Source organism: Amycolatopsis sp. CA-126428, assembly GCF_002904335.1.
Classification (GTDB): Bacteria; Actinomycetota; Actinomycetes; order Mycobacteriales; family Pseudonocardiaceae; genus Amycolatopsis.
In genome coordinates, this window is sequence record NZ_PPHF01000123.1 from 1 (window position 1) to 55,728 (window position 55,728).

A 55,728-nucleotide genomic window follows, 5' to 3' on the forward strand; every position below is an offset into this window, starting at 1 on the left:
AGGCCTTCACCTGTCTGCACGACAGGCCGTCACCGGTCACCTCAACTCGGGACAACGTCCCTGAACATCACATCTAGCGCCACTCGTCCGAGTGAATCCGGCGGCGATCTCCCCGATCGCCGCCGGAATCGTCGTACCCACCCGGTAGAACTGACCCCGCGATCGAACAAAGGTTCGACGGAGGGGGTAATGCGGTGTGGACGCGGTGCTGTTTGGGCTGCTGGCCGAAGGGGTACAAAAATACCTGCGAGGAGTCCTGGGGTCGACGGTTCCGGATCGGGGTCGGGAACCTTCGGGGGCTTCGGGAACTTCTTCGCGTGCGGGAGCGGAGGCGTGCCGGCTGGCCGCCGCCTGGCGAGCGCTGCTCAGGCAGCACGAGCTCGGCGCGGACGGGCGCTGTGTCACCTGCGGCCGGGGACGCCGCTGGACGACCAGAGCCCGGAGTGCCGCGCGTGTCCGCTCCGCGGGGGGCGCGGGGGGAGCCGTGCCCTGGGGCTGGCTGCCGGTCCGGCGGCCGGCGGAGCTGTGCTCGGTGTGGCAGGTCGCGGTGGCCTACTTCATCCGCCGGTTACCGGGCGGGCAGCGGTAGGCGGTTGCGGGCGCTGAGGCGCCTGTGGGCGACCTGGAGCGGATCTTCCGTGGCTGCGGACGCCGACGGGGATTCGCGGCGGCCTGGGGCGTTTCCGCTGCCGGGTGAGATCGACCTGGACGGGCTGCGTCCGAACAGCGTCTGCGCGGTCGGCTCCGGGACTTCGCCGGAACCGCTCGATGGCGTCCGGCGGCCGTGGGCGGGGAGCGAAGACTCACCCGATATGAGTGTTTGTGGTTGGCCCGGAGCGGCCAACCTTGATCTTGTGACCGGTTTCAGCGTACGAGCGGCTCAGCGGAGCGCGTGTTCTCAGCGCTCTTCGCCGGTTGCCGCTGCCCACGGTGGCCCGGCCGGAGCGGGTAGTCGCTCTACGGCCGGGTTTCCGCTGTCGTACGCGCTGGTGGTGCCTGCTCCCGCGCGGGGAGCGAACGGATCAGAGAACGATGCCGCGCGCGGCCAGCCAGGGCCGGGGGTCGATCTTCTTGGTGCCGTTCTGCCACACCTCGAAGTGCAGGTGCGGGCCGGTGCTCTGGCCGCGGTTGCCGATCTCGGCGATCTGCTGGCCGCACTTGACCTTCTGGCCCTCCTTGACGGAGAAGCTGTTCATGTGGCCGTAGACCTGGATCGTGCCGTCGTCGAGCTGGACGCGCACCCAGAGGCCGAAGCCGCTGGCGGGGCCGGCCTCGATCACGGTGCCGTCGGAGGCGGCGTAGATCGGGGTGCCGATGGCGTTGGCGATGTCGATGCCGAGGTGGCTCGTGCCCCAGCGGGCACCGAAGCCCGAGGTGAAGGTGCCGTGCGCGGGCAGGCAGGTCTTGGGGCGGGAAGCTTCTTCGGCGGCCTTCTTGGCGGCGTCGGCTTCACGCTGCTCGCGAGCCTGCGTGACAGAAGCGCTGTCAGCGAGCTTCGCGGCTTCGGCGGAGGCGTCGACGGTGTGGCCGGTGGGCAGGAGTTCCGGAGCGCCCCCGGAGCCCGCACCTCCCGCGGTCAGCGAAGCGCTGGCGTCCTGGCTGTTGGCCAGCGGCGTGATGGCGGTGTCGGAATCGGTGACTGTCTTGAGGGTCGAGCCCGCAGCAGCAGCGGCGAACGCACCAGCCGCAACAGCGGCAACCACGACACGGCCGCGAAGGGCCGAAGAGGGCGGGGCGATGCGGTGCGCACCCCGGACACGAACGACCGCACCTTCCAGTGCGTCCTTCAATGCCGGGGAAGGAGCTTGGCCGCCGGGGGAGCGGTGTGAAGCCAAGACAGGGCCTTCCATCGTCGGGGAGCCGGGTCGAGGACTGTGGGCGGGGGAACCCGGTGAGCCAACCTCGGGGGTGGTTTGCTCGCGTCCTACTTCGTGACCTGACTGTAATGGGGACCCCGGGACAGTAACGAAGGGGTACCGCTGTCGGCAAGGCGTGCCCCCGCTGTCGGCCGATCGGGTGGAACCGGCACCCCGCTCACCTGTGTAAATCACCCAAAGTTAGAGGGGGTTTACGGCGTTCGGTGTGACTTGCCTTACAGGCTTGACGGGTGGTGAAGGTCCACCGAAAGGCCCAACGGGGCCTTCAGGGGTCTCCGAAGGCCCCCTTGGGCCGCCGAAGGCCGGAATAACGAATTGCGGCGGAGGGTTGAAGCGCATCCGACGACTCGCGCCCCGCCACGGCTCCCGGGCGGCGCGAGCTTGCTAGCGTCGCGGGCAATATGCCCCCACGCGCAGAGCCCCCCACCGGAAGCACCCCCGGCCCCCGCCGAGAACCCGAGCCACCAGGTCCGGGCAAGGCGGCCCCGAGCCCACCGGCAGCCGGTCCGGGCCACCCCAAGCCGGACGCCCCGGGCACGGGCCGGAGTCAACAAGGTTCCGACGCACCGACGCGCCCGGTACCCGCCGCCGGCAGCGCGCCGAGTGCGCCCGGCGTCTCTGGTGGGTCTGCGAGCGGTTCCACCGGAGCCAGCCGGTCCGGCGAGCCGACGCGCCCTGTGCCTGCGGCCGGTGCGCCCGGAGTTTCGGCTGCATCTGTGGGCGGTTCCGCCGACCCCGGCCAGCCTGGCCAGTCCGGTAAGCCGACGCGCCCGGTGCCCGCAGCAGGAGGCATGGCCGGTGCGCCCGGAAGCTCCGGTGCGTTTGCGGCTGGTTCCGCTGGCGCTGACCGGCCTGGCCAGTCCGGTGAGCCGACGCGCCCGGTGCCTGCCGCGGGAGGCGTACCGCACCCCGACCAGCCCGGCGAGCCAACACGGCCGGTACCCGCTGCGGGGAGCACGCCCGGAGTTTCCGCCGCCCCCGCAGGCGATTCCGCCAAGCCCGCGTCCCCCGGCCGAACTGCCCGCCCGTCCGGCAACCCGCCGCAGCCAAAGCCGGCAGCCCAGCGCACCGCGCCACAATCCTCAACCAGCAACGACAGAGACCTCTGGGCCGACGACGCGGAAACCCACCCGTCCACCGCCCTGAAAACCGCCCTGATCCTGGCCGCTCTCGGCGCCGTCTCACTCGCTGCAGCCGCCGTCGTTCCCGTCTCGCCCGCCGCCGGGCCCGGGTTCATCAGCTGGCCTTGGCTCGCCCTCCTTGCCCTCGCGCCCGCCGTCGCCGCCATCTGGTTCGCCGCCGTCGGGAAACCCGGCCTCGGCGGTGGCCTCGTCCTCGGCCTGGCCGCCCTCGCTCCCGGGCGGCTGGTCCTCGACCTGCAGTTCGCCGCCAACGGTCCGCTCACCATCCGGCCCGAGCTCTACCTGCCCGACCGGTTCCTCGGCAGCTCCGCCGTCGGTGGCGGGTTCTGGTTGCTCGTCGCCGGGCACGTCTTGACCGCGGCCGCCGGGGTCGTCGCCTGGCGGGCCCTCCGGAACCACGACGAACCCGAACGACGGCGGTGGCGGCTGCTCGTCCCGCTGCTCGCCGTCGTCGCCGGGGCGGGGCTGCTCACCGCGCCCGTCCACTCCGACAACGGCTTCCTGCTCGCCCGCGCCGCCTTCGAAGGCCCCTGGCCCGCGCTCGGCGGGTACCTCCTGATCGCCGCCGCCCTGCCGCTGGCCGCCGTGCTCGCGCTCGCCGCTCCGGCCGAGCACGTCGCGCGGGGTGCTCTCGCCGGGCTGGCCGCCGCCGCCTTCGGGGTGGCCGCGCCGCCCGTTCTCGCCGGGCTCTTCCGGGATGATCTGCACGTCACCTGGGGACCCGCGCTCGCGCTCGTCGCGACGGCCATCGTCGCCGGCCTCGCGGGCACGCGGCTGACCGAACGCACCGAAAACGCCGAAACCGACCTCGCCGGCAGCGCCAAGCTCCCCGGCCTCTTCTGGTGGCGGCTCACCACCGGCCTGCTCGGTCTCGCCACCGTCGTCGCCGCGCTCGTCGGCGCCTTCGCACCGCAGGTCGCCGTCACCGCGCTGAACCCGGGCGCCACCACGCCGGTCAGCGCCGCCGCCGACAGTCCCGCGCGCTGGTTCCTCCTCGTCGCCGCGCTGGTGCTCGCCGTCCCCGCCGCCGGTGTGCTCGTGCCGAAGACCGCCGCCGTCGCGCGGCCCGTGCTCGGGGTTGCCTGGGCGGGGATCGTCCTGGCCGGCACGGCCGTCCTCAACACCGCACTGACCGCCACCCAGGCCGGCAACCTCGCCGGCTTCGGGGGCGCGGCCGCCCCCGTCTTCAGCTACGACCTCGGCGCCGGCGCCGCCTGGACGTTCGCCGCGCTCGTGCTCGCCGCCCTCGCTGCGCTCGCCGCCGTCGGCACCGGTGTCGTCGAACGCGAAGACGCCGGGGACGACACCGAGCCGGACCACCGGACGCTCACGCCCGCCGCGGCCGGGGCGATCCTGGCCGTCGCCGCGTTCGGGCTGCCCGTCTTCGCCGTTCCCGGCTACGTCGCCGCCGGCCTCTGGTCCCACCTCGACACGCCGTCGTGGGGCCTGCTGACCGCCGCCGCGGTCGTCGTCGGCGCGGCCGCGCTCGCGACGCGGTCCCGGCCGAAGCCGGCGGCCGCCCTGCTCGCCGGCGCCGCCCTGCTGACCGCGCTGCACGCCGCGGAGCTGCCGCTCGTCGGCGGCTCGCTCGGTGGGGCGAGCCCGGCCGCCGGGTTCTGGGTCGCGCTCGCCGCCACGGCCGCGTTGCTCGCCGCCGCCGGCATGTCGGCCGCCGGCAGGTCCCCAGCCGGGGAACGCCGCACGCCCGCGGAAGGCCGTGAACGCCGCGCGCCCGGAGGACGGCCGTGAACGCGGTGCGTCCGGGGAACGCGATGCGCCCTGGACGCCGCGCGCCCGGGGAACGCGATGCGCCGTGAACGCCGCGCCCGAGGAACGCCCTGAACGCCGCGCATCCGGGGAAGGCCGCGCGCCCGGGGAAGGCCGTGCACCGTGAACGCCGTGCGTCGTGACCGGCTGCGGGTGCTGCTCGTCGAGTTCACCCGTCCCGACCCGGCCGCCGTCGCGCTGGGCCGCGCTCTGCGCGACGACGGCGTGGAGGTCGTCCACGCCGGGCCCGTGGCCACCGTCGAACAGATCCTCCGCACCGCCGACCAAGAGGACCCGGACGCGGTCGGCGTGCTCGGCGCCGCCCCGCCCGGAGACCTCGAGGACGCGCTCGGGGGTGTCCCCGTCTTCACCGCCGAGACCGCCTCGGAAGTGGTGAAACGGCTCGCCGGTGGGCGGTCTCACACCGGTGAAGCACCGTCTGACCGCGTACGGTGACCGACTTCACCAGGTGCGGAGTCCCCTGCGTCTGCGCAGGTCGCTAACCTCGACTGGTCCGACAGCGCGGTCCGGTCGCGGACCACCTGCAGTGGCGTGTCGTCAGGAGACTGGAGTAGTGGACCTCTACGAGTACCAGGCGAGGGATCTCTTCGCCGCCCACGGAGTACCGGTTCTGCCGGGCTCGGTGGCTAGCACCCCCGAAGAAGCCAAGGCCGCCGCGGAGCAGATCGGTAACCAGGTCGTCGTCAAGGCGCAGGTGAAGGTCGGCGGCCGCGGCAAGGCGGGCGGCGTCAAGCTGGCCCAGACCCCGGACGAGGCGAAGGAGAAGGCGGAAGCCATCCTCGGCCTCGACATCAAGGGCCACATCACGCGTCGCGTGCTCGTGGCCGAAGCCTCGGACATCGCGTCCGAGTACTACTTCTCCTTCCTGCTGGACCGGTCCAACCGGACCTTCCTGGCGATGGCGTCCTCCGAGGGCGGCATGGAGATCGAGCAGCTCGCCGTCGAGCGCCCCGAGGCGCTCGCCAAGATCCCGGTCGACTCGATCACCGGTGTCGACAAGGCGAAGGCGCTCGAGATCCTGAAGGCCGGCAACTTCCCGGCCGACATCATCGACGAAGCCGCCGACGTCGTGGTGAAGCTCTGGGAGACCTTCGTCTCCGAGGACGCCACCCTGGTCGAGGTCAACCCGCTGGTCCGCGACCCGCAGGACAAGATCATCGCCCTCGACGGCAAGGTCACCCTCGACGAGAACGCGGACTTCCGCCAGCCGGGCCACGAGGCCCTGGTGGACAAGGACGCGGAGAACCCGCTCGAGGCGAAGGCCAAGGCCAAGAACCTCAACTACGTCAAGCTCGACGGCCAGGTCGGCATCATCGGCAACGGCGCGGGCCTCGTCATGTCCACTTTGGACGTCGTGGCGTACGCGGGCGAGAAGCACGGCGGCGTGAAGCCGGCGAACTTCCTCGACATCGGCGGCGGCGCGTCGGCCGAGGTCATGGCGGCCGGGCTGGACGTCATCCTCAACGACTCCGACGTGAAGAGCGTCTTCGTCAACGTCTTCGGCGGCATCACCGCCTGCGACGCGGTGGCGAACGGCATCGTCGAGGCCCTGAAGATCCTGGGCGACGAGGCCGCCAAGCCGCTGGTCGTCCGCCTGGACGGCAACAACGTCGTCGAGGGTCGCCAGATCCTGGCCGACGCGAACCACCCGCTGGTCACCGTGGTGGACACAATGGACAACGCGGCCGACAAGGCTGCCGAGCTCGCCGCGGCAGGTGCGTGAAGATGTCGATCTTCCTGAACGAGAACAGCAAGGTCATCGTGCAGGGGCTCACCGGCTCCGAGGGCATGAAGCACGCGACCAAGATGCTGAAGTCCGGCACGAACATCGTGGGCGGCGTCAACGCCCGCAAGGCCGGCCAGACCGTCACCGTCGAGGGCAAGGACCTCAAGGTCTTCGGCACGGTCGAAGAGGCCATCAAGGAGACCGGCGCCGACGTGTCGGTCATCTTCGTGCCGCCGAAGTTCGCGAAGGACGCGGTCGTCGAGGCGATCGACGCCGAGATCCCCCTAGCAGTCGTCATCACCGAGGGCATCCCGGTGCACGACTCGGCCTACTTCTGGGCGCACGCGGTCGCCAAGGGGAACACGACCCGGATCATCGGGCCGAACTGCCCCGGCGTGATCAGCCCGGGCAAGTCGAACGCCGGCATCATCCCGGCCGACATCTCCGGCCCGGGCCAGATCGGCCTCGTGTCGAAGTCCGGCACGCTGACCTACCAGATGATGTACGAGCTGCGGGACATCGGTTTCTCCACCGCGGTCGGCATCGGCGGTGACCCGATCATCGGCACCACGCACATCGACGCCCTCGAGGCGTTCGAGGCGGACCCCGAGACCAAGGTCATCGTGATGATCGGCGAGATCGGTGGCGACGCCGAAGAGCGCGCCGCGGCCTACATCAAGGAGAACGTGACGAAGCCGGTCGTCGGTTACGTCGCGGGCTTCACCGCGCCCGAGGGCAAGACCATGGGCCACGCGGGCGCCATCGTCTCCGGCTCCTCCGGCACGGCGGCCGCGAAGAAGGAGGCCCTCGAGGCCGCCGGCGTCAAGGTCGGCAAGACCCCGAGCGAGACCGCCGTGCTCGCGCGTGAGCTGTACAACAACCTCGGCTGAGGTTGACGACGTAACTCCTGGTGAGGCCGGGCACCCACAAGGTGCCCGGCCTTTCCTCGTTCCGGCCGGAACCGCGCGGGAGATTCACACGTCTGGTGGGCTGACGGCCGTGGAGTGCGCTAGCGTTCTGCGCACACAAGCCGCCTCGTCTTCTTCCGGGAGCCCGCGCGCCCGGAGTGCCGGTCGAACCGACAGGAGTGCATCCGATGACCTTCCCCAGCGGTGGGCCCGGCTACCCCCAGCAGGGTGGCGGCCAGCAGCCCCCCGGACCGCCGTCCAGCAGCTTCCCATCGCAGCAACAACAGCAGCCGCAGCCGCATTCGCACCAGGCGCCCTCCGGCGGGGCGGGCCTGCCGCAGAACCTGCCGCTGCTGCTCGCCCTGGTCGTCGCCGGCCTCGGCCTGGTGCAGTACTTCCTCGGCTTCTCCGACAACGGTGAAGTCGGCCTCGGCGGAACGTTCCTGCTCGGCGGTGGCCTGCTCGCCGCGCTGCACGCGCTGCCCAAGGGCCCGAAGACGCTGCCGTTCGCGGCGCTGTTCAGCGTCCTCGGCGCGCTCGAGGTCCTGGACACCCTCGTCGGGCTCCAGACTTCGCCCGGCATCGTCACCGTCATCCTGATCCTGGGGATCCTGCAGATGCTGGTCGCGGTCGGCGCGCTGCTGATCGCGCACGACGTCATCAAGCCGCCGTCGCCGAAGCCCGCCGCGCCGTCCTACGGCGGCCAGTACGGCCAGCCGGGACAGCCGGGGCAGCAGCAGTTCGGCCAGTCCGGTCAGCAGTTCGGCCAGCCGGGCCACGGGTCGGGCCCGGTCGCCCCCACCGGCGAGCCGTCGGCGCCGTTCTCGCAGCCGGGCCAGTACGGCTCGCCCAACCCGCCGTCGACCACGCCGCCGCCGGGGCAGCAGGCCACGACGTACGCCCCGCAGCAGGGCCAGTTCTTCCAGCAGCCGCCGCCGGAGAACCCGGGCACGCCGCCCGGTGGCTTCGGCAAGTCGAACTGACGCAGCCCCACTTCGAACACAGCCCCACTTCGAACACCCGCTGTGACACCCGGTGTCACAGCGGGTGTTTTGCGTCGGGGGAGACCCGACCGGGTGAGCTCCCGCGCCCGGCGGCGGCGTGGCTCACCCGGACGGAGCAGCCCGGATGCCAGGGTGCGGATCATGGACCTGCTCACCGACGACCCCCACCCGCCGGGTGAAGCGGTGGGCGAGCCCGGATCCGGCGTCGAACCCGCCCCGGTGTCCTGGCTGCGCGTGCTGCTCGCCGCCGCCCTCGGCCCGCTGGTCACCGGCTACGCCGCCGTCGCGACCGTGCTGGCCCTGGTCGCCCTCACCGCCGGCCGCACCGCCTTCTCCGACACCGGCGTGCTGCTGGCCGCCGGGCCCGGCTGGCTCGCCGCGCACCAGGTGCGCCTGGGGATCGGCGGTCACCCTCTCGGGTTCCTGCCGCTGCTGCCGACGCTGGGTGTCGTCGCGCTCGCCGCGCGGACGGCGTCCGGCGCCGCGCGCCGCCTCGGCTGCCGGACGTTCCGCGAAGCCCGGCCGGTGCTGCTCACGATCACCGGTGCGCACGCGGTGTTCGGGCTCGTCGTCGCGCTCTGCGCCCAGGGCTCGCCGGTGACGGCGAACCCGGTGGCCGCCTTCGCCGTGCCCGGGCTGCTTGCCGCCGCGGCTTCGTGCGCGGGCATCACCCGGTCGTGCGGGCTGCCGGACGCCGTCGCCGACCGCGTCGACGCGCTCGCGCTGCGCGGGCTGCGCGTCGGCGCGATGAGCCTGGCGATCCTGGTGGCCGGCGGCGCCGCCGTGTTCACCGTCGCGACCGGGCTGTCGTGGACGACGGTGTCCGGCACCTACGAACCCGGTTTCGGCACCAGTTCCGGGCTCTTCCTGCTCTCGCTGCTGTACCTGCCGAACGCCGTGACGGCCGCGCTGTCCTTCATCACCGGGCCCGGGTTCTCGATCGGGCCGCTCTCCGTCAGCGTGTTCGCCTACCGCGGCGGCGCCGTGCCCGGCGTCCCGCTGCTCGGCGGCCTGCCCGAGCACCACGCGGCCTGGTGGCCGGCGCTGCTGGTGCTGCCCGCGGCGGCCGGCGCGCTGGCCGGCTGGTCGCTGCGCAAGGCCGACGCCGATCCGGCGCAGCGCATCCGCGCGGTCGCGGTCGCCGGTGCCGTCGTCGCGCTCGGCTGCGTCGTGCTGGGCACGCTGGCCGGCGGCCGCCTCGGCGACGGCCCGTTCGACCCGGTGAGCGTCCCGGTCGGCGTCGCTTCGATCGTCGCGTTCTGCTGGATCGTCATCCCGGGGTCGTTCGTCACGTTCTTCGCGGGCGAGCACGAGCCGCCCGCTCCGCCGCCCGAAGCGCTCGAAGACAACGAGGCCTTCCAGGACGCCGACGACGTCGACGCCGAAGAAGCGGCCGAAGCCGTCGAGGAACTCGAAGCGGCTGAAGCCGCCGAGAACTCCGAAGCGTCCGAAGAGGACGAGGAGATTTCCGCCGAGGACGCGGAGTTCGAAGCCGAGGCCGACGCCGAGCTCGGGCTCGAAGAACCGGCCGAAGACGTCCCCGACGCGGCCCCCGAACCCGGTTGCGCTGTGACCGGAGGCACCGAGACCTGCGGCGACGTCGAGCCGGACGAGGGCGACCGTTAGGGTTTACGTGACCTGGTGAAGCGCCGTGCGCCCGGCTGCGCACCGCCCGCGGCAAGGAGCCCGCTCTGTCTCAACGGTTGGACCTGCCCACTCCGGTGAAGCTCGTCGTGCTCGCGTCGGGCTCCGGCACCCTCCTGCAGGCGGTGCTGGACGCCACCGGGCGGTCCGGCTTCCCGGCCAAGGTCGTCGCCGTCGGCGCCGACCGCACCGGCATCGAGGCCCTCACCCGCGCCGAGCGCCTGAGCATCCCGTCGTTCACCGTCCGCGTCGCCGACCACCCCGACCGCGCCGCCTGGGACAAGGCGCTGACCGAGGCCGTCGCGGCGTACCGGCCCGACCTGGTCGTCTCCGCGGGGTTCATGAAGATCCTCGGAGAGCAGTTCCTCGGCCGCTTCACGGTGATCAACACGCACCCGGCGCTGCTCCCGTCCTTCCCCGGGATGCACGCGGTCCGCGACGCCCTCGACGCCGGGGTCAAGGTCACCGGCTCGACCGTGCACTTCGCGGACGCCGGGGTCGACACCGGGCCGATCATCGCCCAGGAGGCGGTCGTCGTGGAGAGCGACGACGACGAAAACGTCCTGCACGAACGGATCAAGGCCGTCGAACGCAGGCTGCTGGTGGAAACGATCGAGCGACTCGGCCGCGGTGGCTCCACCGTGGACGGACGAAAGGTGACATTTCGTGAGCACTGACCTGGGACGGCGCCCGGTCCGCCGGGCGCTGATCGGCGTCTCGGACAAGGCGGGCCTCCTGGACCTCGCGACCGGCCTGCACGCGGCCGGCGTCGAGATCGTCTCCACCGGCGGCACGGCGAAGGCCATCGCCGACGCCGGGGTCCCGGTCACGCCGGTCGAGCAGGTCACCGGTTTCCCGGAGTCGCTGGACGGCCGCGTCAAGACGCTGCACCCGCACGTGCACGCCGGGCTGCTGGCCGACCAGGGCAACCCCGACCACGTCGAGCAGCTGCGCAAGCTGGACATCGCGGCGTTCGACCTGCTCGTCGTGAACCTGTACCCGTTCGCGCAGACCGTCGCGTCCGGCGCGAGCCCGGAGGACTGCGTCGAGAACATCGACATCGGCGGCCCGGCCATGGTCCGCGCGGCGGCGAAGAACCACGGCAGCGTCGCGGTCGTCGTCGACCCGGCCCGCTACGGCTGGGTGCTCGAGCGCGTCGCCGGCGGCGGCTTCGAGTTCGCGGACCGCAAGCGCCTCGCCGCCCAGGCGTACGCGCACACGGCGGCGTACGACACGGCTGTCGCCTCGTGGTTCGCCAGCGCGTACGCCCCCGACGAAGACGCTGCCGACGCCGGCTTCCCGGACTTCCTCGGCGCCACCTGGGAACGCGCCGACGTCCTGCGCTACGGCGAGAACCCGCACCAGAAGGCCGCGCTGTACAAGAGCGAGCGGCCCGGCCTGGCGCACGCCGAGCAGCTGCACGGCAAGGCCATGTCGTACAACAACTACGTCGACACCGACGCCGCGCGCCGCGCCGCGTACGACTTCGCCGAGCCCGCCGTCGCGATCATCAAGCACGCCAACCCGTGCGGTCTCGCGATCGGCGTCGACGTCGCCGAAGCGCACCGCAAGGCGCACGCGTGCGACCCGGTTTCGGCCTACGGCGGCGTCATCGCGACGAACCGGCCGGTCAGCCGCGAGGCCGCCGAGCAGATCGCCGAGGTCTTCACCGAGGTCGTGCTCGCCCCGGACTTCGACGCCGAGGCCCTGGAAATCCTGCAGCGCAAGAAGAACATCCGGCTGCTGAAGCTGCCGGCCGCCCCGGCGTCGCCGATCGAATTCCGCCCGATCTCCGGTGGCGTGCTGCTGCAGACCGCCGACGCCATCGACGCTTCCGGCGACGACCCGGCGAACTGGACGCTCGCCACCGGCGCCCCGGCCGACGAGCAGACCCTGCGCGACCTCGAATTCGCGTGGCGCTCGCTGCGCGCGGTCAAGTCGAACGCGATCCTGCTGGCCACCGGCGGCGCGACCGTCGGCGTCGGCATGGGCCAGGTCAACCGGGTCGACTCGTCGCGGCTCGCGGTGGCCCGGGCGGGTGACCGGGCCAAGGGTTCGGTCGGTGCGTCGGACGCGTTCTTCCCGTTCCCGGACGGCCTTGAGGTGCTGACCGAGGCGGGCGTGCGCGCGATCGTGCAGCCCGGCGGCTCGGTGCACGACCCCGAGGTCATCGCGGCCGCGGAAAAGGCGGGCGTCACCATGTACCTGACGGGGACGCGCCACTTCGCGCACTGACCCGCGCTTCGAGAGGGGAGGGCTCGATGCAGCAACCGCCGCCGTACGGCCAAGGTCAAGGTCAGCAGGGGCACCCGGGCTATCCGCAGCAGCCCGGGTACCCACCGCAGCAGGGTTATCCGCCACCGGCCTATCCCCAGCAGCCCGGATATCCGCCGCAGCCGGGGTACCCGCCGCCCGGCTACCCGCCCGCCGGATACGGCGCGCCGGTGCCGCCACCGAAGAAGAAGCGGACCGGGCTGATCCTCGGCATCATCGGCGGCGTCGTCGTGCTGCTCGGCGCGGGCATTCCGCTGGGCATCTTCGCGGGCGACTACTTCGCGAGCACCGGCGCGGCACCGTCGTCGCCGGTGCCCGCCGAGTGCCAGGTTCCGGCGCCGGTGCTGGAGAAGGCGGGTTTCCCGAGCTTCGTCCTGGGCGGCCAGGGCACCCAGGACCTGCCGGCCATCAAGCAGCAGGGCTGCAGCTGGAAGCCGGGGCCGGACGAGAACGTCCGCGACGCCACCATGCACGTCCAGATCACCCGGTACTCGGGGGAGAGCGCGCGCGAGCAGGCGAACGACATGTTCAAGCCGAAGGCGCCGGCGCTCCCGCCGACGGACGTGCGCGGCATCGGCGACAAGGCGGTCCTGGTCCGGCTCGCCACCGACAGCGCGTTCAGCGGGTCCGAACTGCACGTCCTGAAGGGCACGACCGTCGTGATCCTCGAGGTGTCCGGCTGGGACAAGGGATTCTTCTCGAACTCGCCGATGCCGCAGGAGGAAACCGACGCCGCCGTGCAGGCGGTCGGCGCGGAGATCGTCAAGAAGCTGCCGCGCTAGGCGGGTGCGGGCAGCGTCCTGCAGAGCGCGGCCGGGAACTTCGGCTCGGCCGCCAGGATCTCCGCGCAGCCGGCGGACCGGGCCGTCGCGAACGGCGTCCACCCCGTGTCGCTCCAGCGGAAGGCGGTGCGGGACGGCGGCTCGGACCGCTGCTGCGGGAGGTCGAGGAGCAGCCAGTCCGGCACGCACGCGCGGGTCGCGCCCGGGGTGGCGGCACCGGCGGCGGACACCGCGGCACCGATCCACGCCGGATCGCAGTGGTCGGCGGGCGGGGCACAGGTGCCCTGGCGGTCGCAGTGGCCCCAGCCCGCGCCCAGCTTGTGCCAGGCGTTGCCGGTGTCGGCGTTGAGGATGACCGTCCGGTCCGCGATCGGGCCGGTCGTCGTCAGCCGCAGTTCCGCGGGCACCTTGTCCTGGCAGCCGCCCGCCGCGGGGCGGGTCGAGTAGACGACGTCCGCGCGGATGTCGGTCTTCGCTTCCACGACCTGTTCGATCCGCGGCTCCTGGACGCAGCCGGGGTCGTTGCCGGGCAAGGCGACCTGCACGAAGAGGCTGCGGTCGTCGGAACCGGGGCGGATCCCGGTGACGTCGGCGCGGAACGAGCGCCACTGGGCGCCGATGGTCGTCGGCGCCGTGGCCGCGGCCGTGGCACCCGGAACCCCGCAGCCGGCGGCGAGGGCTCCGGCCGCCGCGATGACGGCGCAGGCGACGGCCACGATCGGCCGTCTCCGCCGTTCGGTCATCGCCACCCCCAAGTCCACCGGCGAATCTAGCCGACGCCGCAGCGTCAGGCGGCCGGACCGGGTTTTTCGCGCAGCGTGACGTCCTTCTCCAGGTAGACCGCCCCGGCGATGTGGCCGCCGGGCGCCGGCGCGTCGGTGAGCCGGTAGCCGGCCCGCTGGTACAGCGCGATGTTGCGGGTGCTGCGCGCGCCGGTGAAGAGGGCGAACCGGCGGGCCTCCGCGGGCGCCTGCGCCTCGGCGTGGGCGAGCAGCCGGCGACCCAGCCCACGCCCGGCGAGGTCCGGCGCGACCATCAGCCTGCCGAGCTCCCAGCAGTCCCCGTCCAGCCGGGCGCGCACGGCGCCGATCAGCCGGTGGTCCTGCCGCAGCACCCACACCGACCACGTTTTCGTCCAGTCGCGGACGTCTTCGAGGGTCTCGTGCAGGGCGGGGATGTCGAGGGTGTCGTTGAGGACGGCCTCCTGCACCCAGCAGCACCGCTGGAGGACCAGCAGCTCGGGGCAGTCTTCGGGGCGGGCGTCGGTGAGCTCCACGCCGCCTGTCTAGCGACCGGTGGCGGGGCGGGCAAATTCATTACGGTGGCGGGGTGAACCGATGCCCCGGTGCCCTGGCTGGGCGCGCACCTGCGACTGGTGCGCGACGTCGCGTTCACCCTGACCGGGGGCGTGGACGTCCAGGCCGCGCACCCCACTAGTGGGTGACTTGACACCTCGGGTGGTTCGCGGTTGACTGGTCTTAGTCGAACAGACGTTCGACGTGGAACCGCCGCCTTCCCCGCGGCGAACCAGTGCCGTCGGTCGCGTTTTGGGAGAGGCCCGACCGCCGGCCCTAGTCCGTGGTGGGGAGGTGCGTGCGGTGACTGCTGTGGTGGAGCCGCCGGTGGCCCGGCTGGCGGCCCTGCCCGGGGTCAGCACGGCGAGCCGGGTGGCGGCCCAGGCCGAGCGGGCCAGGACGACGGGAAGGGTGCTCCCGGTCGTCCCGGCGCTGGCCGGGCTGCTGCCCGACACCGGGCTCCGGCGCGGGAGCACGGTGGCGGTCCACGGGGGCACCTCGCTGCTGCTCGCCCTCCTCGCCGCGGCCACGACCGCGGGCTCCTGGGCGGCGGTGGCCGGCATGCCGTCCCTGGGTATCGCGGCGGCGGCCGAGTACGGGGTCGACGTCAGCCGCCTGGCCTTGGTACCGCATCCGGGGGCGGAGCTCCCGGCGGTGATCGCGGCATTGCTGGACGGCGTCGACCTGGTGGCGGTCCAGTCGGAGACGCTCCAGCCGGCGCTGGCCCGGCGGCTGTCGGCCCGGGCTCGCCACCGCGGCGCGGTGCTGTTGTCGGCCGGGGCTTGGCCCGGAGCGGACGTGGAGCTGTCGTGCCGTCGTGAGCCCTGGTCAGGCCCATCGGGTGGGTACGGCCACCTCGAGTCCCGTCGCGTGCGGGTCCGAGCCCGCGGCCGCGGCTCAGCGGCCCGCCCGCTCACGGCGGACCTCCACCTCCCGGCCACCGGCGGAGAGGTCACCCGGGCGCTCCCCACCCCCGCACTCCGCGAGGCCACCGCATGACCCCCACCCCGCACCCGCGCCCCACCTTGCACCCTCACCCACAATGCCCCGCCAATCACGCGTGTGACCTCTCCAGTCACGCGAGATGCCCGGCCAATCACACGAGTCACCTCCCCAATCACGCGAACCGACCCTCCGGATTCGCTGGCCGACCGCCTGGGTACGTGGGCCGACCACCTGGGCACGCCGGCCGACCGTCCGGGTGCGCTGGCCGACCGTCCCGGGACGCGAGCCGACCGCCTGGGTACGTGGGCCGACCACCTGGGCACGCCGGCCGACCGTCCGTGTGCGCCAGCCGACCGTCTGGGAACGCGAGCCGACCGCCTGGGTACGTAGGCCGCCCCTTCGGGTGGGCGGGCCGAACTTCGCTGCACGCGGGCGGGCCCTCCGGATGCGTGCGCCGACCGTCTGGGTACGCGGGCCGACCCTCCGAGTACGCGAGCCGACCATCCAGGCACGCGAGCCGACCACTCCATCACCCCCACCCGCGTCGGGGTGGCGGGCGGGTTCGGGAGGTCACGTGACCGTCCCGTCCCAGCGCAGCGCCCCCGACACCCCCGCCCGCATGCTCGTCCTCTGGTGTCCGGACTGGCCCGCCGTCGCCGCTGCGGCCGTTGGTGGGGTTGATGCCGCCCTGCCCGTTGCCGTCTTCAGCGCCAACCGGGTTGTCGCCTGCAACGCCGTTGCCCGGCGGAATGGTGTCCGGCGGGGGATGCGGCGGCGGGATGCCCAGTCGAACTGTCCGGAACTCGCCGTCTTCGTCGCCGATGACGGGCGGGACGCGCGGCTCTTCGAAGCCGTCGCGCGGGCCGTCGAAGGGCTCGTTGTCGGGGTCGAGGTCGTGCGGCCCGGGCTGGTCGCCGTTCCCGTCGAAGGCGCCGCCGGCTACTTCGGCGGGGAACACGCGCTCGTCGAACGGCTTCTCGACGAGGTCGCCGCCGCGGCCGGGGTCGAGTGTCAGGTCGGTGTCGCCGAGGGGCTGTTCGCCGCGACGCTCGCCGCGCGGTGCGGTGCGTTCGTCGCGCCCGGGCGGGTTGCCGAATTCCTCGCCCCTCTTCCCGTCACCGAGCTCGACCAGCCCGGTGCCGACCGCGCGGAGCTGGTCGATCTGCTGCGCCGCCTCGGGTTGAAGACGCTCGGTGCGTTCGCCGCCCTGCCGGAACGTGACGTCGCCAATCGCTTCGGTGCCGGCGGGCTGCTCGCCCACCGGCTGGCGCGCGGCCGGTCCGAACGGCCGCCGCTGCGTCGCCGACCGCCGCCCGAACTGGCGCTGGCCGAGGAGTTCGACCCCGTTGTCGAGCGGGTCGACGTCGCGGCGTTCCTCGCCAAGGGGCTCGCGACGCGGTTCTGCGTGGGCCTCGCCGGGCACGGCCTCGCCTGCACGCGGCTCGGCATCTACGCGGTCACCGAAGAAGGCGAACACCTCGGCCGGGCGTGGCGGTGCGCCGAACCGCTGACGCCCGCCGGCGTCGCCGATCGTGTGCGCTGGCAGTTCGAGGGCTGGCTGCGCGCCGCGCCCGGGCAGCGTCCGACGTCCGGCGTCGTGCGGCTGCGGCTGGAACCCGAGGAGGTCGTCGAAGGGCGGTCGCTGCAGCTCGACCTGTGGCGCAACGGCGGGTCCGACGAGGACGACGAGCGCGCCGCCCGCGCGTTCGTCCGGGTCCAGGGCCTGCTCGGGCCCGAAGGCGTGCTCACCCCGGTGCTCGACGGCGGCCGCGACCCCGCGGGCCGCGTCCGGCTGGTGCCCTGGGGCGACCCGCGCGAGCGGACGGCACCGCCGGACGCGACCTGGCCGGGGCGGCTGCCGTCCCCGTCCCCGGCGACGGTCCTCGACCGGCCGGTACCGGCGCAGGTTTTCGACGACGGCGGCCGGGCCGTCGGCATCACGGCCCGCGACCAGGTCACGGCGCCCCCGCGACGCCTCACCATCGCGGGCGGCGCGGGCCGCGAGGTCGTGGGCTGGGCGGGGCCGTGGCCCCTGACGGGCGACCGCCGCCGCCCGGGCCCGCGGAGGGCGCGGCTGCAGCTGGTGCTGGCCGGTGAGGGGGACGAGCCGCCCGAGGCGGTGCTGGTGCACTGCGCGGGCACGGAAAATCCACTGTGGACGGTCGAGGGAGTGTACGACTGAGCATGGACGAGGACTACGCACGAAAGCTGCGCAACTGGCTGCGAGCCGAACCCGGGGCCATGCCCAGCGGGACATCGGAGGAGCGCGAGTGGCTGCGCGAGATTCCCGAGCCCGCCACCGAGGAGCAGGCGGACACACCGGACAGGTGGACAGTCCGCGGACAGCTCCCGCAGACCCCCGCCGACGACGACTGGGTCTGCCCGGTGATCGTGCTCCCGGTCCCGCGCTCGTCACGGGAAAACGGCTGCCGCATGAGCGGGGTCGAGGTTCGCGTGCGGTGGGACCGCCCGGCGAACGCGGACCCGAGCTCGATGACCGACGCCGAGGCGCGCAGCCGCTTCAACCACCCCACCAACGCAGACCGCCGCGCCCAAGCCCCAGACCCGAGCCCCACGACCGAAGCCGAGGCCCGTTCCCGCTGGAACCACCCCACCAACTGGCACCGCCGCCGCCGCGCTGCCGACGACCAGCGACACGACCAGTGGCACGACGAGCCCGGGAGTCACTGAATGGGCTGGAACAACCCGCCCGTCCGCTGGAAGGACCTCGCTCGCACCCTCGCCGGCGGGGTGCCACCGGGCGATCACGGTGACAGTCCCGCCTGGGGCCGTCGCCGCGAGGGGTACCAAAGACCCGGCGACCTCCCCGCCCGGCGCAACGACGATGGCGCCGAAACCGTCCGCGTTCCCTACGCCGAACTGCACTGCCACTCCAACTTCAGTTTCCTCGACGGCGCCAGCCACCCCGAAGAACTCGTCGAAGAGGCCGCGCGCCTGGAACTCGACGCCATCGCCCTCACCGACCACGACGGCATGTACGGCGTCGTGCGCTTTGCCGAGGCCGCGCGGGAACTCGGCGTCGACACCGTCTTCGGCACCGAGCTCAGCTTCGGCCTGCGCAGCCCGCAGAACGGCGTTCCCGATCCGGAAGGCGAGCACCTCCTCCTGCTCGCCCGCGGCGACCAGGGCTACCGGGCCCTCTGCCGCGCCATCACCGCCGGGCAGATCCACCACCAGGCCCAGAAGGGCCGGCCCAGCTACGACCTCGGCGCGGTCGCCGAGGAGGTCGCCGGGCAGTGCGTGGTGCTGACGGGCTGCCGCAAAGGCGCGGTGCGCTCGGCCCTCGTCACGCACGGCCCGGCGGCCGCCGCGGAGAAGCTGAAAGAACTGATAGCCCGCTTCGGCCAAGACAACGTCTACGTCGAACTCACCGACCACCGCCAGCCCCTGGACAGCACCCACAACGACCTCCTGACGCAGCTCGCCGGCGACCTGGGCCTGCCGACCGTGGCCACCACCGCCGCCCACTACGCGCGGCCCGAACGGGCTCCGCTGGCCGATGCCCTCGCCGCGATCCGGGCCCGGCGGGGGATCGACGAACTCGAGGGCTGGCTGCCCGCCGCCGGGACGGCCTTCCTCCGCAGCGGCGCCGAAATGGACGTCCTGTTCCGGCGGTACCCCGGCGCCGTCCGGCGCAGCGCGCTGCTCGGCATGGAATGCGCGTTCCCGCTGAAGCTGATCGCCCCCGAGCTGCCACCCTTCGACGTCCCCGAGGGCCACACCGAAACGACGTACCTCCGAAAACTGACCGACGAAGGCGCGAAGGAGCGCTTCAAAGGCAAGCCGCACGAAGAAAAGGCGAAGGCACAGATCAAGCACGAGCTCGCCATCATCGAAGAGCTCGGCTTCCCCGGCTACTTCCTCATCGTCTGGGACATCGTGCGGTTCTGCCGCGAGCACGACATCCTGTGCCAGGGCCGCGGCTCGGCCGCGAACTCGGCCGTCTGCTACGCCCTCGGCATCACCAAGGTCGACTCCGTCGCCTACGAACTCCTCTTCGAGCGCTTCCTCGCCCCGGACCGGGACGGCTACCCCGACATCGACCTCGACATCGAGTCCGACCGCCGCGAGGAGGCCATCCAGTACGTCTTCCGGAAACACGGCCGCCTGCGGACCGCCCAGGTCGCGAACGTGATCACCTACCGCGCCCGGTCCGCCGTCCGCGACGCCGCCCGCGCGCTCGGCTACTCACCCGGCCAGCAGGACGCCTGGAGCAAGCAGATCGACCGCTGGGGTTCACTGCAGAACACCGAAAAGGACCACGACCACGACATCCCGGACGAGGTCCTGCAGCTCGCCTTCGCGCTCGAGGACTTCCCGCGGCACCTGGGCATCCACTCCGGCGGCATGGTCATGTGCGCCGAGCCGGTGAGCCAGGTCGTCCCGGTCGAGTGGGCGCGGATGGCCGACCGCAGCGTGATCCAGTGGGAAAAGGAGGACTGCGCCGCCGCCGGGCTGGTCAAGTTCGACCTGCTCGGCCTCGGCATGCTGTCCGCGCTGCACTACATGATCGACCTCGTCGAGGAGTACAAGGGCGAAAAGGTCGACCTCGCCGAGCTCGACCTCGCCGACGAGAAGATCTACGAGATGCTGTGCCGCGCCGACGCGATCGGCGTCTTCCAGGTGGAAAGCCGCGCCCAGCTGGCGACCCTGCCGCGGCTGCAGCCACGCGAGTTCTACGACCTCGCCGTCGAAGTCGCCCTGATCCGGCCGGGCCCGATCCAGGGTGGCTCGGTGCACCCGTACATCCGCCGCAAGCAGGGCCGCGAGGAGTGGACCTACGACCACCCGCTGCTGGAGAAGGCGCTGCACAAGACCAAGGGCGTGCCGCTGTTCCAGGAGCAGATGATGCAGATCGCGCTGGACGTCGCGAACTTCACCGCGGCGGAGGCCGACCAGCTGCGGCACGCGATGGGGTCGAAGCGGTCGGACCGGAAGATGGACCTGCTGCGGCAGCGGTTCCTCGAAGGCGCCGCCGTGAACGGGGTCGATGACGAGCTGGCGCGGAAGATCTTCCTGAAGCTCAAGGCGTTCGCCAACTTCGGCTTCCCGGAGAGTCACGCGCTGAGCTTCGCGCACCTGGTCTTTTCCAGTGCTCACTTCAAGTTCTACCACCCGGACGCGTTCCTGGCCGGCCTGCTGCGCGCGCAGCCGATGGGGTTCTACTCACCGCAGTCGCTGGTCGCCGACGCGCGGCGCCACGGCGTCACCGTGCACGGCCCGGACATCAACCGAAGCCTGCCGCACGCGACGCTGGAAGCGTTGCCGGACAAGGGAAAGCTGCACGCCGTGCGGACCGGGCTGAGCACCGTGCGCAAGATCGGGGAAGACCTCGCGAAGCGGATCGTGGCCGAGCGGGCGGAGAACGGCGAATACCGCGACATGGCCGACGTCGCCCGCCGCGTGCGGCTGACCACGCCCCAGATCGAGGCGCTGGCCACGGCCGGTGCGTTCGCCGGTTTCGGCGGCGATCGACGTCAGGCGCTGTGGACCGCGGGCGCCGTCGCCGGCGAACGCCCGGAGCGGCTGCCCGGCCTGGTCGGCGCGCAGGCGCCGGTGCTGCCGGGGATGGACGGGCTCGACGTCGCGGCGGCGGACGTCTGGGCCACCGGGGTGTCGCCGGGCAGCTACCCGACCGAGTTCATCCGCGACCGCCTCGACGAGCTCGGGGTCGTCCCGGCGAGCGGCCTGGCGGACCTCGACGACGGCGCGCGCGTGCTGATCGGCGGCGCGGTCACGCATCGGCAGCGCCCCGCGACCGCGGGCGGCGTCACCTTCCTCAACATCGAAGACGAAACGGGGATGGTCAACGTGATCTGCACACTCGGGCTCTGGCAGCGCTACCACCGCGTCGCGCGCAGCAGCCCGGCGCTGCTGATCCGCGGGGTGGTGGAGAAGGCCGACGGCGTGGTGAGCGTCCTCGCCCACCGCGTCGAGCCGCTGCCGATGCGCATCAAGGCGAAGTCGCGGGACTTCAGGTAAGGGGGCGCCGGACGATCGTGACGATTTCCGGGCTGCTGTCCGTCACCGGCGAGCGGTCCCAGTAGCCGTACTGCTCGTCGACGACCAGCCCGGCTTCCTCGACGAACCCGTTCAGCGTGGGGACATCGAGGAAGCGCAACGTGCTCTCGCTGTATTGCGGCTCCTCCCAGCTCGGGCTTTCGTACGTCGTCCTGAAGCTGACCAAGCCGTTTTCGAACGGCTCGGCGTCGTTCCACGAGCGGACATCCCCGGCTTCCCAGACGTTCGAAGGTGTCCAGCGTTCCCAGGCGCGGACGGCCGGGTTGCGCGTCTCGAAGCCGAACCGGCCGCCGGGCTTCAAGGCCCGGCGGACCGCGGAGAACGCCGTGCGGACCTCATCGTCGGTCAACAGCACCTGGAACGCGTGCCCGGTCATCACCGCGAAGTCGAACTCCGCGTCCCAGGACGCGGTCGACAAATCGCCGTGCACCCACTCGATGTCGGTGCGGCGGCGGGCTTGGACGAGCATGCCCTCGGCGGGATCGAGCCCGACGAGCCGTCCTTCGTGGCCCGACTCCCGCGCCCAGTGCAGCAGGGAACCGGTGCCGCAGCCGACGTCCAGCACCGACTCCGCGGCCAAGATCATCGGCAGGTAGAACCGGTAGTCGCCGCCGCTTTCCCGTGGGTTGAGGGCGTCGTACAGCGAGGCGAGGCCGGCGTCGGCGTAGTGCTCGTCGGGCATGGCGTCACGGTAGTGAGCGGGCAGGGAAAGATCACGCGGTTTTCGGGGCCAGGCCGAGCAGTCCGGGGCGCGCGGCCAGCTCCCGCCAGTACGCGCCGGGATCGGGCAGCAGCCGCCGCCGGTCGAGGTCCAGCAGGCCGGACAAGCTCGCCACTTCGGCGACCAGCGTGCTGTCCGGCGTGCGGAACTCCTGCGTGACGCGCGAAGTCTTGCCGGTACCCCAGTGGAACACGCAGCTGACGTCGACTTCGCCGTGGGGAAGCAGTTCGCGGTGGAACCGCACGGTCGTCTCCAGGTTCACCGGGCCGAGCCGGCGCGCGGTCAGCGCTGCCGGGTCGACGCCCGCGGCCTGTGTGCAGGCCCAGCGTGCGTGGTCGGCGTAGGCGAGGTACGCCGGACCGCGGACGTGCCCGTTGACGTCGATGTCGTCACAGCGCACCTGGATCGTGACGTGGAAGGTCATGCCCGCGATCGTGGCCCCGGTGCGCGGACGCCGTCTGGAACTTTTCGGCCACCCGCACCAGCGCCGCGGGGGATGAGCCGGACAGGCGGCGGCACTCGCGGCCGAGGTGGGACTGGTCGGCGTACCCGAGGTCGGCGGCAACGCCGGCCAGCGACGTCCGCCGCGTGGCCAGTGCGTCGAGCCGGCCGAGGAACCGCTGGAACCGCCGGACGCGGTGCAGCTGCTTCGGCCCGGCGCCGACCGCGTCCACCAGGTGTCGCCGCAACGCGCGTTCGCTGACACCGACGGCGTCAGCGACGTCCGCGGCGCGAGATGCCACGCCGAGTGCGCGGACCGCGGCGAGCACCCGCCGGTCCGGCGCCGCACTTCGCCGGCCGACGAGCTCTTCGAGAACTCCACGCTGAACCCGGGGATTCTCTGACGCAGCAAGGATTTCCTCGGTTCGCCGGGCGTCCGCACCCCAGAGATCGCTCAAGCGGGTCGCGCCCGCGGGCAGCTCCGGCATCGGCGTGCCGAGCACGGCAGCCGCGGCGCCGCACCGCAGCCGCACGCCGACCCGGGACGAGGACGCCGGGATCCACAGCCGCAGAGGAGCGCTGACGGTGACCACCAGCGTGAGCGCCGTGTCGTCCCAGACCAGGTCCGCGCAGCCGTCGGGCAGCACGCGCAAGGGGCGCGCCCAGCCGGTCTGCCCGTCCCAGCCGCAGGCGAGGACGTCCGCGAGCGCGGGTGGCGGCGCCACTGCGCGGTACACCGACCGCGCCGCCACCGGCCGCAGCGGAGTTCCCATGAAGCCAGTATGCAGCGGCCGGCAACTGTCCTATTTCGGTTCTAGGTTCGAAGCGACGAATCGAGGAGGAAACATGGTCAACCCCGTTCCCGACGGCTACACGACGGTCACCCCGTGGATCATCGGCCGCGACACCGCCGGTCTGCTCGGCTTCCTGAAGGCCGCCTTCGACGCCGAAGAACTCGGGCGGGTCGTCGGCGAGGACGGGAAGATCGGGCACGCCGAGGTGCGCATCGGCGACGCCGTGGTGATGGCGTTCGACTCGCCGGACGGCTGGGGCGCCACTCCCGCATTCCTGCGGCTTTACGTGCCGGACAGCGAAGAAACCCAGCGGCGCGCGATCGAAGCGGGCGCGACCGAGGTGACCCGCCAGACGGTCCTGTTCTTCGGCGACCGCGTCGGCCGGGTGCGTGATCCCTTCGGCAACCTCTGGTGGATCCAGACGCGCTTGGAGAACCTGGACGAAGCCGAGCTGGCGCGCCGCGCGCAGCTGCCCGAGTACGTCGCGGCGATGAACTACGTGCAGGGTGCGGTCGGCTGATCGCGGGTGTGGCACCCTGGGCCCGTGCTGGAGACGGGGGAGGACTACCGCGAAGCGGTGTTGTCCGGGCAGTGGTGGGAAAAGCGGCGGTTCACCGGGTGCGACTTCACCGGCGCGGACCTGAGCGGGCTGCGGACGCGCGGCTGCACGTTCGACGACTGCGTGTTCAGCCGGGCCGACCTGTCGCGCTCCCGGCACGACGCGTCGGCGTTCCGCTCGTGCACCTTCGACCGGACGGTGCTCGCCGAAAGCCGCTGGACGGCGTGCTCGCTGCTCGGCACGTCGTTCACCGACAGCGGGTTCGGCGGGATCGCGCTCACCGAATGCGACCTCTCCCTCGCGTCGCTGGCGAAGGCGCGGCTGCGCAAGCTCGGGCTGTCGGGCCTGCGGCTGCGGGAGGCCAACCTCATGGAAGCCGATCTCACCGGCGCCGACCTGCGCGGCAGCGATCTGACCGGCGCCCGCCTGCAGGGCGCGAAGCTCGAGGGCGCCGACCTGCGCGGGGCGCGGCTCGACGCGAACGCCCTGGTCCAGGCCGATCTGCGGGGTGCGGAGGTCGACGTCGAAACGGCGATCGCCTTCGCCGCCGCGCACGGGCTCGTCATCCGCTGAAACCACGAAGGCCCCGGCAGCGCGCTGCCGGGGCCTTCGCGAGCACTCAATCGATCGGGGGTTCGCCCGGGTCGAGCTCGATGAGGTCGCCCTCGGCCACGAGTTCTTCGATCGACGCCGGCAGCAGGTACGCCGACCCGCCGCCCGGCTGGTTGAACCACGGGATCGCGACGCCGGCCAGCGCCTCCAGCGGCCGTTGCACCCGGTAGACGTGGTACGGGCGGTTGACCCACTCCGGCACCAGCGACCGCTCGGCGAACGGCGTGCCCGCCGCGTACGTCAGGTTGCCGTTCGGGCCGCCGAAGCGGTCCAGCTCACTGCCCGCGGGCAGTTCGCGCAGCTCCTTGCCGCGGAACAGCGTCAGCGGCGGCTCACCGGCCATCGGGCCGATCGGCCACTGCTGCTGGCCACCGCCGCCACCACCGTTGACGGCCGGGCGGGCCGGTTCGTCCCGGCGCGGCGGCGCGGGCGCACCCGCCGGAGGGGGCGGTGGCACCGGCAGGACACCCTGCGGCATCGGGGCCAGGACCGTCGGCGCCGACGGCGGTTCGCGCCGGGGCGGTGCGGGCGCCGCGGGCGGCGGGCCGGCCTGCTGCTGGGCCATCGGCGGCGGCCCGGCCGGGACCGGCGCGGGCTGGCGCGGCGGGGCCGGCGGCTCGTCGTCCCCGAGGTCGCCGAAGAGCTCTTCGGCGCTGGTGAACGCCGTCTGCTCCTGCGGCGGCACCGGCTCGGGCTTGCGGACCTGGTACGAGCCGGTCGCGACCTCGGGCGACACCGTCGCGACGACCCGCTGCGGCGGGGCCGGCGGTTCCGGCTCGGGTTCCGGCTCCGGCGCGGGCGGCTCCTCGGGGGGCACGTGGCCCTCCGGGTTGAGCAGCAGCTTGCCGAGCATGAACGCGGCCGCGTCCTCGGCGTCGCCGAACACCGCGGGGTTGCTGAGCTTGCCGTCGTACCAGCCGACGCGCCAGCCGTCGTCGACCTCTTCGACGCTCCAGCCGTGCTCGGCGGGTTCGCCCAGCTTGTAGCCGCTTTCGGGGACGTCGAGCTCGTCGAGCTTGGCCTGCAGGCCGGCGAGCACCGGGTGGTCCGGGGTTTCGCGGCGCAGCGCCCGGCGGCCCGGACGCGGAGGAGCGGGCGGCTCGGCCTGGGCCGCGGGCTGAGGTGCCGGCTCCGGCACCGGCAGCACGCCGGGCACCTCGGGCTGGGTGATCATGGTCGGCGGCCCGGGGTCGAACGCGGCCTGCTCACGCCGGGGCGGCTGGAACGGGGGCTCGCCGTCCGGCCGGGCCGGCTGGCCCGCGGGCTGGAAGGCGTGCTCGTCCTCGTGTCGCGGCGGCTGGAAGCCGGCGTGCGACGGCTCGTCGTCGTGGTGCGGCTGGCCGGCCTGGAAGGCGTGCGCGTGCTCGTCGTCGTGGCGCGGCGGCTGACCGGGCTGGAAGGCGTGCTCGTCGTCCTGGTGCGGCGGCTGGAAGGCGCCTTCGTCCTCGTGGCCCGGCGGCTGGAAGCCGGCGTGCGACGGCTCGTCCTCCTGGCGGGGCGGCAGGCCGGACTGGAAAGCGTGCGCCGGTTCGTCCGCCTGGCCGGTGTCGAACGCGTGCCCAGCCTCGTCGTCCGGCGCTGGCGGACCGGACTCGAACGCCGCGTCCGCCGGTTCCTCGTCGTGCCGGGCCGGACCCGGCTCGAACGCCTGCTCGGCCGGGAAGGCGTGCTCGTCTTCCCGCGGCGGCTGGAAGGCGGCGTGCTCCTCGTCGCGACGCGGGAAGGGCTCGCCGTCGTGCGGCTGCTGCTCCTGCCCGATCGGCTGGTCGGGGACGTACTCCGCGGTCTCTTCCAGGTCGGGCACCCGGCCCGCCTCCGGCGCCGAACCGTTCGCGACGCCCGCGTGCTCGGGCTGCTGCGCGTACTCCTCGTCGCCGTACTGGTGGTCCTCTTCGGCGAAGCGGTCTTCGAACTCCTGCTCGTCGAAGCCCGCTTCGGCGTATTCGTGCTCTTCGGCCGGAGCCTCGGGTTCGGCCGGCGCGTGCACCGAGAGCGGCGCCTCCACCGGCGCGGGCGGTTCCTGGTGCTGCTGCGGCGGCGCGACGGGCGGGGGCGCGACGGGCGGCGGGCCCACGGGCGCCTGCTGCTGCGGCGGGCCCTGGGGCGGCATGCCCTGCGGGGGCGGCCCCTGGGGCGGCGGTCCGGCCGGGCGCTGCTGCTGCGGCGGCGGCTGGTTGCCCCGGGTGAGGTACGCGGCGGCGGCCTGCAGCGTCGGCTCGTCCACCGGCGGCAGCGCGAAGCCGGTCGCCCGGACGTGCTCGACCAGGTCCGGTTCGGGCGAAACGCCGTACTTGTGCAGGTAGAAGTTGACGGCGGCGGGCCAGATCCACTGGCCGTCGCTGTGGAAGGCGACCGGGACGGTCGCTTCCGGTGTCGCGGCCAGCCGGTCGATGTCGTAGCCGCGCTCGGGCACCACCAGCGGGGCGTGCTCGAGGTACTCCAGCAGCCTGTCCTGCTCCTCGACCTCGAGGTCGGGGCGGTTGATGACCGGCCGGCCGGCCGGGCCGACGGTGTCGAAGATCCGGGCGATCCGGAAGTGCGGCCCCGGCTGCTCCGGGCCGAGCCCCGACATCCGCCGGATCAGCCATTCGGGGACGTTCTCCTCGGTGCGCGGGAACATCCGCAGCTCGTCGGAGTAGGCCTGCGGCGGCGGCGCGAGGTTCCACACCGGTTCGTCACGGTTGTACTCGAGGTTGTAGCTGGACGGGTGGTCGAGCTGGTAGCGCGCGTTGAACCACGTTCCGCGGCCGTCGCGGTACATGCCACCGCGGAGCCTGCCGAACAGGGTCGCGATGTCATGGGTGGCGAGCCACTCGTGCACCGTTCCGTCCTCGGTGACGATCTCGCCGGTCAGCTCGTGGTACCTGCCGAGCGCCCGGTACTCCGCGGTGACTTTGCGCCAGTCGCGCGGGGCGGCACGCAGCAGGGCAAGTCCGATCTGCTTGACCAGGGTGTCCTGCTCGGTCGCGTTCAGCTGCGTCGTCGGTTGTGCCACCCGCACATTTTGACTGTTCGCGCGCGTGAGTGCACCCCGCATGTGGGTTTTGCCGCCCGGTCACCCGATGGCACAGGCTCTGACCTCGGGTGATGCGACGTGCGGTAGATCACAGCTTGATCGCGGGCATCGTCGCGAATGGACCGTGTGGGGTAGCGATCACTCTACGGGCTGCGACCACCCGCGCCTGGAAGCGACGCGCGGACGCCGCTTTGCCAGAATGGGGCCCGTGACGGCGAAGATTCTCGACGGCAAGGCCACCAAGAACGCCATTTTCGCGGAGCTCGAACCCCGCGTCGCGGCCCTCGCCGCGAAGGGGGTGACGCCCGGTCTCGGCACCGTCCTGGTCGGCGACGACCCGGGGTCGCACTCGTACGTCCGGATGAAGCACGCCGACAGCGGCAAGATCGGGATCAACTCGATCCGCCGCGACCTGCCGGCCGACATCACCCAGGAGAAGCTCGAAGCCGTCATCGACGAGCTGAACGCCGACCCGGCCTGCCACGGCTACATCGTGCAGCTGCCGCTGCCGAAGCACCTCGACGCGAACCGGGTGCTCGAGCGGATCGACCCGGAGAAGGACGCCGACGGCCTCGCCCCGGTCAGCCTCGGCCGGCTCGTGCTGGGCCAGCGGGGCGCGCTGCCGTGCACGCCGTACGGGATCATCGAGCTGCTCAAGCGCCACGGCGTCGAGCTGAACGGCGCGCGCGTCACCGTGGTCGGCCGCGGTATCACCGTCGGCCGCACGCTGGGCCTGCTGCTGACCCGCCGCAGCGAGAACGCCACCGTGACCCTGTGCCACACCGGCACCCGCGACCTGGCCGCCGAGGTCCGCCGCGCCGACGTCGTGGTCGCCGCGGCCGGGGTGCCGGGGATCATCACGCCGGACATGGTGGCGCCGGGCGCCGCGGTCCTCGACGTGGGCGTGTCCCACGTGGACGGCAAGCTCACCGGCGACGTCCACCCGGGAGTCGCCGAGGTCGCCGGCTGGATTTCGCCGAACCCGGGCGGGGTCGGCCCGATGACGCGGGCGATGCTCGTCAGCAACGTCGTCGAGGCGGCGGAACGCTCGGTCCAAGGCTGATGACCGTGACCGAGGACCGGCGGGACATCGGCGACCGCCGGAGCAGGCAGAGCCGGTTCAGCCAGCTGCCGTTCGCGGCGGTGCTGCTGGTGGTGGCCGTCGCGGCGCTGCGGATCTTCCAGTACCACTGGCGGGAGGGCGCGGCGCTGATCGGCGCCGCGCTCCTCCTCGCCGCGGTGTTGCGGCTGGCGCTGCCGACGCCCAGGGCGGGCCTCCTGGCGATCCGGGGCAAGCTCGTCGACGTCGTGACGTTCACGTGCCTGGCGGCGGCGGTGCTGTACGTCGCCCTGACGATCATCGGCGGCCCGCTCGGGTCGTGAGTGGTAAGGCGGGTTAGAACCCGCCTTACCACTCACGACCAGCGGCGGCAGGGTTCAGGACGCGAGGGCGAGTTCCCGCTGTTCGGCGCGGGCTTCGCGACGGTCCAAAGTGCCCGAAACGATCGCCAGCGTGAGCCCGAAGACGGCGAGCAGTGCGCCGACCCAGTTGGGGGCGACCAGGCCGAGCCCACCCGCGATCACCAGCCCGCCGAGGTAAGCCCCGATCGAGTTGGCGATGTTGAACGCGGACTGGACGGCGGCCGACACCAGGGACGGAGTGCCGCCCGCCTTTTCCATGATCCGCGCCTGCATCATCGGGCCGATCATGAACCCGGCGACGCCGACGAAGAAGATCGTGATCGCCGCGCCGACCTTGCCCTGCGCGGTGATGGTGAAGATGCCCAGCACCGACGCCAGCGCCAGCAGCGCGATGTACAGGCTCGGCATCAGCGCGCGGTCGGCCAGCCGGCCGCCGAGCAGGTTGCCGATCGTCATGCCGACCCCGGCCAGCGACAGCAGCAGGGTGACGTTCGACGGCGAGTAGCCGGCGACGTCGGTCAGCATCGGCGTGATGTACGACAGGCAGGCGAACACGCCGCCCAGCCCGAACGTGACGATCGCCAGCGCCAGGTGCACCTGAGGGCGCTTGAAGGCGCCGATTTCGTTCTTGAGCGACGCATCGGCGGTGGGCTTGCCCTGGTGGGGGACGAGCTTCGCGATGGCCGCGATGGCGACCAGCCCGATCACGGCGACGACGCCGAAGGTGGCTCGCCAGCCGACCTGCTGGCCGAGCAGCGTGCCCAGCGGCACGCCGATGACGTTCGCCAGGGTCAGGCCGAGGAACATCAGCGACACGGCCTTGGCGCGCTCGCCCTGGCCGACGAGGCTGGAGGCGACCACGGCCCCGGCGCCGAAGAACGCACCGTGGGGCAGGCCGGCGAGGAACCGGAACGCGATGCCGAACTCCTGGCTCGGCGACAGCGCGAAGAGGGCATTGCCCACCGTGAACAGGCCCATCATGGCCAGCAGCATGGTCTTGCGCGGCAGCCGGACGGCGACCGCGGTGAGCAGGGGGGCGCCGACGACGACGCCGAGTGCGTAAGCGGAGATGAGGTGGCCGGCGGTCGGGATGTCGACGCCGAAGTCGGCGGCCGCCTGGGGCAGCACGCCCATCATGACGAACTCGGTGGTCCCGATGCCGAAAGCTCCGATGGCGAGCGCGAGCAGCGCGACGGGCACGGCACTCCTTCCAGGGTGGGTAAACGATTACCGAGCCGATCTCTGGATCGGTTCAGTAAGGGGGCATAAAGAGAGGCAGCCATTCGGCCCCAGCGCCGTGAGCTGCCTACGCCCCAGTCCAACAAGCGAGGGGGGCGGTTGTCATCCCGATATCGGGTGACGATCCACACCACAGGCGCGATGATCAGCGCTGAGCGGCGAGAACGCCGTTCAGCAGGCCCGGGAACAGGGCGTCGAGATCGTTGCGGCGCAACGAGTTGAACCGGGTGGTGCCTTCCTGGCGGCCGACCACGACCCCCGCCTGGCGCAGGATGCTCAGGTGGTGGGTGAGTGTGGACTTCGTCACCGGCACGGTGAGGCCGCTGCACGAAATCTCCCGCTCGGTCGCCGCCAGCTGGCGGACGATGGCCAGCCGCACCGGGTCGGCGAGGGCGCGGAGCACGCCTTCGACGGTGATCTCTTCCCGCGCCGGGTAGTGGAGCGGCGGCAGGGTCGCGTGCTTGGCCATGCGTCCATCGTACGACGCCGGTCGAAATTGTGGCAGCGAAGTAGTACGGTCACTGTCGAACTACGACGTTCGTCGAACCAATCTCTGCTTCGCTTGGGGGCTCCGCCCATGTCCGCACCTGCTCCGTCGAGGATCTCCGTCCTCGCCTTCGGCGCCTTCGGCGTCGGGACCAGCGGTTACATCGTCGCCGGGCTGCTGCCCGCGCTGACCGGCGAGCTGCACGTCTCGGCCACGGCCGCGGCGCAGCTCGTGACCGCGTTCGCCATCGCGTACGCCATCGGCTCGCCGCTGTTCGCCGCCGCGACCGGCACCTGGGAACGCCGGACGCTGCTGGTCGCCGCGCTCGCCGTCACCGGCGCCGGCAACCTGTTCGCCGCGCTCGCACCCGGCTACGGCTCGCTCCTGGTCGCCCGGGTGGTGACCGCGGTGGGCGCCGCCGTGTTCACCCCGGCGGCGAGCGCCGTCGCGGCCGAGCTGACCGTCCCCGAGCGCCGGGGCCGCGCCGTCGCGCTGGTGTTCGGCGGCCTGACGGTCGCGCTCATCTTCGGCGTCCCGCTCGGCAGTCTCATTTCCCAGCACCTCGGCTACCGGCCGGCGTTCGCGCTGGTCGCCGCGTTCTCGCTGGTGAGCGCGCTGGCCGTGCGGTTCGCGCTGCCCACGGTCGCCGCGCCGCCGCGGGTCGGCCTGGCCGAGCGCTTCGCCGCGGGCCGCGACCCGCGGGTGCTCGTCATGCTGGCCACGACGGTGCTCGCCTGCTTGGCCGCGTTCATGGTCTACACGTTCGTTTCGCCGCTGCTGGCGGCGACCGCGGGCGTGCACGGTACGACCGTGACGGTGCTGCTCTTCTGCTACGGCGTCGGCGGCGCGATCGGCAATTTCGCGGGTGGCCGGGCGACCGACCGCTGGGGCTCGCGGACGCCGCTGCTCGTGGTCACCGTGGTCGTCACCGCCGTGATGGCGTTGCTGCCGCTGACGACGGTGACGCCGGTCGCGGCCGGGATCTCGCTGTTCGTCTGGGGGCTGGCGACGTGGTCGTTCAACCCGCCGGTGCAGCACCGCCTGATCGAGCTGTCGCCGGGCCACGCCGGGCTGGTGCTCTCGCTCAACGCGTCCGCGATCTACCTCGGCGTCGGACTGTCCGGCGTGGTCGGGGGAGCGGTGCTCGCGTCGGGCGGCCCGCTGCTGCTGCCCGAGGTCGCGGCCGCGCTGACCCTCGTCGCCCTGCTGCTGGTGGGCTCGGCGTGGGGGCGGGTCCGCGAGCCTCGGGAACAGGTCGCCGCCGGCTAGCCGGCGTGCGCCTGGACCTCGCAGTCGGGCCCGGGGTAGACGAGCCCTTCGTGCCCGTCGGCGAACCGCACCAGATAGGGCGGGGCGCCGTCGGGGCCACGGACTTCGAGGATCTCGCCGCGCTGCTCGGCCGCTCCGACCGTGCGGCCGTGCACCTGGATCTCGTCTCCTACTCCTGCGTGCATGGGGCTTCACCTCCGTGTCCATGCTAGGAGCGGAAACCCGTCCCGTGGACCCCGCGAACGGGTTAGACTCCGGGGCATGATCAGCGAATTCGGAGGCGCCGCGCCTCGGCGCCGGTGAGCCCTTCGGTCCGGGTCCGCACGCCCCGAGAGCTGCGGAAGACCCGGCGGAGCAAGGCACATTCCTGTTGGGGTCACCTGGTGGCCGCCCCGCTGTGGCCGTTGCACGGCGCGAATCTCGGCACCCTCCTACGCACCTGTGACGCCGTCGGCGCGTGCCTCGCCGTGCCGCGGTTCCCCTGGGTGCCCGAGGCGTTGCGGAGGGGAAACACGTTGCGGCGTCCCGCTTGCGTGCACTGGGTGCACGACCCACCGGGCTGGCTGGCGCGCGAACGGGCGGCGGGCACCCGGGTGGTCGGCGTCGAACTGGCCGAGGAAGCCGTCCGGCTGGCCGACCTGCCCGCCGCCCGCGGCCGCACGATCGCCGTGCTCGGCCACGAGCAGACCGGGATCCCGCCGGACGCCCTCGACCTGCTCGACAGCGTCGTCGAAATTCCGATGGTCGGCATCGGCGCGAGCCTGAACGTCGCGGTGGCGGGCAGCCTCGTGCTGTACAAGCTGGCGGGCCTGGCGTGATCGGTCTCAAGTGGACGGTCGCGGAAAACGCGGCGTGGTGCGATCTGGTCCGGCCCGGGCGGTTCCGCCCGCGGGCGTGGACCAGCCGCACGCGCACCCCGGCGTACTACCCGGACGCGGTGACGCTGACCCCGGACGCCACCGCCGCCGACATCCTCCCGTTCGTCGACGGCTCCGCGGGGTGTTCGGTCAAGGACAGCTTCGCGACCCTGGACCTGCCGGGGTTCTCGGTGCTGTTCGAAGCGACGTGGATCGCGTGCGGCCCCGGGGTGCCCGAGCCGGGCTGGCGGCGGACGACCGGCCACGGCTTCCCGGCCGACGACTCGGTGGCGGTGCTGTCCCGGGGCCCGGCGCTGGTCGTCGCCCACCGCGGCGACGGCGTGGTCGGGCTGTCCAACTTCTCGGGACCGCCCCGCTGCGCGTCTGGGTGCGTTAGCCCGTTTTCGCCGCGGCTTTGGCGGCCTTCTTGAACGCGCGGACTTCGGCGAGGGTCTCGGCGCTCGTGACGTCGGCGATCGACCGGCGCGAGCCGCGGTCGCCGTACGCGCCGGCCGCTTCGCGCCAGCCCTTCGGCTGGATGCCGCGCTGCTTTCCCAGCATGGCCAGGAAGATCTTCGCCTTCTGTTCCCCGAAACCGGGCAGGGCCCTCAGTCGCTTGAGGACTTCGGGACCGTCCGGCTTCGGGCGGCCGTCGAGCCAGATGCCTTCGGTGCGGCCGTCGTAGTTCTCGATGATGTGCTGGGCCAGCGCGTGGACGCGGCGGGCCATGGAGCCGCCGTAGCGGTGGATGGCCGGCGGCACCACGCACATCTCGACGAACGCTTCGACGTCGGTCTCGGCGATCTTCGTCAGGGAGAAGCCGTCCATCCGGTCGGCGATCTTCCGCGGGCCGGCGAACGCGTGCTCCATCGGGTACTGCTGGTCGAGGAGCATGCCGACGAGCAGGGCGAACGGGTCGTCGTTCAGCAGCTTGTCGGCGGCCGGGTCGCCGGTCAGGTGCAGTTCGCGCAACATGCCGTCATCTTGACACAACCCGCTTCTCCGGCAGGGGGGACGACCGGCGCTACCCCTTCGCGTAGCGCGACGGCGTCGTGCCCAGGTACCGCTTGAAGTGCCGGGTCAGGTGGGCCTGGTCGGTGAACCCGGCCGCCGTCGCGACTTCGGCGGCGGGGGTGCCGTCCAGCAGCAGCCGGCGGGCCCGGTCCACCCGGCGGCCGGTCAGGTAGCGGTGCGGCGGCAGGCCGAACCGCGCCCCGAAGCAGCGGACGAGGTACGCCGGGTGCGCGCCGAGCGTCTCGCCCGCTTCGGCCAGCGTCAGCGCTTCCGGCAGATGAGCGTCCAGCAGGTCGCGAAGATCGTCGGCGAGGCCGTGCTTCGGCTCGGGCGACGCCGGTTTGCCCAGGTGGGTGCGCAGGCGATCGGCGACCAGCACGAGCCGGCTTTCGGCCTCGAGCGTGTCACCGGGCTCGGCGAGGGACTCGTGGAGCTGGTGGATGCGGGTGCGCAGGAGGCCGTCGGCGAGGCTGGGCCGGTCGACCGCCGCGCCGATCAGGTCCTCGCCCAGCACCGGCGTGTCCAGGTAGAGCACGCGCTTGCGGAAGCCGTGGCTGGTCGCGGCGCGGCCGTCGTGGGCGACGTTCGGCGGCAGCAGCGTCACCGCCGGGCCGAGCGCGCCGTGGTGGTGGCGGTCGAGGTCGTAGCGGATGACACCGTCGTCGACGATCAGCAGCGTCCACGTGTCGTGCGTGTGCAGCGGGTAGGCGTGCGTGGTGAAGCGCGCGTGGAAGACCTCGGCGATCCCCGGGACCGCCGGCCGCCAAGCCGCGACGTCCGCCATGTCAAGAACGTACAAGACGCGGGCGTCGCGCCCGGGCGAGTCTTGGGGGTATGAGTTCCTTCGACACGAAGATCGCCGTCCTGCTCCGCGACGACCTGGCGTCCTGGCAGCGGCTGAACGTCACCGCGTTCCTGGTGAGCGGCATCGCCCACGTGACCCCCGAGCTGATGGGCGAGCCGTACGCCGACGCCGACGGCACCGAGTACCTGCCGATGTTCGGCCAGCCGATCATGGTCTTTTCCGGCACGGCGGACGTCCTGACCGCGGCCCACGGGCGCGCGCTGGGCCGCGGGCTGCGGTTCTCGATCTTCACCGACGAGCTGTTCCACACCGGCAACGACGCCGACAACCGCGCGGCGGTCCGCGAGGTGCCGGGCGAGAAGCTGGCGCTGGCCGGGCTGGCGGTGCACGGGCCGAAGAACGCCGTGGACAAGATCCTCAAGGGCGCGTCGCTGCACCGCTGAGTAAAACTGCTCTATCCCCCGGCCGGGTGAGCTGCCACCATGATCGGCAGTGCCGCGGAGAGCGGCTCGGGATGGGGAGGTTCCGTGAATTCACTTCGTCGTGCGTGCGTGGTCCTGACGGCGGCGGCCGGGCTGGGCGCGGCGCTCGTGCCGGTCGCCTCGGCGGACCCGCTGCAGACGGTCGCCTACACGTCGGAAGCCGGCGCCTGGCCGCTGGAAGGCAGCGCCCAGTACGCGGCGCCTGGTGACGAGATCGCCGTGTGGGAGTACGACGGCAGGCTGAAGATCGACGTCCAGTCCGGTTTCGAGGACATGCGCGTCGAGCTGAGCGCGCCGGCCGGGGAAGCACTCCACACCGGCACCTACACCGGCGCCCGCTGGCGTGGGCAGAGCGACCCGGCACTGACCACGCCCGGGATCTTCGTGGTCAGCACCCATTTCGGCTGCGGTGACGACTACGCGGACTTCACCATCGACCGGCTGGACAAGGACGCCGACGGCCGCACGACCGACGTCGACGCGACGTTCGTCCAGCGCTGCGGCGCCCCGGACGCCCCCGCCACCCGCGGCGAGGTCCACTTCCACCTCTGAGTCACGGCGCGGTCGCGTGCACCAGGAAGACGCTGCGGATCCGGTCGCCGGTGTCGACGGTGAACGTCCGCGCCGAAGCGTCCGCGAAACCCGCCGACGAGGCCAGCGCCGCCGCGCCGGCCTCGCCGGTCGGGAAGGACAGGTCCGCCGGCACGAACTCGGCGAACGGCCCGGACGGCTTGAACCGCGCCCCCGACACGATCGAGAACGCCAGCCGGCCGCCGGGGCGCAGCACGCGGAGCCAGTCGGCGAAGGCAGTGGCCCCCAGGAAGTGCAGCGAAGACGCGCACAGCACGACGTCGGCCGAGTGGTCCTCGACCGGCAGCGGCACCGCCGGCCCGACCCGCCACTCGATCCGCCCGTCCGGATCCTGCGCGGGCGCTTTGGCCTCGGCCCGCGCGACCATGGCCGGCGACAAGTCGACAGCCAGTACGCGCGCGGGCTTCAGCCGTAGCGCCGCATACGCCGCGACGCCCGTCCCGGTGGCGACGTCGAGGACGAGACCCGGAGCGTCGGGGAGCGGCTCGACCAGGGCTTCCGCCACCGATCCGTGGAACGGGTCGTCGTCGTACTGCTCGGCTGTGCGGTCGAAGAAGGCCGCCCGGGATTCGTCGGTCACGCACCCAACCTAGCCGGGGCCACCAGCGGTTTTCAGCGGACGACGGCCGGCGAACCCGAGGTCGGTGCGGTGGTACCAGCCCAGCTCGCGGTCACCTTCGAGCCAGCACAGGAGGACGTCGGTGCCGTCCAGCTCGGCCGGGAAGTCGACCAGCAGTGGCGCGAACCCCTTGAGCTCGGCGCCGGTGCGCTGCACCGTCGTCATCAGGTCGTCGAGGCGGGCCTGGGCGGCCTTCCACTCGGGCAGGCCGCCCAGCGCGGTGGCGCGGCCGCCCGGCCGCAGCGACGCCGCGAGCTCGGCGGCGTCGGCCCGGACGCGCACCAGTTCGTCGAGGACCGGCCGCAGGCGCGCCAGTTCGTCGCGCGCTTCCGCGACGGTGAACAGTCCCATTCGCCGATGATGCCATCGGCGTGCGTCAGCCTTCGCGCCGCCGCCTGACCAGTGCGTTGGCCAGCCCGCTGCCGACCAGCAGGAAGCCCACGCCGAGCAGGCCGCCGATGAAGAGGAAGTCCATGACGCCGTACGCGATGTCGCTCTTCGGCATCAGGTTGACCAGCCGGAACCCCCATTCGGGCACGGCCATCGCGGCGACGCCGGGCAGCACGCCGTAGATCAGGCCGCCGAGGATCGGGCCGACCGCCGACAGCGCCCCGAGCGCGGCGACGACCAGCAGCAGGATCGCCCCGCCGGCCAGCAGCGCGATGCCCAGCGGGTCGCGGTTGGTGCTCAGGGTGGCCTGGATCAGCTGCTGCTGGCGCAGCCCGCCCCAGCTCAGCAGGCCCAGCGCGACCGGCGTGAGGACGAGCCCGCCGAGCGCGCTGACCACGTGCGCGGCGCCCCGGCGCGGCCGTTCGTCGAGCACGTCGGGTTCGCCGGTGTCCGGGTAGTCGTTCTCGTAGTCGTCTTCGTAGTCGGCGTACCGATGGGTCGACATGGCCGTCACCTCCCGCATGGTGGGTTCACGGGTGGCATCGTGCCCTGGTTCACCGCCGAACGCCTACGGTCGCTCGGCAAGCGGTCGGATCGGGGTCCCGCCCGGTGATCCGGGCCACAAAGCGCGGGTGGAGACTTGATGCCGACCACTACTTGAACCATCCAGGTGCGTCAAGCAGTACGCTTGTACCGCTACCGGCGAGACGTATCGAAGAACGCGAAGATCCGCGGAAGGAGCACCGCTGCTCATGGCCAAGATCAAGGTCCAGGGCACCGTCGTCGAACTCGACGGCGATGAGATGACCCGCATCATCTGGCAGTTCATCAAGGACAAGCTGATCCACCCGTACCTGGACGTGAACCTGGACTACTACGACCTGGGTATCGAGGAGCGGGACCGCACCGACGACCAGGTCACGATCGACGCCGCGAACGCCATCAAGAAGCACGGCGTCGGCGTCAAGTGCGCCACGATCACCCCGGACGAGGCCCGCGTCGAAGAGTTCGGCCTCAAGAAGATGTGGCTGTCCCCGAACGGGACCATCCGCAACATCCTCGGCGGCGTGATCTTCCGCGAGCCGATCGTCATCCAGAACATCCCGCGGCTGGTGCCGACGTGGACGAAGCCGATCATCATCGGCCGCCACGCCCACGGCGACCAGTACAAGGCGACCAACTTCAAGGTCCCCGGCCCAGGCACGCTGACCATCAGCTACACCCCGGACGACGGCTCCGAGCCGATGGAGTTCGAGGTCGCGAAGTTCCCCGAGGGCGGCGGCGTCGCCATGGGGATGTACAACTACAAGAAGTCGATCGAGGACTTCGCGCGCGCGTCCCTGCAGTACGGCCTGGACCGCGGCCTGCCGGTCTACCTCTCCACCAAGAACACCATCCTCAAGGCCTACGACGGCCAGTTCAAGGACGTGTTCGAGGAGATCTTCCAGAACGAGTTCAAGACCGACTTCGACGCCAAGGGCATCTCCTACGAGCACCGCCTGATCGACGACATGGTCGCCGCGGCGATGAAGTGGGAGGGCGGCTACGTCTGGGCGTGCAAGAACTACGACGGTGACGTCCAGTCCGACACGGTCGCGCAGGGCTTCGGCTCGCTCGGCCTGATGACGTCGGTGCTGCGCACGCCGGACGGCCGGACCGTCGAGGCCGAGGCCGCGCACGGCACGGTCACCCGGCACTACCGCCAGCACCAGCAGGGCAAGCCGACGTCGACCAACCCGATCGCGTCGATCTACGCCTGGACCCGCGGCCTCGAGCACCGCGGCAAGCTGGACGGCAACCAGGAGCTGATCGGCTTCGCGAACACGCTGGAGCAGGTCGTCGTCGAGACCGTCGAGAGCGGTCAGATGACGAAGGACCTGGCGCTGCTGATCAGCAAGGACCAGCCGTTCCAGACGACCGAGGAGTTCCTCTCGACGCTGGACGACAACCTGGCGAAGAAGATCGCCCAGGGCTGAGTTCGCTGCTGCGAAAGCCCCTTCCCGGTTCGCCGGGAAGGGGCTTTTCGGTTGATCACGCGGTGTCACCTCGTGCCCGGGCCACTGGCGCCTCCGGGTGGTTGCGACGTCCGGCGCTGCCGTCCGGGTAAAGGATTGCCTACCCTTGGCGGTGGGGCGGGGTTCGCGGGTTGGAGGAAGGCATGTCGAAGAAGACTTTGCTCATCTTGGGCGCGCTCGTCCTGGTCGTCATCGTCTACGCCATGAACACGGGCAAGCAGGCGTCGGGGGCGTCGGCCACCGGCTGCAAGGTGACGGTGACCGCGGACGTCCTGAACGCCCGCGAGGCGGCGGACGGCCACGCGAAGGTCGTCGGCAAGTACTTGCGCGACGCCCAGTTCGACGCGATGCCGGGCGTGCAGAACGGCTTCCGCAAGGTGGCCGACACGAAGTGGGTGGCGGCCGAGTTCACCCAGCCCGTCGCGGGCTCCGCCTGCTGATTTTTTCAGACGCCCAGCAGGTCGGCCGCGAGCGTGACGACACCGAACGCCGCCGCCGACAGGCCGAGGGTCCTGGCGCGTTTCGGATCGCGTTTCGCCGCTGCCCGCCAGTAGAGGCCGACACCGATCGCCAGCATCAGCAGTTCGACCACGGCCGAGACGGCGGGCAGCCGCCAGAGCCCGAAGCCGAAGGTGGGCAGATCGCCGGCGTTGCCGGGCAGGATCGGCAGGTCGGCGCGGTGCACGACGAGGTCGAGCAGCCAGTGCGAGAACACGACCCCGCCGAGGACGAGCCCGGCTTCGCGGCCGAGCCAGTAGGCGGCGACCGCCCCGAACAGCGCGGCGAGCACGAGCGCGCCGACGAGGGAGTGCGTGTAGTCGGCGTGGATGACGCCGCCGCCGTAGCCCTCGCCGTCGATCGTCTCGACACCGCTCAGGTAGAGCGGCACGAAGACGACGTCGAGCCAGGCGGTGGCGAGCATGAGCGTCCAGACGGGGATGGCGGGCCGTCCCGCCTTGACGGCGGCGGCCAGCCCGAAGTGCCCGGCGATCATCGGCCGGCCTCCGTCCAGGGGAAGCGGGCGTCGAGCACGCCGAGCCCGACGGTGAAGAGCAGTACGGCGAGGATGAAGGTCATCGGTTTCCCTGTTCTGCGTAGGTTTCGAGGCCCTGGACGAGCATTTTCTTGAGCACTTCGAAGCTCTCGCCGACGTCTTCCGGGCGCCCGAAGCCGCCGGAGGCCTCGAGCCCGGCAAAGCCGTGGACGGCGGCGCGGATGCACCGCGTGGCGTGGACCGATTGGGCGTGGTCGAAGCCGAACGGCCGCAGCACGGCGAAGACGACTTCGGCGACGGCGTGGGTGGCGGTGCTGAGTTCGGTATCTCCCTGGTCGGGTGCGGCGGTCAGGGCGCCGGTGCGGTGCGGGTGGGTTTGCAGGTAGTGGCGGTAGGCGTCGGCGACCGCGGCAATCGCGTCTCCGCCCTCGCGCCCGGTGGCGGCGGTGCGGAGCGTTTCGGCCATTTCCTTGACGACGCGGAGGTCGATCAGCCGCCGGAGATCGGCGAGGTTTTCGACGTGCTTGTAGAGCGAGGGCGCGGCAACCCCGGCGCGGCCGGCGATCTTGGCGAGGGTGAGTGCGTCGGGTCCGGACTCGTCGACGAGGGCCATGGCGAGGTCGACCACCGCGTCGGTGGTCAGGCCGGCCCTAGGCGACATGGTGGCTACTTGGCATAGCTTTAAAGCTATGATTCGTAGCTTCGGTCGTCAAGGCCCGGTTTTGTCGGTGGTGGGTGCTAGAACTGATCACAGGAAAAACCGCAGGTGGCGGCGTGGGGCCGCCGGGAAGGAGGAAGCGTCCGGGGGCGGGCGACAACTGAATCGCGGGACGAGCCAGAGGTGTCCGCGGGGTCTCCAGGGGGAGTCTCGCGGGCCGGACGGGGAGTTCGGGCGGTGCGGGTCGGCGGCGGTGGGATCGAGCCCTGGGGACCGCGCTCAGACGGGGGTCGGAGCGCGACGGGGGAGATGTGTCGGTGCCGGGTGGGCCGTGGCGAGAGATCCGCGTTCCGGGCTGGCTGGGCGCGCGGTGGGCCGCTCGGGGGGCCTGCCGGGAGCCTGGATAGGCGCGCAGCGGGGCGTGCTCGGAGCGGCCATCGAGCGGCCGGTTCATTCTCTGGGTGCGCTCGGGCTCGCGGTGGTCGAGCAGCGCGCCGCCCCTAAGCGGTGCGAGCGCTGCCATCGGAGGCGACCCATCGGCGCTGGGCCGGCCGCCACCTCCCTCCAGCGGGCGTCAGAGCTCGATCACGGAGTCCTCTTCCGCGACCAGCACCTCGCCACCGAACTCGCCGCGGGCCTCCTCGGCCGCCGCGGGGCGGTCGGTGCCCGGCCAGAAGTGGGTGAGCAGGAGCCGGCGGGCGGCCGCCCTCTGGGCCCAGTGGCCCGCCTCGGCCGCCGTCATCAGGTAGCGGGGCTCTCCCTCCGGTGGTGGGGTACGGAGGGTGGCGTCGCAGATGAACAGGTCGGCGTCGCGGCCGAGCTCGGCCAGTAGCGGCGAGGGTCCCGTGTCGCCGGTGTACGCCACCGTCAGGCCGGGCGCCGTGAGGCGCACGCCGAAGTTCGGCTGGTGGTGCGGGAGCGGGTACGGCGTCATGCGGAACGGTCCGACGTCGGCCGGCTCGGCGAGGTCGTGCACCTCGAACAGCGTCTCCGGGTGCGGCCGGGGCTCCATCGCCTCGAGCCGGCGGACCGTGCCGGGCGTGCAGTGCAGCGGCAGCCGTGCCGCGGGCGCGCCGGCCTGGACGGTGTAGTGCCACGCCCGCCCGAGCGCGCTCACGTCCGCGCAGTGGTCGGGGTGCTCGTGCGTCACGACGACCGCGTCGGGCAACCCGTCGCGGCAGTGCGTGAACAGGCGCGGTGCGGCGCCGTACCCGAGGTCGAGGACCACGCGGAAGCCGTTGTGCGCGAGCAGGAATCCGGCGCAGGCGCGGCCGGCCTCCGGCCACGCGCCGCAGCTCCCCAGCACGGTCAACCGGCTCCCCGCTTCGCCCATGCGCGGCAGTCTCGCAGAGCGAGCCCGGCTCCCCGCACCGGTTTTCGGGACCCGCTGCGCCCGGCGCCGGCTCGCCGGTCGGTAGCGTGCAACGCGTGCTGACCGTCTCCACCGTGAACGTCAACGGCCTTCGCGCCGCCGCCAAAAAGGGCTTCGTCGAGTGGCTCGCCGCCACGAAGGCCGACGTCGTCGCCTGCCAGGAGGTGCGGGCCGAAGCCAGTCAGCTGCCCGCCGCCGTGGTCGACCCCGAGGGGTGGTTCTCCGTGCACGCGCCTTCGGCCACGAAGGGCCGCAACGGTGTTGCCATCTACAGCCGGGTCGAGCCCGAAGAGGTGCGGATCGGCTTCGGGGAGCCCGAATTCGAAGACAGCGGGCGGTACCTCGAGGTGCACCTGCCGAACGTCGTCGTCGCGAGCCTCTACCTGCCCAGCGGGGACGTCGGCACCGAACGGCAGGACGAAAAGGAACGCTTCATGGCCGCGTTCCTGCCCTACCTCGCCGAACTGCGGGCGAAGGCCGCCGCGGCGGGGCGGGAAGCCGTCGTCGTCGGGGACTGGAACATCGCCTACGACACCGTCGACCTCAAGAACTGGCGCGGCAACCGCAAGAACTCCGGCTTCCTGCCCGAAGAACGCGCCTGGCTCGGCCGCGTCTACACCGAGGCCGGCTACGCCGACGTCCAGCGCCGGCTCGATCCCGAAGGCCCCGGCCCGTACACCTGGTGGTCCTACCGCGGCCAGGCCTTCGACAACGACTCCGGCTGGCGCATCGACTGCCAGCTCGCGACACCCGGCCTCGCCGAGAAGGTCGTCGACGTCGTGGTCGAACGGGCCGCCGCCTACGACCAGCGCTGGTCCGACCACGCGCCGGTCACCGCGACCTACGACATCGACTTCCGCCGCTAGCTCGCTCGAACGGGTGAAGGCTCTCGAACAGGACGGGCGCCACCCGAAATGGCCACGCTCCGGCTCCGCTCTACTCCATGTAGTAGTCCTGTCACCCGAGTGAACGCCGGGGCTGCTCGGAGCGTCCTAATAGATGAGGGCTACCCTCGCTTCCGAGTTGATCAGAACCGGCAGGTCTTGACACGCTCGGTAGTTTTCTGACCAGTAGCACGCAACGCCTCACTCGGATGGGTGAGCGTTACTCGCGGGAGGCACTCCGGTGCGCAACCCAGGTCGAACCCTGTTGCGGTCCACCCTGCGCGGTTTCCGCGCGGCCGTGGTGGTCGCGCTCGTCCCGGCCGGCCTGCTCCTGGCCGGCGGCGGCAGCGCGTTCGCCGCCGTCACGACGACAGCACAGGCCGATACCAACGCCGCGAGCTTCGGCGTGCTCGGCCCCGTCGGGGTGGTCGCCGTCGCGCTCGGCATCATCGGCATGACGCTGGGTGTGCTGCGCCAGCGCCGCAAGACGCGCCTGGCCGAAGCGGCCCCCGCCGTGCCGGAAGTTCCCGACCCGGTCACGGCGATGGCCGAAGCCGTCCTCGGCGAGCCCGACATGACGCCGACGCGGCCGTTCCTCACGCCGCGCCCGAACGCCTGAGGGCCCTCGGCGCCCGTCGCTCGTCCCGGCCTGGAAGAATCCTGACGTGTCCGAAGAGCAGACCGTCGCAGCAGAGCGCCGCCCGCGGGTCCTGTCCGGGATCCAGCCCACCGCCGACTCGTTCCACCTCGGCAACTACCTCGGCGCGCTGCGCCAGTGGGTGAAGCTGCAGGACACGCACGAAACGTTCTACAGCGTGGTCGACCTGCACGCGATCACCGTCGAGCAGGACCCGAAGGTGCTGCGGCAGCGCACCCGCGTTTCGGCCGCCCAGCTGCTCGCCATCGGCATCGACCCGCAGCGCAGCGCCCTGTTCGTGCAGAGCCACGTCCCGGAGCACGCCCAGCTGAGCTGGGTGCTGGAGTGCCAGACGGGCTTCGGTGAGGCCGGCCGGATGACGCAGTTCAAGGACAAGTCGGCGAAGCAGGGCTCCGACCGCTCCAGCGTCGGCCTGTTCACCTACCCGGTCCTGCAGGCGGCGGACATCCTGCTGTACCGGGCGGACGCCGTTCCGGTCGGCGAGGACCAGCGCCAGCACCTGGAGCTGACGCGCGACCTCGCGCAGCGCTTCAACAACCGGCTGGGCAAGACGTTCGTGGTGCCGGAGCCGTACATCATTAAGGATACGGCGAAGATCTACGACCTGCAGGAACCGACGGCCAAGATGAGCAAGTCGGCGTCGAACGTCAACGGGATCATCGAGCTGCTCGAAGACCCGAAGCGCTCGGCGAAGAAGATCCGTTCGGCGGTCACCGACACGGGCCGCGAGGTCAAGTTCGACGTCGAGAACAAGGCGGGCGTCTCGAACCTGCTGACGATCTACTCGGCCCTGACCGACCGCACGATCCCGGACCTCGAAGCGGCGTACGAGGGCAAGGGCTACGGCGACCTGAAGAAGGACCTCGGTGAGGTGTTCATCGAGTGGGTGACCCCGATCCAGGACCGCGCGAAGTCCTATTTGGACGATGTGGCGGAGCTGGACAAGGTCCTCGCCGCGGGTGCCGAACGCGCCCGCGAGGTGGCGTCGAAGACGCTCGCGAAGACGTACCAGCGGATCGGGTTCCTGCCGCCGGTGCGGTGAAGCTGATCCTGCTCAACGGCCCGCCGGGCAGCGGCAAGTCGACACTCGCCCGGCGCTACGCCGCCGACCACCCACCGGCACTGGCCCTGGACGTGGACCGCATCCGCGCCATGATCGGCGGCCGGCGTGCGTCCCCGGGCGAAGCCGGCCTGCTGGCGCGGGACATCGCGGCGGCGGCCGCGCGCACGCACCTCGGCGCGGGGCACGACGTGGTGGTGCCGCAGCTGGTGGTTCGCGCGGGCTTTCCCGAACGCCTCGAAGCCCTGGCGAGCGAATGCGGGGCGAGCTTCCACGAGGTTGTGCTGCCGAGGGCCGGGGCGCAGACCCGAAACTCCCCCGCCCTCCCTGGGGGGCGTGCCCAAGTCCAGTCTATCGGCGCCCACCGACGAACCCGGTCTTCCCGGCCGGAAACGAGCTGCCTGTCCACATCCGGTCGACGTTGTGGACAACCGCCGGGCGGGCACTGTGTGGACCATGAAGGGAAGCTGACCTCCCCCGTGCCAGCCGCTCGCGTTGCGGGGTTCACCAAGCGTGGTTAGCGTTTCACGGTGGCGAATGAAGAGAAGGAAAAGCTCCTGCCGCGGCTGCGGCGGAAGTACCCGTGGCTCGATCACCTCATCCGGGCCAACGACGCCTTCACCGAGCGGTACGGCAACCACTACGCCGCTGCCATCACCTACTTCAGTGTTCTTTCCGTCTTTCCGCTGTTCATGGTGGCCTTCGCCGTGGTCGGGCTCGTCGTCAACCACGACCAGACGATCATCACGAAGATCACCGACGGTATCAACAACTCCGTGCCCGAAGGCCTCAAAGACCTCGTCAACGGCATCGTCAAGGGCGCGCTCGACTCCGGCGGCGGGATCGGGATCTTCGGTCTGCTCATCGCCCTCTACTCCGGCATCGGCTGGATGTCGAACCTGCGGGACGCGCTCACCGCGCAGTGGGGCCAGGAAAAGCAGCCGCAGCCGCTCGTCAAGCAGACGCTCAAGGACTTCGTCGCGCTGATCGGGCTCGGCGTCGCGCTCGTTGTCTCCTTCGCGCTGACCGCGGTCGGCGGCGGGGTCGGGCAGTTCCTGCTCGAGCTCGTCGGGCTCGAGCACGCCACCTGGGCGATCGTCCTGCTTCGCGGGGCCACCATCGTGCTCGGACTGGCCGCGAACACCCTCGTCTTCCTCTGGGTCATCGCCCGGCTGCCCCGGGAGCAGGTCGCGCTGCGCAGTGCCGTCAAGGGTGCGGTGGTCGCCGCCGTCGGGTTCGTCATCCTGCAGCAGGTCGGCTCGCTCTACCTGGCCAGTGTCACGAAGTCGCCGTCGGCCGCGCTGTTCGGGCCCGTCATCGGTCTGCTCGTGTTCGCGAACCTCGTTTCGCGCTTCCTGCTACTCATCACCGCGTGGACGGCCACCGCGAAGGAGAACGAACGCAAGGTCATCGCGCCCCCGCCGCCGGTGCGGCTCGAGCAGAGCGTCACCGTGCAGCGCGGACCGGGCCTCGGCACCGTCGCGAGCGCCTTCGGTGCCGGCGCGCTGCTGGCGTGGCTGGGTGGCCGCCGCAAGTCTTGACAGCCGGCCGTCCGGTAAAGAAACTGAACCGGTAAGAAATCTGAACCGGAGGGGTTTCGTGCTGCTGGACGCCGCCCGCGAGTGTGCCGACCTCGCCAAGACCCTCGCGCCCGTCACCGAGCGGCAGCGTGCGTTGCCGCCCGAACTGGTCGCCAAGCTGACCGGCGCCCAGCTGTTCCGCACCGGCGTCCCCGGGTACCTCGGCGGTCCCGAAGCCCCGCCGGCCGTCAGCCTCGAAACCGCCGAGACGGTCGCGCGCGGGGACGCCTCGGCCGGCTGGTGCGTCTCGATCGCCGTGACGAGCAGCCTGCTTTCGGCCTACGCCCCGCGGAAATGCGCCGAGGAGGTCTTCGGAGACCCGCGCACGGTCGCCGCCGGCGTCTGGGCGCCGCGCGGGACCGGCAAGAAGGTCGACGGCGGGTACGTCGTCTCCGGCCGGTGGGCGTTCTGCAGCGGCATCCCGCACGCCGACTGGCTCTTCGCCGGGTTCGTCCATGAACAGGCCCTCTACGTCGCCGCGTTGCCGAAGGCCGAGATCGAAGTGCTCGACACCTGGCACACCAACGGCCTGCGCGGGACCGGCAGCCACGACTGCGTCGCCGGCGAACTGTTCGTCCCGGAGCACCGCGTCTTCTCGGTGATGGCCGGCCCGCCCGCGGAAGCCGTTGCGCTGCACCGGTTTCCGCTCTTCGGCTTCTTCGCGCTGTCGGTCGCGGCCGCGGCGCTGGGCAACGCGCGCGGTGCGATCGACGACCTCGTCGAGCTCGCCTCGGCGCGCCAACCGCTCGGCTCCAGCCGGTCGCTCGCCGAGCGGTCGGGGACCCAGGCCGCCGTCGCGGAGGCCGAAGCGGCCCTGCGTGCGGCCCGGCTGCTGTTCTACAGCAGCATCGACGACGCCTGGCGGGCCGCGCAGGGCACCGAACCGGTGCCGGACGCGCTCAAGCTGGGCCTCCGGCTGGCCGCGACGCACGTGACGCGCACGGCCGCGAAGGTCGCCGAAAGCATGTACGACCTCGGCGGTGGCTCGGCGATCTACGAGACTTCGCCGCTGCAGCGCCGGTTCCGCGACGCGCACACCGCGACCGCGCACTTCCAGGTCAACCCGGCCAGCTACGAACTTCCCGGCAAGCTCCTGCTGGGGGTCCCGGCCCGGACGGAACAGCTGTGATCGGCCACCGGTTCACGGCGGACTCCGTCAGCCGCGCGCTCGACCTGGTCGGCGAGCGGTGGAGCCTGCTCATCCTGCGCGAGACCTTCTTCGGCGTGCGCCGCTACGGCGAGTTCGCGCGCAACCTGGCCATCCCGCGCCCGACGTTGTCCGCGCGGCTGAAGACCCTCGTCGACGCCGGCGTGCTCGAGCGCGTCGACCCGGTGCCGGAGTACGTGCTGACCGCCGCCGGGCGGGACCTCTTCGGCGCCGTCGTCACGCTCATGCAGTGGGGCGACCAGCACCTCGCCGGACCGGAGGGACCGCCGATCCTCCTGCGGCACCACGACTGCGGCGAGATCGCCGGGACGTTCGTGGCCTGCGCGCACTGCGGCGGCGCGATCACCACCGACCGGGTGACGCCGGAGCCGGGGCCCGGTTTCCGCTAGCTCGCGGCCTTCTTGCGCTGGTGCCCGACCACGAACCCGCCGAGGATGATCAGGAACACCACCAGGGTGAGGATCCAGCCGGTGACGCCGAACGGGTCATCCTTGGCCGCCGGCGCGGCCGCCGACGTGCCGCCGTTGCCGGTGCCGCCGTCGGCGAGCACGGACGGATCGCCGTTCGACGGGGCCGCGGCGGGCGGCCGGTAGGTGATCTGGCCGACCGGCGCGGCGCGGTCGTCCTCCAGCGCGAAGCCGTAGTCGAGCAGCTTCGCCGCCTGGTCGACCACCTTGGTCGGCTTCTGCTCCGCCCGCAGCATGACGACCGCGAGGCGCTTACCCTTGCGCTGCGCCGCGCCGACGTACGTGTGGCGCGCGTCGTCGGTGAAGCCGGTCTTGCCGCCGAGGAAACCGGGGTAGACGCCGAGCAGCTTGTTGTCGTTGAAGATCGGGATGGCCGGCTTCCCGCCGGCCGGCGGGAACTCGAAGTTCTTCGTCCCGACGACCTTCGCGAACTCCGGCTGCTTCATCGCGTAGTTGAAGATCAGGCTGAGGTCGTAGGCCGAGGTCGACATGCCCGGCCCGTCCAGGCCCGACGGCGTCGCGGCGCGCGTGTCCAGCGCGCCGATCTTCGCCGCCAGCGCGTTCATCTTCACCACCGCGGAGTCGGCCCCGCCGAGCGCCGTGGCGAACGCGTGCGCGACGTCGTTGCCCGAGTGCATCAGCAGGCCGTGCAGCAGCTGGTCGACGGTGTACTGGCCGCCGGCGACGAGGCCGACGCAGGTGCACTCCTGCTCCGCGTCCTCCTTCGTCGCGACGATCGTCTGCTGCGGGTCCAGCTGGGTGACGACGACCAGCGCAAGCAGCGTCTTGATCAGCGACGCGGGCCGCTGCCGGGCGTGCGGGTCCTTCGCCGCGACGACCGCGCCGGTGTCGAGGTCCTGCACCAGCCACGACGCCGCGGTGTTGCCGTCCGGCGGGTTGAGCGCGCCGTCCGGGGTGACCAGGCCGCACTCGGCCATCCGGTTGCCGCCGACCGGGACCGCGGGCACGGCCAGCGGCGCCGGGGCCGGCTTGCCCGGCGCGGGCTTCTCCGACGTGTCGACCGGCGGCGGCGGAGCCTGGCGGTTCGCGCACTGGCCCTGCTGCGGCGCGGCGGCGGCCAGCGCCGGGGTGCTCAGGGCCAGGAGGGCGGCGGCGAGCGTCGTCGTGAAGACCTTGAGCGACCGGGAGACAACAGAGTGCACCCACGCAATCTAGCGCCGCGGCCCGCGTCGCATACTCAGGGGCATGCGCATTTCACGCGGCACCTCGCTGTTCCTGCTGGCCTTCGGTGTGTGGTCGTGGATCATCTGGATCACCTTCGCCAAGAACCTGTGGGACAGCGACCGGGCCTGGACCCCCGACGGCTCGCCCACCGCGTACTTCGTGGTGCACGCCGTGCTGACGGTCGTGTCGTTCGTGCTGGGCACGATCATCGGCGTGCTGGGCTGGCGTGGCGTGCGCGCCACTTCGCGCGTCTCCTCCTGACTTTGGTCGGTGGCGCGGCCTCCGGGGCCGGTTTAGGTTGACGCCACAGACCCTGGAGGTGGAATGTCCCGTTTACGCCGAATGGCGGCCCCGCTCGTGCTGGCCGTCGGGGGCGGCCTGTTCGCGGCGGCCCCGGCCGCCGAGGCCGCGCCGGCCGCCTGCGACACGACGAGCACGCCGTACACCTACGTCGTGACGTACCAGCCGGGCACCCGCGCGTCGGCCGTCGACAAGGAGCTGGCGGCCAAGTGCGGGACGAAGGTCGCCTACTACGCCCCGATCGGCGTCGCGATCGCGAGCTCGCGCAACGCGGACTTCCAGCAGAAGATCGGCGTCTACCGGGCCTACTCGGGCGGCAAGGACGTGGCTTCCCAGGGCGCCGCCGCCTCGGCTCGCTCGCTGGGTGCGGTGCGGACGCTGGAGGACACGCGCTCCGTCGCCGCCGCGGGTGACCTGTCCGCGCAGCAGTGGGACATGAAGGCGATCCACGCGCCCGAAGCGAACAAGATCTACCAGGGCAGCCGCGCGGTGACGGTCGGCGTGCTCGACTCGGGCATCGAGGCAACGCACCCGGCCCTGAAGGCGGCGGTCGACCCGGCCGCTTCGGCGGGCTGCATCACGGGCGCGCCGGACCTGACACCGGCCTCGTGGGCCCCGACGACGTCGGACCACGGCACGCACGTGGCGGGCACGATCGCCGGCAAGGACAAGGCGGCGGGCTTCACGGGCATCGCGCCGGGCGTGCGGCTGGCCTCGGTGAAGGTCGTCAACGACGCCGGCTACATCTTCCCGGAGTCGGCGGTCTGCGGGTTCGTCTGGGCGGCCGAGCACGGGTTCGCGGTGACGAACAACAGCTACTACATCGACCCGGGCATGTTCTACTGCCCGAACCAGCCGGGCGACGCGGCGGCGTTCGAAGCGGTCCGCCGCGCGGTGGCGTTCTCAACGCACCGAGGCGTCCTGAACGTGGCGGCGGCGGGCAACTCCGGTTTCGACACGACCAAGCAGACAACGGACCCCAACCGCCCCCACCCGGTCGACTCGACGTGCGGCATCCTCCCGAAGGCGATCGACGGCGTCGTGAAGGTGTCGGCGGTCGGCTACGCGGGCACGAAGTCATCATTCAGCAACTACGGCAAGATCGACGTAACAGCCCCGGGCGGCGACTTCGTCCAGATCCCACCGGACGGCGCGGGCCCGTCGTGTCCGCTGTCGACGGTGGTGGGCGGCCAGTACGGCTCGAAGTGCGGCACATCGATGGCCTCCCCGCACGCGGCAGGCGTGGCGGCGCTGATCGCATCGCGCTTCCGGGGCATTTCACCGCAGATCCTGGCCCGGGTGCTGGAGGGCGAGGCGGACGCGGTGAAGTGCGCAGCCACGGAAACGGAGTGCACAGGCCCGGCAAAGAACAATTCGTACTACGGCCACGGCCTGGTAGACGCCCTGGACGCGGTGCACTGACCCAAGGGCGCAACGCCCAGTAAAGGAGCAGGGTGGTCATCCCGTCGCCTGAGGCCGCAAAATCACTTTGAGCCGGGCCCGCAACCCACAGACCAAGGCGAGACGACAGCGCAAGCTTGCGGGCCCGGCTCAAAGTGATAGGCCTCGATCAGGCGACGGGATGACCACCCAGCGACCCACCTCGATAACGAGAGACAGCGGCGGCGAGGGGCGGCCATCCCAGAGCCTGCCCGTCCGGCGAGGACAGTCTTTTGTCTTTCTACCGCGGCAGGGCGGCCGAAGGGCCCCTCCACTCGCCGAGCGGAGGGGCCCTTCGGCCGTTACAACGTCAGACGCGCTTGAACAGCAGGGCGCGCTTAACTTCCTGGATCGCCTTGGTCACCTGGATCCCACGGGGACACGCGTCCGTGCAGTTGAACGTCGTGCGGCAGCGCCAAACACCCTCACCATCGTTGAGGATGTCCAACCGCTCCTCCGCCCCCTCATCACGGGAGTCGAAGATGAACCGGTGGGCGTTCACAATCGCGGCCGGCCCGAAGTACGAGCCGTCGTTCCAGTACACCGGGCACGATGACGTGCAGCACGCGCACAGGATGCACTTCGTGGTGTCGTCGAAGCGGTCGCGGTCGGCCTGGGACTGGATGCGCTCGCGCGTCGGCTCGTTGCCGTACGTGATCAGGTACGGCTTGATCGCGCGGTAGGCCTCGAAGAACGGGTCCATGTCGACGTAGAGGTCCTTCAACGTCGTCAGGCCCTTGATCGGGGCGATCGTGATCACCGTCGGCTTGCCGGACGCCGACAGCAGGTCCTTCATCAGGACCTTGCACGCCAGGCGGTTGATGCCGTTGATCTGCATCGCGTCGGACCCGCAGACGCCGTGCGCGCAGGAGCGGCGGAACGAGAACGTGCCGTCGATGTAGTCCTTGACGTAGAACAGCAGGTTCAGCAGCCGGTCGGTGCGCTGGGCCGGGACGTCGTAGGACTCCCAGTGCGGCTCCGAATCGACCTCCGGGTTGAAGCGGAGGATCTTCAGCGTGACCGTGATCGGGGTGTGGTCCGAGTCCGACGAAGCGGCCGGAGCTTCAGTAGCGGTGGTCATCAGTACTTCCGCTCCATCGGTTCGTAGCGGGTGAAGGTCACGGGCTTGTAGTCGAGCCGGATGTCGGATGACAGACCCGAGCCCTGCTTGTAGGCCATGGTGTGCCGCATGAAGTTCGTGTCGTCGCGGGTCGGGTAGTCCTCGCGGGCGTGACCGCCGCGGGACTCCTTGCGCGCCAGCGCACCCACGATCAGGACCTCGGCCAGCTCCAGCAGGAAGCCCAGCTCGACGGCCTCGAGCAGGTCGGTGTTGTACCGCTTGCCCTTGTCCGACACGGTGATCCGCTGGTACCGCTCCTTGAGCGCCTGGATGTCGGTCAGCGCCTGCTTCAGCGTGTCCTCGGTCCGGTACACCGAAGCGTGCGAGTCCATCGTTTGCTGCATTTCCTTGCGGATGTCGGCGACGCGCTCGTCGCCGTGCTCCGACAGGAGGCCCGCGAGCTGGTCTTCCACCAGCTTCGTGGGGTCCGCAGGCAGCTCGACGTGCTCGTGCGCCAGCGCGTATTCCGCGGCCGCGATGCCGGCGCGGCGGCCGAACACGTTGATGTCGAGCAGCGAGTTCGTGCCCAGGCGGTTCGAACCGTGCACGGACACGCAGGCGACCTCGCCCGCCGCGTACAGGCCGGGGATGACGTTCTCGTTGTCCCGCAACGCTTCGCCGTGGATGTTGGTCGGGATGCCGCCCATCACGTAGTGGCACGTCGGGAAGACCGGCACCGGCTCCTTCACCGGGTCGACGCCCAGGTAGGTCCGGGAGAACTCCATGATGTCCGGGAGCTTCGCGTTCAGCGTCTCCTCGGGGATGTGCGTGACGTCCAGGACGACGTAGTCCTTGTTCGGCCCGCAACCCCGGCCCTGCAGCACTTCCTGCACCATCGAGCGGGCGACGATGTCGCGCGGCGCGAGGTCCTTGATGGTGGGGGCGTAGCGCTCCATGAACCGCTCGCCGGAGGCGTTGCGCAGGATCCCGCCCTCGCCGCGGACGGCTTCGGAAATGAGAATCCCCAGGCCCGCGAGGCCGGTCGGGTGGAACTGGAAGAACTCCATGTCCTCCAGCGGGAGGCCCTTGCGGAAGATGATGCCGAGGCCGTCACCGGTGAGGGTGTGCGCGTTCGACGTCGTCTTGAAGATCTTGCCCGCGCCGCCGGTGGCGAACACGATCGACTTCGCCTGGAAGACGTGCAGCTCGCCGGTGGCCAGCTCGTAGGCGACGACGCCGGAGGCGACCGGGTTGCCGTTCTCGTCCGGGGTGGTGACGAGGTCGAGCACGTAGAACTCGTTGAAGAACTCCGTGCCGTACTTGACGCAGTTTTGGTACAGCGTCTGGAGGATCATGTGCCCGGTGCGGTCCGCGGCGTAGCAGGCGCGGCGGACCGCGGCCTTGCCGTGGTCACGCGTGTGCCCGCCGAAGCGGCGCTGGTCGATCTTGCCCTCGGGCGTGCGGTTGAACGGCAGGCCCATCTTCTCGAGGTCGAGGACCGCGTCGATGGCCTCCTTCGCCATGATCTCGGCGGCGTCCTGGTCGACCAGGTAGTCGCCGCCCTTGATCGTGTCGAAGGTGTGCCACTCCCAGTTGTCCTCTTCGACGTTCGCCAGCGCGGCGCACATGCCGCCCTGGGCCGCGCCGGTGTGGGACCGGGTCGGGTAGAGCTTGGTGAGGACCGCGGTGCGGGCGCGCTGGCCGGACTCGATGGCCGCGCGCATCCCGGCGCCGCCGGCGCCGACGATCACCACGTCGTACTTGTGGACCTGCATGGTGGGAAGTCTCCGGGTCAGTTCGCGGGCATGTTCGGGTCGAAGGTGAAGATCACCATCGTGCCGACGGCGAGGATCAGCACCATCGAGACGTACAGCAGGATCTTCAGCCAGAACCGCGTGCTGTCCTTACGGGCGTAGTCGTCGATGATCGTGCGCAGCCCGTTGCCGCCGTGGATCTCGGCGAGCCACAGCATCAGCAGGTCCCAGAACTGCCAGAACGGCGAGGCCCAGCGGCCGGCGACGAAGCCCCAGTTGATCCGGTGCACGCCGCCGTCGAGGATGTTCATGATCAGCAGGTGGCCGAGCACCAGGACGACCAGGACCAGCCCGGAGATCCGCATGAACAGCCAGCTGTAGAGCTCGAAGTTGCTCCGGCGCGCGGCGGGGCGCTTCGGCGCGCGCGGGTTCGCGAGGGCGAGGTCGGCCATGTCAGTTACCCCCGAAGAGCATTTCGGCGGTGCGCTTCAGCATGAAGAACGCACCGGGGACCATCACGACGACCCAGACGACGCCGATGACCCACAGCATCGCCTTCTGCAGCTTCGGGCCCTTCGACCAGAAGTCGACCAGCATGACGCGGATGCCGTTCAGCGCGTGGAACAGCACCGCGCCGACCAGGCCGACCTCCAGGAGGTTCACGATCGGCGTCTTGTAGGTCTCGATGACCTGGTCGTAGGTGTTCGGCGACACGCGCACCAGCGCGGTGTCGAGCACGTGCACGAACAGGAAGAAGAATGTGAGCACGCCGGTGATGCGGTGCAGCACCCAGGACCACATGCCGGGGTCGCCCCGGTAGAAGGTCCCCTGCCGGCGTGAGGCACCCGCCCGATCGCTCGCCCCTGCCGCAGTGTTGGTTCCCGCCCCCGGAGGGGGCGATCCCACCCCGCTGGCAGTGCTCGCCGTGGTGGACATCGGTGAACGGCCTCCAACGTCTGACTGTGCGCCCGGTGGCCGGTGAGGTCCGCTGTCGCCGCGGGAACGGCGGCTGTGCCGAGATCAACGTCATCGAGCCTGGATGAATCGAATGCTAGACCCGCACCCGAAAGGCGGCTCACCTCCGGGTTCCCCTCTGTGATGGACCAGACACCGGTACTCCCGCACCGCCACCCGGCGGTGTGGTGCAGCGCACTCGGTGGCGCGGCGCCCAGGAGTGTCCCGATGAACGGTCATCAGACCTCTGAGAGATCTGATATCTGATGCGCTACGCCGAACGGCTGGTGATCGTGGTGTGTCATTGACCATCTGCGACGTCGTCCCTAGCGTCGCTCGGGCAAACATCGGATCTCTCACGATGGGGTGACGTTCTGGTGCGACGACTCGGCTTGGTGATCGCCGTCGCGGCTCTGCTGCCCGTGGTGTCGGTCACGCCCGCGCAGGCACTGCCCGACGGACTGGCGCTGACACCGCCGATGGGCTTCAACAACTGGAACACCACCGGCTGCGCCGTCGACGAGCGGCTCATCCGCGACACCGCCGACATCTTCGTCGACAAAGGACTCAAGGCCGCCGGCTACGAGTACGTCAACGTCGACGACTGCTGGGCCGAGCCGGAGCGCGACGCCGACGGGCGCATGCAGGCCAACAAGGCCCGGTTCCCCGGCGGCATCAAGGCGCTGGCCGACTACGTCCACGCGAAGGGCCTCAAGTTCGGCATCTACACCAGCGCGGGCACGCTGACCTGCGCGAAGACCCAGCCGGGCGCGCTCGACCACGAAGACGTCGACGCGCAGACGTTCGCGGACTGGGGTGTCGACTACCTCAAGTACGACAACTGCAACAACCAAGGCCGCCCGGCGCTCGAGCGCTACACGAAGATGCGCGACGCGCTGAAGAAGACGGGTCGCCCGATCGTGTACTCGCTCTGCGAGTGGGGCGAGAACAAGCCGTGGACGTGGGGCGGCGACGTCGGGCACCTGTGGCGCACCACCGGCGACATCAAGGACAACTGGGCGAAGATGGTCCAGATCCTCAAGGCGAACGCGCCGCTGGCGCCGTACGCCGGGCCGGGGCACTGGAACGATCCCGACATGCTCGAGGTCGGCAACGGCGGGATGACGACCGGGGAGTACCGCTCGCACTTCTCGCTGTGGGCGATGATGGCCGCGCCGCTGCTCATCGGGGCCGACCTGCGCAAGGTGTCGCCGGCGAACTTCGACGTCCTGCGCAACGCCGGGGTCATCGCGCTCGACCAGGACCGCCGCGGCGTCCAGGCGCGGGTGCTGTCCAACCAGGACGGACACTGGGTGTTCGCCAAGCCGCTGTCGAACGGGGACGTGGCCGTCGCGCTGTTCAACGAGACGACGTCGTCCGCCATGATCGGCACCACCGCGGCGGCCGCCGGGCTGCCGAAGGCCGCCGGGTACA

57 protein-coding genes (1 of these 57 only partly in view) are annotated in these 55,728 nt (G+C 71.6%); 34 read left to right on the plus strand and 23 right to left on the minus strand.

The genetic code is table 11. From position 1 onward, the window contains the following. Positions 1–1,022 precede the first annotated feature (1,022 nt). The gene (locus C2L58_RS29250; RefSeq protein ID WP_103340898.1) at positions 1,023–1,703 is read right to left on the minus strand and encodes a M23 family metallopeptidase; all 681 of its coding nucleotides are present in this window, start codon (positions 1,701–1,703) and stop codon (positions 1,023–1,025) included. 1,055 nt (positions 1,704–2,758) lie between these two features. On the opposite strand from C2L58_RS29250, the gene C2L58_RS29255 reads away from it, so the two are divergent. The 9 genes from C2L58_RS29255 to C2L58_RS29295 all read left to right on the plus strand — a co-directional run bounded on the left by C2L58_RS29255 (position 2,759) and on the right by C2L58_RS29295 (position 13,145). Beyond that, positions 2,759–4,768, plus strand: a complete 2,010-nt coding sequence (locus C2L58_RS29255) for a hypothetical protein (protein WP_103340899.1) — start codon at positions 2,759–2,761, stop codon at positions 4,766–4,768. Positions 4,769–4,918: 150 nt separating this feature from the next. Then, positions 4,919–5,242 (plus strand): hypothetical protein, encoded by a 324-nt coding sequence (locus C2L58_RS29260; protein WP_233226007.1) that lies wholly within the window; start codon positions 4,919–4,921, stop codon positions 5,240–5,242. A gap of 118 nt (positions 5,243–5,360) precedes the next feature. Further along, positions 5,361–6,530, plus strand: coding sequence for an ADP-forming succinate--CoA ligase subunit beta (gene sucC / locus C2L58_RS29265; RefSeq protein ID WP_103340901.1), 1,170 nt, complete (start codon positions 5,361–5,363; stop codon positions 6,528–6,530). Between the two features lie 2 nt (positions 6,531–6,532). Beyond that, the gene (gene sucD, locus C2L58_RS29270) at positions 6,533–7,423 is read left to right on the plus strand and encodes a succinate--CoA ligase subunit alpha (protein WP_103340902.1); all 891 of its coding nucleotides are present in this window, start codon (positions 6,533–6,535) and stop codon (positions 7,421–7,423) included. 206 nt (positions 7,424–7,629) lie between these two features. Continuing rightward, positions 7,630–8,424 carry a DUF5336 domain-containing protein gene (locus C2L58_RS29275; protein WP_103340903.1) on the plus strand — a complete coding sequence of 265 codons (795 nt, stop codon included), beginning with the start codon at positions 7,630–7,632 and terminating at the stop codon, positions 8,422–8,424. 153 nt (positions 8,425–8,577) lie between these two features. Beyond that, on the plus strand, positions 8,578–10,071 hold the full coding sequence (locus C2L58_RS29280) for a cell division protein PerM (protein ID WP_103340904.1): 1,494 nt from the start codon (positions 8,578–8,580) through the stop codon (positions 10,069–10,071). A 77-nt stretch (positions 10,072–10,148) separates the two neighbouring features. Then, complete coding sequence (purN, locus tag C2L58_RS29285; protein ID WP_103340905.1) at positions 10,149–10,766, plus strand: phosphoribosylglycinamide formyltransferase; 618 nt, start codon at positions 10,149–10,151, stop codon at positions 10,764–10,766. After that, entirely contained in the window at positions 10,756–12,324 is a 1,569-nt protein-coding gene (gene purH, locus C2L58_RS29290; protein ID WP_103340906.1) for a bifunctional phosphoribosylaminoimidazolecarboxamide formyltransferase/IMP cyclohydrolase, read from the plus strand. The genes purN and purH overlap by 11 nt, the downstream gene beginning before the upstream one ends. Before the next feature lie 26 nt (positions 12,325–12,350). After that, a complete protein-coding gene (locus tag C2L58_RS29295) occupies positions 12,351–13,145 on the plus strand; it encodes a hypothetical protein (protein ID WP_103340907.1) in 795 nt (264 codons plus the stop codon). On the opposite strand, the gene C2L58_RS29300 is transcribed toward C2L58_RS29295, so the two are convergent. Next, positions 13,142–13,906 (minus strand): hypothetical protein, encoded by a 765-nt coding sequence (locus C2L58_RS29300; protein ID WP_233226008.1) that lies wholly within the window; start codon positions 13,904–13,906, stop codon positions 13,142–13,144. The genes C2L58_RS29295 and C2L58_RS29300 overlap by 4 nt on opposite strands. Positions 13,907–13,932: 26 nt before the next feature. After that, a complete protein-coding gene (locus C2L58_RS29305) occupies positions 13,933–14,421 on the minus strand; it encodes a GNAT family N-acetyltransferase (protein WP_103340908.1) in 489 nt (162 codons plus the stop codon). A 322-nt stretch (positions 14,422–14,743) separates the two neighbouring features. Here C2L58_RS29305 and C2L58_RS29310 point away from each other — a divergent pair, with 322 nt between their 5' ends. The 4 genes from C2L58_RS29310 (at position 14,744) to C2L58_RS29330 (ending at position 21,388) form a co-directional block, all read left to right on the plus strand. Beyond that, positions 14,744–15,439, plus strand: a complete 696-nt coding sequence (locus C2L58_RS29310; RefSeq protein WP_103340909.1) for a hypothetical protein — start codon at positions 14,744–14,746, stop codon at positions 15,437–15,439. A 565-nt stretch (positions 15,440–16,004) separates the two neighbouring features. Next, positions 16,005–17,567, plus strand: a complete 1,563-nt coding sequence (locus C2L58_RS29320) for a DNA polymerase Y family protein (RefSeq protein WP_199191513.1) — start codon at positions 16,005–16,007, stop codon at positions 17,565–17,567. A gap of 2 nt (positions 17,568–17,569) precedes the next feature. Further along, positions 17,570–18,076, plus strand: a complete 507-nt coding sequence (locus C2L58_RS29325; RefSeq protein WP_103340910.1) for a hypothetical protein — start codon at positions 17,570–17,572, stop codon at positions 18,074–18,076. Continuing rightward, the gene (locus C2L58_RS29330; RefSeq protein ID WP_103340911.1) at positions 18,077–21,388 is read left to right on the plus strand and encodes an error-prone DNA polymerase; all 3,312 of its coding nucleotides are present in this window, start codon (positions 18,077–18,079) and stop codon (positions 21,386–21,388) included. It abuts the gene before it with no gap. On the opposite strand, the gene C2L58_RS29335 is transcribed toward C2L58_RS29330, so the two are convergent. Genes C2L58_RS29335 through C2L58_RS29345 form a run of 3 tightly spaced genes read right to left on the minus strand, consistent with a single transcriptional unit; the run spans position 21,381 to position 23,362 of the window. Then, entirely contained in the window at positions 21,381–22,109 is a 729-nt protein-coding gene (locus tag C2L58_RS29335) for a class I SAM-dependent methyltransferase (protein WP_103340912.1), read from the minus strand. The genes C2L58_RS29330 and C2L58_RS29335 overlap by 8 nt on opposite strands. A 31-nt stretch (positions 22,110–22,140) precedes the next feature. Next, positions 22,141–22,572 carry an acyl-CoA thioesterase gene (locus C2L58_RS29340; RefSeq protein ID WP_103340913.1) on the minus strand — a complete coding sequence of 144 codons (432 nt, stop codon included), beginning with the start codon at positions 22,570–22,572 and terminating at the stop codon, positions 22,141–22,143. Further along, positions 22,538–23,362: a helix-turn-helix domain-containing protein gene (locus tag C2L58_RS29345; RefSeq protein ID WP_103340914.1), complete on the minus strand. Its 825-nt coding sequence runs from the start codon at positions 23,360–23,362 to the stop codon at positions 22,538–22,540. The genes C2L58_RS29340 and C2L58_RS29345 overlap by 35 nt, the downstream gene beginning before the upstream one ends. A 73-nt stretch (positions 23,363–23,435) precedes the next feature. On the opposite strand from C2L58_RS29345, the gene C2L58_RS29350 reads away from it, so the two are divergent. Together C2L58_RS29350 and C2L58_RS29355 are read left to right on the plus strand one after the other, a co-directional pair. Continuing rightward, a complete protein-coding gene (locus C2L58_RS29350) occupies positions 23,436–23,903 on the plus strand; it encodes a VOC family protein (RefSeq protein ID WP_103340915.1) in 468 nt (155 codons plus the stop codon). 24 nt (positions 23,904–23,927) lie between these two features. Continuing rightward, positions 23,928–24,515, plus strand: coding sequence for a pentapeptide repeat-containing protein (locus C2L58_RS29355; protein WP_013222730.1), 588 nt, complete (start codon positions 23,928–23,930; stop codon positions 24,513–24,515). 46 nt (positions 24,516–24,561) lie between these two features. Here the strand turns inward: C2L58_RS29355 and C2L58_RS29360 are convergent, their stop codons facing one another. Further along, positions 24,562–27,555, minus strand: coding sequence for a glycohydrolase toxin TNT-related protein (locus C2L58_RS29360; RefSeq protein WP_103340916.1), 2,994 nt, complete (start codon positions 27,553–27,555; stop codon positions 24,562–24,564). Positions 27,556–27,778: 223 nt separating this feature from the next. Between C2L58_RS29360 and C2L58_RS29365 the strand changes: the two genes are divergently transcribed. Together C2L58_RS29365 and C2L58_RS29370 are read left to right on the plus strand one after the other, a co-directional pair. After that, positions 27,779–28,633 (plus strand): bifunctional methylenetetrahydrofolate dehydrogenase/methenyltetrahydrofolate cyclohydrolase, encoded by an 855-nt coding sequence (locus C2L58_RS29365; protein WP_103341087.1) that lies wholly within the window; start codon positions 27,779–27,781, stop codon positions 28,631–28,633. Beyond that, positions 28,633–28,953, plus strand: coding sequence for a DUF3017 domain-containing protein (locus C2L58_RS29370; protein ID WP_103340917.1), 321 nt, complete (start codon positions 28,633–28,635; stop codon positions 28,951–28,953). The genes C2L58_RS29365 and C2L58_RS29370 overlap by 1 nt, the downstream gene beginning before the upstream one ends. Before the next feature lie 54 nt (positions 28,954–29,007). Here C2L58_RS29370 and C2L58_RS29375 read toward each other — a convergent pair whose 3' ends face one another. Both C2L58_RS29375 and C2L58_RS29380 read right to left on the minus strand, forming a co-directional pair. Beyond that, positions 29,008–30,192: an MFS transporter gene (locus C2L58_RS29375; protein ID WP_103340918.1), complete on the minus strand. Its 1,185-nt coding sequence runs from the start codon at positions 30,190–30,192 to the stop codon at positions 29,008–29,010. A 184-nt stretch (positions 30,193–30,376) separates the two neighbouring features. Next, positions 30,377–30,700, minus strand: a complete 324-nt coding sequence (locus tag C2L58_RS29380; RefSeq protein WP_103340919.1) for an ArsR/SmtB family transcription factor — start codon at positions 30,698–30,700, stop codon at positions 30,377–30,379. A 108-nt stretch (positions 30,701–30,808) separates the two neighbouring features. On the opposite strand from C2L58_RS29380, the gene C2L58_RS29385 reads away from it, so the two are divergent. After that, positions 30,809–31,987, plus strand: coding sequence for an MFS transporter (locus C2L58_RS29385; RefSeq protein WP_103340920.1), 1,179 nt, complete (start codon positions 30,809–30,811; stop codon positions 31,985–31,987). Here C2L58_RS29385 and C2L58_RS29390 read toward each other — a convergent pair. Further along, positions 31,984–32,172 carry a DUF1918 domain-containing protein gene (locus tag C2L58_RS29390; RefSeq protein ID WP_103340921.1) on the minus strand — a complete coding sequence of 63 codons (189 nt, stop codon included), beginning with the start codon at positions 32,170–32,172 and terminating at the stop codon, positions 31,984–31,986. The genes C2L58_RS29385 and C2L58_RS29390 overlap by 4 nt on opposite strands. 198 nt (positions 32,173–32,370) lie before the next feature. Here C2L58_RS29390 and C2L58_RS29395 point away from each other — a divergent pair, with 198 nt between their 5' ends. Further along, positions 32,371–32,805, plus strand: coding sequence for a TrmH family RNA methyltransferase (locus C2L58_RS29395; RefSeq protein WP_103340922.1), 435 nt, complete (start codon positions 32,371–32,373; stop codon positions 32,803–32,805). Further along, on the plus strand, positions 32,802–33,275 hold the full coding sequence (locus C2L58_RS49945; RefSeq protein WP_199191498.1) for a hypothetical protein: 474 nt from the start codon (positions 32,802–32,804) through the stop codon (positions 33,273–33,275). The genes C2L58_RS29395 and C2L58_RS49945 overlap by 4 nt, the downstream gene beginning before the upstream one ends. Here the strand turns inward: C2L58_RS49945 and C2L58_RS29405 are convergent. Together C2L58_RS29405 and C2L58_RS29410 are read right to left on the minus strand one after the other, a co-directional pair. Beyond that, positions 33,238–33,819, minus strand: a complete 582-nt coding sequence (locus C2L58_RS29405) for an HhH-GPD-type base excision DNA repair protein (protein ID WP_103340923.1) — start codon at positions 33,817–33,819, stop codon at positions 33,238–33,240. The two genes, C2L58_RS49945 and C2L58_RS29405, sit on opposite strands and share 38 nt — an antisense overlap. A gap of 49 nt (positions 33,820–33,868) precedes the next feature. Beyond that, positions 33,869–34,642 (minus strand): helix-turn-helix domain-containing protein, encoded by a 774-nt coding sequence (locus C2L58_RS29410; protein ID WP_103340924.1) that lies wholly within the window; start codon positions 34,640–34,642, stop codon positions 33,869–33,871. A gap of 50 nt (positions 34,643–34,692) precedes the next feature. Here C2L58_RS29410 and C2L58_RS29415 point away from each other — a divergent pair, with 50 nt between their 5' ends. Both C2L58_RS29415 and C2L58_RS29420 read left to right on the plus strand, forming a co-directional pair. Continuing rightward, complete coding sequence (locus C2L58_RS29415) at positions 34,693–35,106, plus strand: DUF2000 domain-containing protein (protein ID WP_103340925.1); 414 nt, start codon at positions 34,693–34,695, stop codon at positions 35,104–35,106. A gap of 84 nt (positions 35,107–35,190) precedes the next feature. Beyond that, on the plus strand, positions 35,191–35,697 hold the full coding sequence (locus C2L58_RS29420) for a hypothetical protein (protein WP_233226009.1): 507 nt from the start codon (positions 35,191–35,193) through the stop codon (positions 35,695–35,697). Between the two features lies 1 nt (position 35,698). Here the strand turns inward: C2L58_RS29420 and C2L58_RS29425 are convergent, their stop codons facing one another. From C2L58_RS29425 to C2L58_RS29435, 3 genes are read right to left on the minus strand one after another with little or no spacing between them, the layout of a single operon-like run. Further along, entirely contained in the window at positions 35,699–36,316 is a 618-nt protein-coding gene (locus tag C2L58_RS29425) for a class I SAM-dependent methyltransferase (protein WP_103340927.1), read from the minus strand. Between the two features lie 9 nt (positions 36,317–36,325). Further along, positions 36,326–36,706 (minus strand): DUF2203 domain-containing protein, encoded by a 381-nt coding sequence (locus tag C2L58_RS29430; RefSeq protein ID WP_103340928.1) that lies wholly within the window; start codon positions 36,704–36,706, stop codon positions 36,326–36,328. A gap of 25 nt (positions 36,707–36,731) precedes the next feature. After that, the gene (locus C2L58_RS29435) at positions 36,732–37,250 is read right to left on the minus strand and encodes a hypothetical protein (protein WP_103341088.1); all 519 of its coding nucleotides are present in this window, start codon (positions 37,248–37,250) and stop codon (positions 36,732–36,734) included. A gap of 247 nt (positions 37,251–37,497) precedes the next feature. On the opposite strand from C2L58_RS29435, the gene C2L58_RS29440 reads away from it, so the two are divergent. Continuing rightward, entirely contained in the window at positions 37,498–38,721 is a 1,224-nt protein-coding gene (locus tag C2L58_RS29440; RefSeq protein WP_103340929.1) for an NADP-dependent isocitrate dehydrogenase, read from the plus strand. A gap of 182 nt (positions 38,722–38,903) precedes the next feature. After that, positions 38,904–39,200: a hypothetical protein gene (locus C2L58_RS29445; protein ID WP_103340930.1), complete on the plus strand. Its 297-nt coding sequence runs from the start codon at positions 38,904–38,906 to the stop codon at positions 39,198–39,200. A gap of 5 nt (positions 39,201–39,205) precedes the next feature. On the opposite strand, the gene C2L58_RS29450 is transcribed toward C2L58_RS29445, so the two are convergent. From C2L58_RS29450 to C2L58_RS29460, 3 genes are all read right to left on the minus strand, one after another. After that, positions 39,206–39,754 carry a permease gene (locus C2L58_RS29450; RefSeq protein WP_103340931.1) on the minus strand — a complete coding sequence of 183 codons (549 nt, stop codon included), beginning with the start codon at positions 39,752–39,754 and terminating at the stop codon, positions 39,206–39,208. A gap of 79 nt (positions 39,755–39,833) precedes the next feature. Beyond that, positions 39,834–40,415: a TetR/AcrR family transcriptional regulator gene (locus C2L58_RS29455; protein WP_103340932.1), complete on the minus strand. Its 582-nt coding sequence runs from the start codon at positions 40,413–40,415 to the stop codon at positions 39,834–39,836. A 571-nt stretch (positions 40,416–40,986) separates the two neighbouring features. After that, entirely contained in the window at positions 40,987–41,745 is a 759-nt protein-coding gene (locus tag C2L58_RS29460) for an MBL fold metallo-hydrolase (protein WP_103340933.1), read from the minus strand. A gap of 86 nt (positions 41,746–41,831) precedes the next feature. On the opposite strand from C2L58_RS29460, the gene C2L58_RS29465 reads away from it, so the two are divergent. The 7 genes from C2L58_RS29465 (at position 41,832) to C2L58_RS29495 (ending at position 47,523) form a co-directional block, all read left to right on the plus strand. Next, complete coding sequence (locus tag C2L58_RS29465) at positions 41,832–42,650, plus strand: exodeoxyribonuclease III (protein WP_103340934.1); 819 nt, start codon at positions 41,832–41,834, stop codon at positions 42,648–42,650. A 283-nt stretch (positions 42,651–42,933) separates the two neighbouring features. Beyond that, entirely contained in the window at positions 42,934–43,287 is a 354-nt protein-coding gene (locus C2L58_RS29470; protein WP_199191499.1) for a hypothetical protein, read from the plus strand. A 46-nt stretch (positions 43,288–43,333) separates the two neighbouring features. Next, complete coding sequence (gene trpS, locus C2L58_RS29475; protein WP_103340936.1) at positions 43,334–44,368, plus strand: tryptophan--tRNA ligase; 1,035 nt, start codon at positions 43,334–43,336, stop codon at positions 44,366–44,368. Beyond that, positions 44,365–44,907: an AAA family ATPase gene (locus C2L58_RS29480; RefSeq protein ID WP_233226010.1), complete on the plus strand. Its 543-nt coding sequence runs from the start codon at positions 44,365–44,367 to the stop codon at positions 44,905–44,907. The genes trpS and C2L58_RS29480 overlap by 4 nt, the downstream gene beginning before the upstream one ends. Positions 44,908–44,916: 9 nt before the next feature. Then, the gene (yhjD, locus tag C2L58_RS29485; RefSeq protein WP_103340937.1) at positions 44,917–45,927 is read left to right on the plus strand and encodes an inner membrane protein YhjD; all 1,011 of its coding nucleotides are present in this window, start codon (positions 44,917–44,919) and stop codon (positions 45,925–45,927) included. A gap of 58 nt (positions 45,928–45,985) precedes the next feature. Next, positions 45,986–47,095: an acyl-CoA dehydrogenase family protein gene (locus C2L58_RS29490; protein WP_103340938.1), complete on the plus strand. Its 1,110-nt coding sequence runs from the start codon at positions 45,986–45,988 to the stop codon at positions 47,093–47,095. Next, positions 47,092–47,523, plus strand: a complete 432-nt coding sequence (locus tag C2L58_RS29495; protein ID WP_103340939.1) for a winged helix-turn-helix transcriptional regulator — start codon at positions 47,092–47,094, stop codon at positions 47,521–47,523. Before C2L58_RS29490 ends, C2L58_RS29495 begins: the two co-directional genes overlap by 4 nt. Here the strand turns inward: C2L58_RS29495 and C2L58_RS29500 are convergent. Beyond that, the gene (locus C2L58_RS29500; RefSeq protein WP_103340940.1) at positions 47,520–48,764 is read right to left on the minus strand and encodes a D-alanyl-D-alanine carboxypeptidase family protein; all 1,245 of its coding nucleotides are present in this window, start codon (positions 48,762–48,764) and stop codon (positions 47,520–47,522) included. The genes C2L58_RS29495 and C2L58_RS29500 overlap by 4 nt on opposite strands. 43 nt (positions 48,765–48,807) lie before the next feature. On the opposite strand from C2L58_RS29500, the gene C2L58_RS29505 reads away from it, so the two are divergent. Both C2L58_RS29505 and C2L58_RS29510 read left to right on the plus strand, forming a co-directional pair. Beyond that, positions 48,808–49,047, plus strand: coding sequence for an SCO4848 family membrane protein (locus C2L58_RS29505; protein ID WP_103340941.1), 240 nt, complete (start codon positions 48,808–48,810; stop codon positions 49,045–49,047). Between the two features lie 63 nt (positions 49,048–49,110). Next, entirely contained in the window at positions 49,111–50,508 is a 1,398-nt protein-coding gene (locus C2L58_RS29510; protein WP_199191500.1) for a S8 family serine peptidase, read from the plus strand. Positions 50,509–50,836: 328 nt separating this feature from the next. Here C2L58_RS29510 and C2L58_RS29515 read toward each other — a convergent pair whose 3' ends face one another. The 4 genes from C2L58_RS29515 to sdhC are packed head-to-tail and all read right to left on the minus strand — an operon-like array spanning position 50,837 to position 54,276. After that, positions 50,837–51,607, minus strand: a complete 771-nt coding sequence (locus tag C2L58_RS29515; protein WP_103340943.1) for a succinate dehydrogenase iron-sulfur subunit — start codon at positions 51,605–51,607, stop codon at positions 50,837–50,839. Then, entirely contained in the window at positions 51,607–53,361 is a 1,755-nt protein-coding gene (gene sdhA, locus C2L58_RS29520) for a succinate dehydrogenase flavoprotein subunit (protein ID WP_103340944.1), read from the minus strand. Before sdhA ends, C2L58_RS29515 begins: the two co-directional genes overlap by 1 nt. 17 nt (positions 53,362–53,378) lie before the next feature. Next, complete coding sequence (locus tag C2L58_RS29525; protein WP_103340945.1) at positions 53,379–53,792, minus strand: succinate dehydrogenase hydrophobic membrane anchor subunit; 414 nt, start codon at positions 53,790–53,792, stop codon at positions 53,379–53,381. Position 53,793: 1 nt separating this feature from the next. Continuing rightward, positions 53,794–54,276 carry a succinate dehydrogenase, cytochrome b556 subunit gene (gene sdhC / locus C2L58_RS29530; RefSeq protein WP_233226011.1) on the minus strand — a complete coding sequence of 161 codons (483 nt, stop codon included), beginning with the start codon at positions 54,274–54,276 and terminating at the stop codon, positions 53,794–53,796. Positions 54,277–54,671: 395 nt separating this feature from the next. On the opposite strand from sdhC, the gene C2L58_RS29535 reads away from it, so the two are divergent. After that, on the plus strand, positions 54,672–55,728 hold the 5' portion of the coding sequence (locus C2L58_RS29535) for an NPCBM/NEW2 domain-containing protein (RefSeq protein ID WP_103340947.1). It continues 935 nt past the right edge of the window; 1,057 of the gene's 1,992 nt are visible here — the first part of the coding sequence; its start codon is at positions 54,672–54,674; its stop codon lies beyond the right edge, outside the window.

Bases quoted from the DNA above. Each gene is read 5' to 3' on its own strand.
- sucD (WP_103340902.1), top strand. From the start codon at position 6,533: ATGTCGATCTTCCTGAACGAGAACAGCAAGGTCATCGTGCAGGGGCTC.
- C2L58_RS29275 (WP_103340903.1), top strand. From the start codon at position 7,630: ATGACCTTCCCCAGCGGTGGGCCCGGCTACCCCCAGCAGGGTGGCGGC.
- C2L58_RS29295 (WP_103340907.1), top strand. From the start codon at position 12,351: ATGCAGCAACCGCCGCCGTACGGCCAAGGTCAAGGTCAGCAGGGGCAC.
- C2L58_RS29320 (WP_199191513.1), top strand. From the start codon at position 16,005: ATGCTCGTCCTCTGGTGTCCGGACTGGCCCGCCGTCGCCGCTGCGGCC.
- C2L58_RS29325 (WP_103340910.1), top strand. From the start codon at position 17,570: ATGGACGAGGACTACGCACGAAAGCTGCGCAACTGGCTGCGAGCCGAA.
- C2L58_RS29330 (WP_103340911.1), top strand. From the start codon at position 18,077: ATGGGCTGGAACAACCCGCCCGTCCGCTGGAAGGACCTCGCTCGCACC.
- C2L58_RS29335 (WP_103340912.1), bottom strand. From the start codon at position 22,109: ATGCCCGACGAGCACTACGCCGACGCCGGCCTCGCCTCGCTGTACGAC.
- C2L58_RS29340 (WP_103340913.1), bottom strand. From the start codon at position 22,572: ATGACCTTCCACGTCACGATCCAGGTGCGCTGTGACGACATCGACGTC.
- C2L58_RS29345 (WP_103340914.1), bottom strand. From the start codon at position 23,362: ATGGGAACTCCGCTGCGGCCGGTGGCGGCGCGGTCGGTGTACCGCGCA.
- C2L58_RS29350 (WP_103340915.1), top strand. From the start codon at position 23,436: ATGGTCAACCCCGTTCCCGACGGCTACACGACGGTCACCCCGTGGATC.
- C2L58_RS29370 (WP_103340917.1), top strand. From the start codon at position 28,633: ATGACCGTGACCGAGGACCGGCGGGACATCGGCGACCGCCGGAGCAGG.
- C2L58_RS29380 (WP_103340919.1), bottom strand. From the start codon at position 30,700: ATGGCCAAGCACGCGACCCTGCCGCCGCTCCACTACCCGGCGCGGGAA.
- C2L58_RS29385 (WP_103340920.1), top strand. From the start codon at position 30,809: ATGTCCGCACCTGCTCCGTCGAGGATCTCCGTCCTCGCCTTCGGCGCC.
- C2L58_RS29390 (WP_103340921.1), bottom strand. From the start codon at position 32,172: ATGCACGCAGGAGTAGGAGACGAGATCCAGGTGCACGGCCGCACGGTC.
- C2L58_RS29405 (WP_103340923.1), bottom strand. From the start codon at position 33,819: ATGTTGCGCGAACTGCACCTGACCGGCGACCCGGCCGCCGACAAGCTG.
- C2L58_RS29410 (WP_103340924.1), bottom strand. From the start codon at position 34,642: ATGGCGGACGTCGCGGCTTGGCGGCCGGCGGTCCCGGGGATCGCCGAG.
- C2L58_RS29415 (WP_103340925.1), top strand. From the start codon at position 34,693: ATGAGTTCCTTCGACACGAAGATCGCCGTCCTGCTCCGCGACGACCTG.
- C2L58_RS29430 (WP_103340928.1), bottom strand. From the start codon at position 36,706: ATGGGACTGTTCACCGTCGCGGAAGCGCGCGACGAACTGGCGCGCCTG.
- C2L58_RS29435 (WP_103341088.1), bottom strand. From the start codon at position 37,250: ATGTCGACCCATCGGTACGCCGACTACGAAGACGACTACGAGAACGAC.
- C2L58_RS29440 (WP_103340929.1), top strand. From the start codon at position 37,498: ATGGCCAAGATCAAGGTCCAGGGCACCGTCGTCGAACTCGACGGCGAT.
- C2L58_RS29445 (WP_103340930.1), top strand. From the start codon at position 38,904: ATGTCGAAGAAGACTTTGCTCATCTTGGGCGCGCTCGTCCTGGTCGTC.
- C2L58_RS29450 (WP_103340931.1), bottom strand. From the start codon at position 39,754: ATGATCGCCGGGCACTTCGGGCTGGCCGCCGCCGTCAAGGCGGGACGG.
- C2L58_RS29455 (WP_103340932.1), bottom strand. From the start codon at position 40,415: ATGTCGCCTAGGGCCGGCCTGACCACCGACGCGGTGGTCGACCTCGCC.
- C2L58_RS29460 (WP_103340933.1), bottom strand. From the start codon at position 41,745: ATGGGCGAAGCGGGGAGCCGGTTGACCGTGCTGGGGAGCTGCGGCGCG.
- C2L58_RS29505 (WP_103340941.1), top strand. From the start codon at position 48,808: ATGCGCATTTCACGCGGCACCTCGCTGTTCCTGCTGGCCTTCGGTGTG.
- C2L58_RS29510 (WP_199191500.1), top strand. From the start codon at position 49,111: ATGTCCCGTTTACGCCGAATGGCGGCCCCGCTCGTGCTGGCCGTCGGG.
- C2L58_RS29515 (WP_103340943.1), bottom strand. From the start codon at position 51,607: ATGACCACCGCTACTGAAGCTCCGGCCGCTTCGTCGGACTCGGACCAC.
- sdhA (WP_103340944.1), bottom strand. From the start codon at position 53,361: ATGCAGGTCCACAAGTACGACGTGGTGATCGTCGGCGCCGGCGGCGCC.
- C2L58_RS29525 (WP_103340945.1), bottom strand. From the start codon at position 53,792: ATGGCCGACCTCGCCCTCGCGAACCCGCGCGCGCCGAAGCGCCCCGCC.
- sdhC (WP_233226011.1), bottom strand. From the start codon at position 54,276: ATGTCCACCACGGCGAGCACTGCCAGCGGGGTGGGATCGCCCCCTCCG.